Source organism: Calothrix sp. FACHB-168, from assembly GCF_963889195.1.
GTDB classification, from domain to species: Bacteria; Cyanobacteriota; Cyanobacteriia; order Cyanobacteriales; family Nostocaceae; genus Aulosira; species Aulosira anomala_A.
In genome coordinates, this window is sequence record NZ_CAWPNJ010000023.1 from 1 (window position 1) to 57,671 (window position 57,671).

The following is a 57,671-nucleotide window of genomic DNA, read 5'->3' on the forward strand; positions in this document are numbered from 1 at the left end:
TTTTTTGGGGCGCTTCCCCTACCCGTTTATGGTGTATTTTTTTAGTTCAGTAAATCTGTTGCTGTTATTTTCTGTTTGCTTCCATTTAGTCTAAACTCCAGTAATCATGTTCACTATTTTTTAGGGAGAAAATTGAAAATAAAAATCCTACCACCTGTATGAGCATCAAACTCGTAGGGGTAGGTTTTTAGCTATAAAATCAACAGATTTGAAATTTACAACCAGTTACAGAGTATTTGGTACATCGCTACCTTGGGGAATATCTCCAGAACTATAACCTTGAGAAAATCCGTCTGTACTGGATTCGGTAATAAATCCACTATAGGCTTCCATACCGTGTTCGCTAATATCTAAGCCTTCCAACTCTTCTTGGCGAGTTACACGGATACCTAAAGTAGCTTTTAATGCTAACCAAAAGATACTGCTGAGAAGTACAGTAATACCACCTACAGCTAGAATGCCAACAATTTGGGGAATTAATGTGCTGAAGCCACCACCCATGAATAATCCATGCGGCCCTACTGGTTTACCTGCTAAGTCAACCATCCAAGGATAACCACCAGGCCCAACAGAAAATAAACCAACTGCTAGAGTTCCCCAAACACCACAAACTAGGTGAACTGAAGTTGCGCCTACTGGGTCGTCAATGCCCAGTTTGTCAAAGAAGGGGACAGCGAAAACTACAATTATTCCCGCAATTAAGCCAATAACTACAGAACTGCCAATGCTGACGTAAGCACAAGAGGCTGTAACACCAACTAAACCTGCCAAGATACCATTGATAATCATTGAGAGGTCTGGTTTACCCAAGTACAGCCAAGCTGTAATTGTCGCAGCAATACCGCCAACTGCTCCCGCCATGTTGGTTGTTAGAGCAATGTGAGTAATTGCACTAGGATCGGCAGCCATCACGGAACCGGGGTTAAAGCCAAACCAACCCAGCCAGAGAATTAAACAGCCCAAAGTAGCAATACTCATGTTGTGGCCGGGTAAGGCGACAACTTGCTTATCTTGATATTTACCAATGCGGGGGCCGAGAAATGCTGCACCCATTAAAGCCGCCCAGCCACCGACTGAGTGGACTACTGTAGAACCAGCAAAATCCCAAAAACCCATATCAGCCAACCAACCAGCACCCCAAATCCAATGTCCGGTAATTGGATAGGCAATACCTACAAGTAAGACGCTGAAAATTAAGAAGTCAACAAATTTAATTCGTTCTGCAACTGCACCAGAAACAATTGTGGCGGCTGTACCAGCAAACACTAACTGAAATAAAAACTTAGCTGCTAAAGGAACGCCTGTCCAACTCAGCGCACTAAAAACACCTTTGTAAGCCTCGCCAGTCGCGGGACTGTTATCTTGACCTGCAAGGAAAAATCCATTCAGCCCGATAAAATCATTGCCATCGCCAAACATCAAGCCAAAACCAATTGCCCAAAACGCTACTGTCGAGAGGGCAAATACAATCAAGTTTTTGGCTAGGACGTTCACAGCATTTTTTTGGCGACAGAAGCCGGTTTCTAACATACAAAAACCAGCGTTCATGAAGAATACCAAAAAGGCGGCGATCGCTACCCATAAAGTGTCAATCGCAATTTTTAGATCTGCTGTTGTTGGCCCGGCTGGCGCTGTAGCTGGAGCCTGAGCAACGGCTGCATATCCCCATCCCATGACGATGACAGCAGCTAATAATAGACAAGCTTGCCAATTGGGAGATAGTCGCTTAATTGTTGTGAATAGGTTAGTTTTTGATTTATATTGTGAAGTTTTAGAAACAGCCTTTATAGACCTACGCCTATTTTGTGTTTTTAATTTCTGCTTGTGCATTAAGTTGAACATCTTACTCCAAACCATTGTTAATGGGATAAATATGTCAGCACTGAAAAAACAGGGCTTGAATTGACATCAAGACACTTTTTACATTTGCATTTCAAGCAATTTGTTTGCCAACCAGAAACTCAAATAACCTAAATAAAAGTTTAAGAAACAATTGCTACTTTTGTAAATAACTTGGCAAATTTTTTGGGAGATTTCAAAAATTCGTTATTATTTCGCTAATGCAACAATCAGTCAAGTCTTTTTCATTGAATCTTTAATTTTTGAACTGTCAAGCTGAAAATCTAGACATTGCTGAATTTCGACTGCGATTAGTCACTATTTATTGTTCATTGGTTATTTGTGTTAACCAACGATAAAGTACAAAGTTTGATTGGAGAACCTGCGTTAAGAATTTAATTGCAGATAACTAATGTTTCATTACGTTCTTGTCCTGTTGGCAGGCTAGAGAATCAGAACAAATATTCAATTTACACTGAGATTAACTGATGATGGCAACTCCACTTGCTACAAAAGGTTGGTTGAGAATCCATAAAATGTTGTACTTAGGAATTAGATATATTTCTTCCTCAAGACAAATATTTATAAACTCATTGATAAATTTGATTGATTGTCTATGTTACCAAAAACATAATTCTGTATCAGGATATACGATTTGTTTTTTCTATCTCTGGCTAGAGTGGCTAGATTTGGGATCGTAGTAAACTGAATCTCTGTATTTCAGCATTTCCTGACATCACAGGCAAAATACCAAAAAAATATTAAATTTTTATACAGAAGATTAAAGAAACTTTGTTTAGAAGGTTTGGAATCTCTGTAGGGAATAAATAATAACAATACAAATATAGTAATTTTACTACATGTTAAGTAATAAAATTACAATTTACTCTTAGATTGAGTTGTAAAAATCTTACAATTCTTCTTTTAAATATTGTTCGTAACCAAGTTGTTCTAGTTTGGCTTGCTTTGTCAGAACTGATTCAGCCAATGTTTCACGGTATTTTTGGACTTTTTCGAGTAATTCTGGTTGCTGAGTCGCCAGAATTTGTACTGCTAACAAACCAGCATTTTTAGCATTACCTATGGCTACTGTGGCTACAGGTATACCAGCAGGCATTTGTACAATTGAATACAAAGAATCAATACCTTGTAAATTACGAGTAGCTACAGGCACACCAATTACTGGTAGTGGTGTTAAAGAAGCTACCATTCCCGGCAGATGAGCTGCACCACCAGCACCGGCAATAATTACCTTAATACCGCGCTGATGGGCAAGTTGCGCGTACTGTACCATGCGTTCTGGGGTACGATGAGCAGAAACGATCGCCACTTCGCGCTCAATGCCAAATTCATCACAAATTGCGATCGCATCTTTCATTGTGGGCAAGTCAGAATCACTGCCCATGATAATACCGATAAGGGGAGCCATAGAATTTTAGATTTTGGATTTTAGATTTTGGATTATTAGCCAATTGACTATTGACAAATCAGATTTAGCTATTTTCCCGCCAATGTATGACTAAAGCAACACCAACTGCGATCGCGCAAAATTTAGATATCATCAATGCAAGAATTCCCGGTTATCAAGGCTTGCAAATGCTCTTGATTAATTCTCAGGGGATAATTGAGCAAATATTACCGATGACGACAGTATTTAAACGGGTTTCATCTGCGGATTTGCCAGTTTTAGATGTTGCAGGTGATTGGATTTCTTTAGGTGGTGTTGATTTACAGATTAACGGTGCATTGGGGTTAGCATTTCCCGAATTAGAAGCAGATAATGCGCACTTAATACCAAAAATTACGCAATTTTTAGGTAATGTGGGCGTAGATGGATTTTTATCGACATTAGTCACAACTTCAATAGAAAATATCCAGCGATCGCTTTCTATCATTGCTGATTTTATTTCCAGTCAAACAGCAAATGCGCAAATTCTCGGCGTACATTTAGAAGGGCCATTTTTAAATGCGCAAAAACGCGGCGCACATCCCGCAGAATACTTGTTACCTTTAACAATTGACCAAGTTAAAAGATTATTGGGCGATTATAGCCAAATTGTCAAAGTTATCACCCTCGCACCAGAATTAGATCCCACTCACCAAGTCATCCCATATTTGCGTTCTTTGGGGATTACAGTCAGTTTAGGGCATTCTCAAGCTACAGCAGCCCAAGCTCAACAAGCTTTTGAATTGGGTGCAACAATGGTTACCCATGCCTTTAATGCTATGCCACCATTACATCATCGCGAACCAGGATTATTAGGCGCAGCCATTACTCATCCTGGTGTAATGTGTGGTTTTATTGCCGATGGGGAGCATGTGACACCAACTATGCTAGAAATTCTCCTGCGTGCTACTTCAGGATTATTTCTCGTCAGCGATGCTTTAGCACCCTTGGGGCTACCCAATGGGGTGTATCCTTGGGATAGTCGGCAGATAGAAGTTAAAAATGGCACAGCTAGATTGCCTGATGGGACTTTATCAGGGACAACTTTACCCTTATTAGTAGGGGTACAGAACTTGGTAAAATGGGGGATATGTGACGTAGAAAGAGCGATCGCATTAGCTACCGATGCACCGAGAAAAGCGATAGGTTTACCCGGAATTGCAACCCATCAACCCGCTAATTTATTACGCTGGCATTGGGATGAGACTACGAAAGAACTAACCTGGCAGCGATTGTCAAACTAGATTTGAGCTATAGATGGAAAATATCTAACTAATTAGAGATTTTGGCAAGCTTGAGCTTCAAGTTAATTTAGCAGTATTACACTTATCAATCTCAGGAGGCATCAATGATGTCTACTCATCAAGATGCAGCAATAGTTACGCAAAATCAGCTGCTTGCCCAATTACCTCCTGATGAGTTAAACAACTTGTATCCTCATCTAGAGATAGTCTCTTTATCACTTACACAAGTAATAATTGAGCCTCATGAGCCTATTCCCTATGCCTATTTTCCCGTGAATTCGTTGCTGTCTCTCGTAACGATAATGGAGGATGGTTCTACAGTGGAATCTGGCTGTATCGGACGAGAAGGAATGGCTGGCGTACCAATTATATTGGATGCAAGCACAACATCTATGCAAACGTTAGCACAAATCCCCGGAAAAGCTGTGCGGATCAAAGCTGGTATTTTCAAAGAGGCTTTCAAAACTAGCAACGCACTACAAAAGATTCTCTACCGTTATATACATACAGTAATTGTCTTAGGCTCGCAAAGTACAGCCTGTAACCGTCTTCATAATATAGAAGCTAGGCTAAGTCGCTGGTTATTGATGAGTAGTGATGGTATCGGTTCCGAGTCACTTCCCCTCACCCAAGAATTTTTATCTACGATGCTGGGTGTCAGACGTTCTGGAGTCAGCGAAACAGCGAGTAAACTGCAAAGTAGAGGCTTAATTTCTTATCAGCGAGGCAATATCCAGATTGTTGATAGAAAACGCTTAGAAACAACCGCCTGTGAATGTTATGGCATAGTCAAAGCAGAATACCAGCGCTTGTTTAATTAAAGTGACAAGATCATTTTCATTTTGTCTGTACGCAACCGGATAGAAAAATTAGGACTGTCTATATAAACTGGATTGTTGTAGATATTATCGCTACTTAGTAGGGAGACATAATTATTTGTAGGATGGGTTAGCGATAGCGTAACCCATACGGGTGTTGGGTTTCGTTCCTCAACCCAACCTACGTCCATCTTATATTTAATTCCAACTACCTACTTACAGTGTGAGAAATAGCCACAGATGAGATTAATAATTTAATCTCTATGATTTGTTAATCAATAATTATTTAGTGCCTATGCAATAGTTGTTATTTCAGAGCTTTACTAAGTTACAAAAAATTTATTTTTGGAAATATTTAAGGGCAATATAAATATCTTTATATTGCCCAAAAATGCTATTTGCTGTTTTAAAAAATGTGATTTTATAATTTTATTTTCCAATAAATACAAATATTTCTTCAGCAATAAAATGAATATACTTAAAGGCTGAAGTTTTTATTTTAGATAATGCCAATAATATATGAAATACCATTTACCAACTGTCTATGTCAGACAGTTACTCGTATGTTTACTCTTGAAGAAAACGTAATAAATCAAGAAACTGGACAATTGGGTAAAGTCATTGGTTACGGTCACCAAATCATTAATAATGTTTATACAGTTACCTTGAAAGTGTTAGTATCTGACAATGCTGACAAGCGCAAGAGAGTATATGTAGTGGAAGATAAAATTTCTGCGTGGAGTCCTTGGTTTATGGCTTAATTCATTAAGCTAATGAGGGTTTTTAAAAGTAGCACATCCATAAAAAAGCCATTTTTCTAAATTTTTAGATAAACTAGAGTTTGCCATACTGATGTCTACTTAGGCAACAGTTATGGCAATTTTTTATGACCCCAAAAATCATATTATCTAGAATTAAGGGAGCCGTAGCACAAAGTAGCAAAATCAAAATAAGGTGCATTATCACGAAGTGTAACGCACCTTACATATACCTATACCAATTTTAAAAAAGAATGCGACAGATGGTAGGGGCATGGCAATGCCATGCCCTCTAGAATATATTGATGTAACACCAACATTATTTAAATTAGAATTAAATTCTAACAATAATCAAATCGCATTCTTATATATAACCTAACAAATGACCAATGACCAATGACAAATGACCAATTATATTTAATAACACCGAGCTACTTAAGAATTAGGCTCTCCTAACAAAACTATTGAACATTTCAATTCTCTAATTATCTGGGTTGTCACATGGCTGACAGCTAATCCTCCAGCTGTACGATAGCGCACAGAACGTAATACAGCTAAATCAAACTTCTGCGCTTCGCGAATGATAATTCTAGCAATATCATCGCCCTTAATGGTTTGAATATGAGTATTTACCTGTAACTGACCTTTATCAACGACTTCTGACAATTGAGCGGTAAATCTATCTATCAAATGTGGGGGAGTTTTGCGATCGCTCACATGTAAGAGTACCACTTCTGCTTGGTTAACATCCGCTAAAATTTGCGCAAACCTGACAGCGCCTATGGTTTGCTTGGTTAAGTCCCCAACAGGTACTATAATTCTTTGAATAGTCGCCGGACTGCTTAATAAGCGTGTTACTGCTACCGGACAGTGAGAAGACCAAAACACGCTATCAATCACATTACCAAATAAACGGGCACGCAAGCCTGTTGTCCGCGACCAACCCATCACTACTAAATTGGCATTTTGTTCGCGACTAGTGCGGCTAATTCCTAAAGCTGCATCATCATCAATCCGAATTATAGGTGATACTTCTACATTAAATTCCTGACTAATTTCTTTAGCTAAATTTAGTCTTTTCTTATTTTCTTCCAATGCTACTACTAATTGCGGATCGTCCATTTGAATATGAGCTTTAGTAATCGCTAATGGCACAATTCTCCCAGATTCATGACGAGCTAATAAAGCTGCCATTTCTATCAAATAACGTTGAGTTTGGGGATTATATATCGGCACTATAATAGTAAAATTTTCGGTGTAGTGTTCTAGTAGTTCTTCCTCAGAACTTTCCCACCAAGTAGTCAATTTATCTGCTGCCAAATCTGCCTCAGATACTTGCAGTAAAGTAGCACTTCTCGCTGTGATTACTGGCCCCATTACGGAAGTAACCAACATCAGAACAATTACACTATTTAATACGCCTTCATTAATTAATCGTTCACCAGCAGGATTAACAGTTTGATAAGCAACTAATGCTGCGGCGAGGGTTGCTGCTACTTGTGGTAAAGATAATGACCAAATTGTCAACAATTCTGCATTGTTGTAACGGTAAAGTAATTTAGCTATGAATGCGGCGATAAATTTGCTACCAATTAAAGCGATGACAATCACTACAGTCAGCCAAATTGAACTGAGAGTTTTTAAGAATGCCGGAATATCAATTAATAATCCCATGTCTATAAAAAAACATGGGATAAATAATGCACTACCAATAAATTCAACCTTTTCTTTAACTGGACTTCTCCCTAGTACATCGTTAACAGCTAAACCAGCTAAAAATGCACCAACAATTTTCTCAACACCAATGACTTGCGCCCCTACAGAGGCGAGAAATAATGCTAGTAATATAAATAAAAATTGATTACTTTGTTCGTCTCCAGAACGCCGAAAAAATTGTTTTCCTGCCCAATCAAAGCCAAAAAGAACGACAGCAGAATATATTGCTAAACCACCTAATAAAGTGGCTAAACTTAAAGCTGAAAAATCCCCACCGTGAATCCCCACACAAATTGCTAATACTAATAAAGCACCTGTATCAGTAAAAATCGTTGCCCCAATTGTGACTGTTACAGCTTCATTGCTAACAACTCCCAAACGACTCACAATTGGATATGCTAAAAGAGTATGAGAAGCTAGCAAAGAACCAATTAAAACACTAGTATTCCAACTAAAGTTAAATAAGCGTCCCGCAATAATACCCGCAATTAATGGTACTATAAATGTGAAAATACCAAAACTTATTGAGCGATTTCTAGTTTTGCGAAATTGTTCTAAATCAATTTCCAGTCCCGCTACAAACATCAAATAGATTTTCCCAATCTCCGAAAGCAGATTGATAGTTTCTGACTCGGAATTTAATAGCTTTAAGCCATTTTGTCCCAAAATTACACCTGCCACTAGTAAACCTACTAATCCAGGTAACCGCAATCGCTCAAATATTGGTGGTACAGTCAAGATGACTGCGAGAAGAATGGTAAATGCAATAATCGGACTATTTACTAGGGATTCTAGTGCCATTGTTAATAAAAAACTCAAGAGTAAAATTAATCAATAGGAAATAATCATGACTTATCTTCATCATGCTTAATTGATAAATTTTCTAGTCAAAAGGCAGACATAAAAAATTAAATCGTTAACAGCATAAATGTTGCGATCGCTTTCCCGATTCTCTCTAAAGTTAGTTTTTTAAATATCGTTGGTAAGAACTAATCAATCAGATTTGATAGTAAAATTGTCTATTTGTCAATAGCCAAGAGTTAATGAACAAAATATGCTGAACTATGAATTATTGGCTATGAAAAATATCACATATCTTGGACAAGTTCTATCGTATTTTTCTGAAAATTAAAGATTTGTCCAAAATTGCTAACTCTCATCAAGACAGAAATGTATGCGCGATCGCCATTTTTTAGTACATTAGAACTAATCAGTCTGCTAAAATGCGATCGCGCAGGATAAATAACAGCCTTTCCCTGGTAACTTTATTTATCCCCGGCTACTGAAGCCGATAAAAATCGAAAAATCTTTAAACAGAAACGTTCTTGGCGGTTTCCATCAATGATAATTTTAAGCATTGGGAAACCTTAGAAATCGAACTTTATGAACGCAGCCGACGATAAAACGATTGTTCGTGAATATTTCAATTCCACAGGGTTTGACCGATGGAAGCGGATATACGGCGATGGAGAAGTCAACAAAGTCCAGCTAGACATCCGCAACGGACATCAACAAACTGTGGATACAGTCATCGGCTGGTTAAAAGCTGATAACAATTTAGCAGAATTATCAATCTGTGACGCGGGATGTGGTGTAGGCAGTCTCAGCATTCCCTTAGCAACAGAAGGTGCTAAAGTCTATGCTAGCGATATTTCCGAAAAAATGGTCACAGAAGGCAAAGAAAGAGCCTTACAGACCTTGGGAAATAATGATAATCCTACCTTCGCCGTGCAAGATTTAGAGTCTCTAAGTGGTAGCTATCACACGGTGATTTGCTTAGATGTTCTCATCCATTATCCCCAAGAAAAAGCAGATGAGATGATTTCTCACCTGTGTTCTTTGGCACAGTCCAGGATAATTATTAGTTTTGCGCCTAAAACCTGTGCTTTAGCCTTACTCAAAAAGATTGGTAGTTTCTTTCCCGGGCCGAGTAAAACAACTCGCGCCTACTTACATCGTGAAGCTGATGTCTTGCAAATTCTCCAAAAGAATGGATTCTCAGTGCAACGAAAATCAATGACTAAAACCCGCTTCTATTTTTCTCGTATCTTAGAAGCTACTCGCGGTTAAACTCATTAGCAAAACATGAGGATGGGTTAAAAAGCCCATCCTCAAAATTTAGTTAAATTTACCTTTTTTAATTAATCCCACTTACCGCTTTATTGCACTCTATCGGGTAAAGCCCCTGGTTGCACAGCTAAACTAACATTCTGCCCATTGCGACGTAAATCTAGACGCACTTGACCACCAATTTCGCTATTATCGACAAATTGTTGGATATTGCTAGGATTGGAGACTGCTTGACCGTTGAGTTTTTGAATCACATCACCAGGGCGAATTCCAGCTTTAGCTGCGGGAGAATTGGGTATGACTCGCACCACTAACACCCCTTCATCCTCTTGAACATTTAAATTCAGATTGGGATCTGAGTTAATGTTTCGCTTTAATTCTGGTGTCAAGCCTACCATTTGAATTCCGAGATAAGGATGCTGTGCCTTACCTGTAGCTATCAGTTGGTTAGAAATTCGTTGTGCTGTGTTGATTGGGATAGAAAAGCCCAATCCTTGCGCACCTTGAATAATCGCTGTATTCATACCTATAACTTCACCACGGGCATTAAGTAAAGGCCCGCCAGAATTACCTGGGTTAATAGCGGCGTCAGTTTGAATAAATTGTACTCGTTTATCCGGCGCACCAATTTGATTGCTACTGCGTCCGGTGCCGCTAATAATCCCAGTGGTGACACTATTATCTAATCCTAAGGGGTTACCAATTGCGATCGCCCATTGTCCCGGTTGTAATTGGTCTGAGTTCCCGATACTGACTGTTGGTAAATTCTCAGCCTGAATTTTCACCACAGCCACATCTGTTAACTCATCTTTACCCAACACCTTACCTTGAAAGCTGCGCCCATCCTTGAGAACAACTGTCACTGTATCAGCACCATCAACTACGTGGGCATTAGTCAAAATTCGACCATCTTTACTCACGATAAACCCTGAACCCGTACCCCTTTGTACCTGTCTATCTTGAGGTATGGGGACTTGGGAACCAAAGAAACGGCGGAAAAATGGGTCATTAAATTCCTCTGGTATCCGACTTCTCACAGTGCGCGAAGAGTTGATTCGCACCACAGCCGGGCCTACCCTTTGCACCACCTCAGTAATAAAATTCGGGTCTGTAGCTGCGGGTAATAGCGGTGCAGCATTGGCTGGGCTAACTGCTAAATTCGATGCGCTCTGAGATAGCTTCTCTTGGTTTCCTGCTAAATAACCACCTGCCAATGTCATCCCAGATCCCAGCAGCACCAGCGATAGAGAAGCAGCTGCTTTTTTCCAGGGTGCATGATTGTGGTATTTAGCGCTATCAGTATGAGAAGAATTAGTGTTTGTGAGCTTTTCTCCGTCGCGAGGTTGGTTTTGCATTTGCTATCTGGAAGGATATTTTAGATCTACTACTAATATAGATAGCGTTTTTGAAGCTTTTGTTGCAGGACTATTACGCTAGTGTGAAACTTCTCTTTATGCTAATCCCCTATACCTTGCATTTTTCATCGACTTTAGGGCAATACGGTTCAGTTAAAGCCAAAAACCTTGATAAACGTAGTGGACTGACACAGCTAAAATAGTGCATTAGTCAAACTCTTGTGGGATGGGCGTCTCGCCCGTCCTGGGCGGACAAGATGTCCACCCCACAAGAAAATTATATTGCAACATTTTAGGCGTGTCAGTCCACTACATTGAAGTCTAATTTATGGTTTGAAAACAGTCCTTAGCCCTAGCCCCTAGCGATTAGCCAAGGACAAAATTAACTAATTTCCCAGGAACGACAATTACCTTTTTAATCTCTTTACCCTCAATATAACGTTGGGCAACTTCTGATTCTCTGGCATATTTCTCTAAAGCAGCTTTATCGGCTTGCGATGGCACTTGAATAGCACCGCGAGTTTTGCCCATAATTTGAATTACCAAGGTAATTTCATCAGCTACTAAAGCCGCAGGATCGAAACCAGGCCAGGATTGGGTGTGAACAGAATCACTATTCCCTAATGAGTGCCACAATTCATCAGCAATATGTGGTGCAAAGGGGGCTAATAACACCACTAAAGTTTGAATTCCTTCCCCATAAACTAGTGAATTTTTGCAGCTAGCATCTGTTAAGGCATTACTCAACTTCATTAATTCGGAAATAGCGGTGTTGAATTGATATTCATCTTCCACATCTTCCGTTACTGCTTTGATGGCTGTGTGAATTGCCCGCCGTAATTCTTTTTCTGGTTTCGTCAAATTTGAAATGTCAGCTTTCTTTTTCGATACCCCAGCCGCAATATAGTCTGTTACCAAGCGCCAAACCCGGTTTAAAAAGCGGAATTGTCCCTCAACATCGGCTTCATCCCACTCTAAATCTTTTTCTGGTGGCGCTTTAAACAAAATGAACATCCGCGCCGTATCTATACCGTATTTGCTAATCACATCTTCTGGCGCTACCCCGTTACCTTTGGATTTGGACATAGTAGCGTACAGCCGTTGTAATGGTTCCCCTGTTTGGGGATCGCGGGGATCGCTAGGATTAACTAAATGGGAGGGAATCCATTTATCTTTACCGCCCTTATTGGGGTTCATGTAAGTTAAACCCTGTACCATCCCTTGTGTTAACAAGCGTTGGAAAGGTTCGTCAAAGTTTAACAAACCGCGATCGCGCAGCACTTTGGTAAAGAAGCGCGAATATAATAAATGCAAAATCGCGTGTTCAATTCCACCTACATATTGATCTACAGGCATCCAGTCATTAGTTTTACTGGAATCAAACACCTGTTTTTCGTTTTGCGCATCCGTAAACCGTAAGAAATACCACGAGGAATCAATAAAGGTATCCATCGTATCGGTTTCGCGCTTGGCTGGCGTGCCACAACTAGGACATGGCACATTTACCCAGCTTTCTAACTGCGTCAACGGCGAACCACCACGCCCAGTAAATTCCACTTCTTCTGGTAACTGAACAGGTAAATCCTTTTCTGGCACTGGAACTACACCACAGTTCGGACAGTGAATTACAGGAATCGGTGCGCCCCAATACCTTTGTCGGGAAATTAACCAATCCCGCAGGCGATATTGTACCCGCACTTTGCCAAAACCTTGTTGTTCGGCATATTCCACTATGGCTTGCTTGGCATCTGTGGAAGCCATACCAGTAAATTGCCCGGAATTAATCAAAATTCCTGGTTCTGTGTAGGCTGCGTTATATTCCACCTGAATGACGTTAGAGACTTCGCCGTTTTCATCGGGAACTGTAGCAGTTAAATCTTTATCAGCAAATGCTTCTGGTTCAACAATGACAAACTCAATCGGCAAGTTGTACTTATTAGCAAACTTGAAGTCTCGGACATCGTGGGCAGGTACGCCCATGACTGCCCCTGTACCATATTCATACAGTACATAGTCAGCAATCCAAATCGGCAATTCTTCCCCAGTAAACGGATTAATTGCCTTACCACCTGTGGGAATCCCCCGCTTGGGTTTATCTTCTGCAGTCCGTTCCAATTCGCTTTGATTGGCAACTTCTTGAATAAATGCTTCTACGGCTGCTTGCTGTTCTTTTGTGGTGACGCGCTTTGTTAAAGGATGTTCTGGAGCTAATACCAAATAGCTCACGCCATATACTGTATCTGGGCGTGTAGTGTAAACGCTAATTTTTTCCTCAAACCCCACAACCGGAAATTCCAGGTACGCGCCTGTGGATTTACCAATCCAGTTAGCCTGCATCAATTTGACTCGTTCTGGCCAACCTGTTAATTTATCCAGGTCATTGAGCAATTCTTCGGCGTAGTCGGTAATCTTAAAAAACCACTGCCGTAATAATTTCCGCTCAACTTTAGCACCGCTACGCCAGGAACGGCCTTCATTATCGACTTGTTCGTTGGCTAATACAGTTTGGTCAATAGGGTCCCAGTTCACAGCCGCTTCTTTTTGATAAGCTAACCCAGCTTCCAAGAACTGCAAAAAAATCCATTGTGTCCACTTGTAATAGTCTGGCGAACAGGTAGCTAATTCGCTGTCCCAATCAATGGACAAGCCAAGACGCTGCAATTGTTGGCGCATCTGGGCAATGTTTTGATAAGTCCACTTTGCTGGTGGGACACCCCGATCTATAGCGGCGTTTTCTGCTGGTAACCCAAAAGCATCCCAACCCATTGGGTGCAGTACCCGGTAACCTTGCATCCGCTTGAGGCGAGCAATCACATCAGTAATGGTATAATTACGAACGTGACCCATGTGTAAGCTACCCGATGGGTAAGGGAACATGGATAAAGCATAAAATTTTGGCTTGGCTGTATCACCAGGTGTTTTATCTAAGCCAAGTTCTGCCCATGTTTGTTGCCATTTTTCCTCAATGGTACCAGGGTTATAGGTCAAATCCACCAAAAAATACTCCTACTGGAATTTTTGTCTATCTTTGCCTCCATATTTTGACACTCCATCCAAGTAAAACTTGGAGGATTCTTGGGCTGACATCGCCTTTTCAGGTTACTCCCGATCGGGTCTTACATATCATGTCTAGTCCGAGCCTACTAGAAATACGCGATGAATCGCGTCTCTAGTTGCCCTTTTTGTGGACTACTCCCCAAGCGTTTGTCCATTTCCGGACACGTTCGCGTATGCCCTACGCTACGTGGATTACTCCAAAAGCCTTTAGTGAATTCATTCAGCCTTGTTAAAGACTTACTGCGCTGTTTTACGAGTGTTCGCTGCTCGTGGTCTTTATTGTTTTCTAGTCTGTGCTGTGGCTTACCGTAGCAGCACTCATGACTGCCGAGCCAAATTAGTTGGGCAGTTACTAGCGGCTTTTCAACCTGAAACCTAATAAATTGTATCAAAAAGCCGCCCTTTTAGGACGGGGCTTTAGACCCAGTTTTTTGGTAATAGTAGTCCAACAAATTTAGGTGGCTAAAATTGAGTATGACTGAATTCAAAATAAAATTTTCTGGTCAAGTGCGTATTTTTGTCTATGGCACCTTGAAACCAGGTGAAGTAAATTATAAAAGATATTGTGCGGCTCAAGTAACAGATACCAAAAGAGCGATCGCTCCCGGTAAACTGTTTGCTTTACCGATGGGTTATCCCGCCATGACTCTGGAAGATAGCCGAGTTCATGGTTATTTACTTGTATTTGCCGATGGAGAAATTTTCACTCAGCTAGATGATCTGGAAGATTACCAGCCTCATCGACCAACTGATGAAAATCTCTATAACCGCCAGGAAATTGAGATTACCGATTTACAGGGACTATCCTTAGGGTTGGCTTGGGTTTACTTTATGTCGCCACAAAGAGTCAGCCAATTAGGAGGCATCCCTCAGCCAGATGGCTGGTGGAGTGGCTGTGGTTTGACAGCCGACAAAAAGGAGTTATGATAGTTTGTTATCTATTAACTCGGCTGAACTCGGCAATTAGTTAATATTATTTTCCCAATCTGCCTGTTTCGGTTTTTGATGATTGGCAGGTTTACTCGGAGAAGTTACTGCTGCTTTGGGAATTTCGACGACTGGGTTATTTAAAGCCACCATTAAGGGTGATGCTGGCTCTTCAACAACCGCAGGTTCCGACGCAGTTTGTGTTGGTTCTATGCGTTGTTGCGCTAGTTGTAAGGTTTTGCTATTTCCTCCAGGAATAATGCCTGTGAGGGAGCCAATAACACAAGCCGCAACTGCTGCACCGCCAAATAACCAAGTTAACTGGGAACGCCGATTAATCCGCGCCATTACATGCTGGACTGTTTTTTCTAGCGGCTGTTCGCAGGCTGGTACAGGCATAGCCTGTAAGCCTTGCCGTAGCTTTAACAATCGAGCATACAAGCATTTGACAGAGGCATCGTTTGCCAGCCATTCTTCTACTTGTTTGCGCTCGGCGGCTGTTACTTCACCATCGAGGTAAGCACTTAATAACTCGAAGCGATCGCGCTTCATCATATCATCCATAGCACCCGTTGATTCGTTGGTAGGCATCGCTATTCCATCTGCCCAATTTTCAGGAATTTGCAAGCGAGAACGGTCATAAAACTGAGAATCAGTAGTCATCTTAACATTATTACCAATTCATACACGGGTAGAGACGGCGAATATTTTTGAGAAATTCATCAATGTTCTTCCTAATGACAGACTATCTTTAAGACTTCTACACAATTAGTAACTATTGTTAATTAATCCTTAAATCCTGCCATGTAGCAGTAGATAGATTCTGTAGATTAAGAGTCTAGGTAATTTTGCAACTGAGCTTGCAATCTCGATCTCGCGCGAGCAATTCTCGACTTGACTGTTCCTAAGGAAACGCCCGTAATTTCGGCAATTTCTTCGTATGCCATACCTTCGATTTCTCTAAGAACAATGGTAGTACGGAACACTTCGGGCAAATCAGCGATCGCTTCTCGCAGTTGTTCGTAAAATTCTCTGGTGGTCAGTTCTTCTTCTGGACCTGGAGTATCTCCAGCAATTTCCCAATCCATCTCGCCGTCATCTACCGAGCGGGGAGCATCCAGCGATAAGGGACTGACAACCCGCTTGCGTTTGCGCAACTCGTCGTAAAACAAGTTGGTAGCAATGCGGCTTAACCAGCCCCTAAATTTAGCTGGTTCTTGTAATCGGTTAATATTCCGATACACTCGAATCCAAACTTCTTGAGCTAAATCGGCTCTGTCAGCCCAATCTGGTGCTAAGTGGTATAACACCCGATCGACCTGTGTTTGGTAGCGACGTAATAATTCTGCAAAAGCAGCGCGATCTGGGCGCAGTCCTGTTTGACAGCGCAAAATTAAATCGTGATTAGAGAGTTTGTCAACTTGCACTGATGCTTCCGGAAAATTCGCATCAACCGTTGACCAGGATACAGTAATCGATTGACTCATAGATCGTACTGGCTTTAAATCATCCCTTACTATTAGACCTGGTAATTGGCTGTATGTTCCTGAATCAGGGACGGATTTATGACTGGAACAATTCGGTATATAAGTTTAAGCCAATTTTTGAGAATTAATTCGACCTTTTTATGGCTCTAGGTCTTACACAGCAAGATTCTTAGCCAGAATTTACCAGATGCTAGAATTACGGCAATGTTACTTATATGTGTGCTGCTCATAATATCTGTCACATACGCTTGACATTAAGAGCAAAACTAGTTAAAGAAGAACGGGAAAAATTTGATAATGGAGAGCAAAAAAAATTAAGTTTTTTCTAGAAACTAAAACAATCTACTGAATTGGCGATCGGCAACATTTTACCTAGAACCACAAGGCGGAATGGATTCATCATGACCTTTTTGGAGATTTTGGGGGAAATTGACCCTGATGTGGTTGATTTCCGCGCCCGTTGTACTAGGAGCAAAGTAGGAATTTCTTTACTTGAGGCTGCTGTAACTACTAGGACTGTTATTTATCCGGTCTTGTGACTAAAATTGTTGCTGATGTTTCTGTTGGCGGCTGATAAGTAGCATCGGTCTGTTGTTGATTGGGTACGCGAACTTGCAAAAAGAAATTAAGGGAAAATGTAATCGTGACTGCTAGCAATAGTTTTTCAAACATGGTCTTACTCCCACACACACCATTAATGATTGATTGCTGCACCCCAATAGTTCCAAGTAATGAATTCTCTTATTTAGAGTTATTCTTGCTGGGACTTCTGCATAGCCTTAGTGTGCCCAAAGGTATTAATAGATTCATAAGGCAACTAATAAGTATTGATAAATTTTTGATGAGTAAACGGTAAAGATAACAAATTAGCCAACCGGAAATGTCAGGGATCAATAAAAGGTGGTGGCAATGGTCAGAAATGAATCTGTAACAAAAATAATCATGTGGCTGTGTTTTGGTACAGCAATTTTGTCTCTGGCTGTCCATTGGCACGTAATGAAAGCAGGACAGCAGTTTGAGCAGCAAGCTGCCACAAAACGCAAGTCATCGTCAACAGAGGCTTTAGGTGCGTCTGTACCCCCAGGTAAAAGCACACAGGGGAAATCTACCTCTCAATCTCCGATGACAACAAAGTTTCATCATCCTAAGTCGGAAACTGCGAGCAAAAATGTAGCTATGGCAACTGAGGCGTCTCAAAGTAATCGATTAGTATCGCCAGAACGAAAACGTAACGCCACATCTTTTTTGCCGCAGTCACTGTTACCTCAGATTTCTGCGCAACAACAATTTTTTAATAGTAATAAACAGACAGGCGATCGCAATCAAGTAGTGGTTGATTTAAGCGATCGCCGCGCTTATGTTTTTCAAGAAGAAGTTGTCATAGCAAGTTACCCAATTGCTGTGGGTAAAAAAGGTTGGGAAACGCCTACAGGTACTTTTCAAGTGATGCACAAGCAGCACAACCCTATATGGCGTCATCCAATTACTAATAAAGTATTTGAACCTGGAGCTGATAGTCCTCTCGGAGACCGATGGATTGGTTTTTGGTCAGATGGACACAACGAAATTGGTTTTCACGGTACGCCAGATAACAGCAGTATGGGAACTGCAATTTCTCATGGCTGTTTAAGAATGCGCAATCCTGATGTCCGATTGTTATACCAACAGGTAGGTGTAGGGACACAAATTGTGGTGCGCGAATAATTTTTGCAATTGGTCAACAGTCAACGGTCAACGGTCAACGGTCAACAGTCAACAGTCAACAGTCAACAGTCATTAGTCATTAATTATTTGACTATTGACTATGGACTATGGACTTTTGACTAGGAAGCAAATTGAGATTTTTCCTCAAAGGAGGGGGCGTAAGCTTGTAGCAAACTACTAACTTGGCGTAAGACTTCTTTACCTGTGTTTTTGGGCATGACAGGGGTTCTTGTGTTATTCGGGCGATCGAGGTTACGGTCAATCGCCTCACTGATTTGCTGGGCAATTAATTCTTGAAGTTCTGCCTTAGCCCGTTGACGCTGGTAATTAGCGCCTTCTTCGGTTGTGGCGTATAGGGGCGGTAGACGGTTGAGGGCGTAAGCTGCAATATCCCCAACATCTAAGGAACTTTCGCTAGTAGCTTCGATTTCTGCTACTCTGGCGATCGCTTCTGTCAGTACCAACTCTTCCATGACGTTAATGAATTGTTTGCGAGGTACCGCCACAACTTCTCCTGTCAGTAGCGCCCCCATTAGTCGATCTAACGCCATATATTCTTCGATTGAGAGTTCCGAGGCGTTATCACAGATGCGCCCGACTTCTGCTTCCATTGCTGGTGTCAGATAACCATCCTGGAGAGCCTGTTCAACAATTTTTTCAATACTCATAACGCTCATTTTTTTTAAGCCACCGCAGCAAAGTAGGGACGGTACCAATCTAGTTTATTTTGCCTAATTATAGGCAAAATAATATACAAATGATGTACAGTCGCGATCAATATTATCTATGCTACTCAAAAATCTGAGTCCGCCAAGGTGTTGGATCAACGGATTTGCCATTAACATATAGACCCCAGTGTAAATGAGGCCCTGTTGATGCTCCTGTTGAACCGACTGCGCCAATTAACTGGCCAGCCTTGACAATTTCGCCTTCTTTAACATTAATGCGACTGAGATGCATGAAAATACTTGTTACTCCTTGACCATGATCGATACCTACGACATTGCCATGAACCCGAAAACCTTCAGATACTGTGCCAACCAAAGCTACTTTCCCTGCGGCTGGAGCAATTACAGCTGAACCCTGTGCACCAGCGTAGTCAACGCCACGATGATAATAATCATTGGCGAATTTACCATTATAGTAACGGCGTACACCATAAATTGTACTCATACGTCCAGCATTTGGCTTTAAAAACTTGCCACTCCAATATTTTTGTGGAGTTTGTAAGGCTTTAAAAGCTGCTACTCGCTTTAGTTCCAGTTCTGTAGCTTTTACTCCGGCTTTTCCTGGCGGTAAATTAATCCGTTGGACGGGAAATTTGCGATTTCGCACCTGCAAGGATAGGTTTTGTACCTGATCATCCCCAGAGATTTGGATTGTTCTAGTTCCAGGTTTTTCTAGGGGAGTGGTGGGGATAAAAGCGCGGTATTGATTGGGCGCTATTTCAAATGCTGGGTATGTCTGATCGCCACTTACCACTGTTGGGTTATTATCATTTGCTGGATTGTCTAAATTGATCTCAACTGAAATAGTATCGCCCAACTGGGGATTTTTGGGAGTTACCTCTACCTGCAATGCATCTACAGGCGCAGCTAAAGCAATGGGCAATGCTGCAAACATTCCCATAACTAAATTTGCTGTCCAGCGATTGGCTGTCAAACCTTTGTTATTAAAACCAAGCAAGTTTTTTTGATTATTATCAGTCCGATCCTTGAGAGTCATAGAGCCACAAAAACTTTACGTCTGTGGACAACAGACTAGCTTACTACTACTCATGTTTCCTCATGAAAGAAAATGTTCTGTAGAAAGATAAATCTCTCTAAATTGTTCAGAGGCTAAACTCTAATTGTTTATTTGTCAAGAATCGGGAACGTTAATTAATGTAGCTATCTTACTACCTAAGATGTGCAAGAGGTAACCCCAGGCAAAGCTATTTTGGGCACAACGGGTAGTTTAACTGTATTTTTTATTTTAACTATCGATCTGTGGCAATTATTTTTTTACTGTTACAAATTTTAGCTAAACCAGACCAGCCATAGGGGAAGCGCTAGCAATAATCCCACAAAACTTAAGGCAATACTGCTGGCCAATAAACTGCGATCTAGGTCGTAAACTTCTGCCAAAATCAGTACAGAAAGCCCTGTAGGTGTTCCTGACATCAGTACTAGCACTAAACGTTGTTCGCCAATTATACCTAAATAGGTGGCACATAAACCCACTAATAGTGGAACTATTAAAACTTTGAGCAGGCTGGCTACTAAAGCCATCTGAAAATTTTTCCAGCCTTTCATGGCTTGCATTCGCAAACCAACTAGCAATAAAGCAAAGGCTATGACTACCCAAACTGCTTGTTCTAGCCCTGACTCAACTACTGCGGGCAATTTGATAAATTTAGTATTCAACCCAATAAAAAATGTCCACAAACTAGGGACAGTTACCAAATCTCGCAACTGAATCCACCAATGATTTGTGGTTTGTCTGTTGCCAAAATAGCTGGCGATGAGAACAGCAATACCGTATGTGCCGACAACGTTATTAGTCACGCTAAATAATACTGCCCAATCCATATTGGCTGGGCCTGTCAGCACTTGTGCGAGTGTTAAGCCAACGAAGCCTGTATTACCTAATATTGTCGCTAAAATAAAACTGCCTAGACTGGCTCGGTCTAAGGACTTAACGCTAGGTAAATCGATATTTGTCTGTTCTAAGCTTGTTTGACGCTGGGCTAAAAATTGTAGCCCCCAGCCAATTAATGATGCAAGAACCAGACTCACAATTAAGATGAGAACTGCGATCGCAGGTATTAATCCCCCATGCGATGAATCGGTGTGACGCGCTAAAACAAAAAGTTGTAGAGGAACTCCTACCCAGTAAAGCATATACCCCAGTAATTTGAGAAAACTATCGGGTATAAACCGAGACAGTATCATTCCTAGACCAATCCAGGTGAATAGAGGAGTATAAGCATTGACTAGGTTTTCAATCATTTAGTCAGAGACGCGATTAATCGTGTCTGTACGGTTGTCAGTTGTCAGTTGTCAATCGTCAGTTGTTAAGTGTCAGTTGTCAAGGTTAATTAATATGAATTAGAGATTGTTGACAGTTGACGGTTGACGGTTGACAGTTGACGGTTGACTATTGACTATTGACTATTGACTGTTGAGTTTTGATTTTTGGTTTTAATTTACCGTCTTCGAGATGGACTATGCGATCGGCAATATCGAGGATGCGGTTGTCATGGGTGACCATGAGAATTGTACAGCCTTGCTCTTTAGCTAATTTTTGCATGAGGTTGACTACATCTCGACCAGATTGACTATCGAGGGCGGCTGTGGGTTCATCGGCTAAGACAATTGGCGGATGGCTGACTAATGCACGAGCGATCGCTACTCGTTGTTTTTGACCGCCTGAGAGTTGATCGGGATAATAATGTAAGCAATGTCCTAATCCTACCTGCTCTAGGATCTGGGCTGAACGCATGAGTATTTCTGGTAATTCAAGTTGCTGGTGTAATTCCAAGCCCATTTTCACGTTTTGGAGTACAGTTAAACTTCCATGTAAATTATGTGCTTGAAAAATATAACCGTTATGCCGTCTCGCTGCTAATAGTTCTTTTGGACTAGCACCGCAGAGTTCCCTATCTAATATGCGCAAACTACCAGCTTGAGCAGAACGCAAACCACCTACTAAGGTAAGAAGCGTAGTTTTACCCGATCCAGATGGCCCAGTCATAATAATAATTTCGCCGCTATTAATTTCTAGGTTGATATTAAATAAAACTTGCTTGCGGAGTTTACCGTGACCAAAAAAATGATGGAGATTTTTGATAGAAATGGGGATTGGGCATGGGGCATTGGGCATGGGGCAGGGAAGGGAGACAAGGAGGACAATTGTAGAGACGCGATTAATCGCGTCTCTAATGAGATTTAAAACATATCAGCAGGATCGGTAGAACGGAGTTTACGTGTGGCGATCGCTCCTGAAATTACACACATGATTATAGTAAGAATTAATACTTGTAATGCTCTAATAGTAGTCATGTACATAGGTAAATTTGTGGCATTGCGAGTCAGATAATAGAGTAGTAAAGATACTCCTGTACCGGGGATAAAACCTAACATTGCCAAAATTACTGCTTCTTCAAAGACTATACCTAATAGGTATAAATTGCGATAACCCATTGCTTTAAAGGTGGCATATTCTTTGACATGGGCGTTGACATCTGTAGACAGGACTTGATAAACCAAAATTACGCCTACAGAAAAACCCATTGATACACCTAAGTTAAAAATAAATCCGATGGGGGAGTTGGTACTCCAAAAATCATTTTCAAATTCAATAAATTCTTCATGGGTGAGTATTTTAACTTCATTTCCTAAATGAGATTTTAATTGTGCTATTACCTGTTGTTTATCAACACCTGGTTGGACTCGAATTAAACCAATACTGACGCTACCTGCTGGTTGTTGGGGAAGTAATCGCAGGAAGTTTTCATCACTCGTTATTAAAGTCCCGTCAGCGCCAAATGAAGCACCAACTTTAAATAGTCCGCTAATAGTTACTGTCTGGCGTTCGATTTCAGTTTTGATGGAGTTACCCTGTTCAATTTGGGTAATAGTTTGTTGATATTCTCCTCTGGCACCCCGATCAAAAATGAAGCTGTATGGCTGTTTAATTGTTTGTAATTGTTGATTAACTTCTGGTAAGTTAAAAACTGGCTTATCTGGATTAAAGCCAATAACGAGAATGTCTGTATTTTTTCTGGTTTGGGGATTTTTCCAAACCATAATGCTGGTATAAATTCCCTCGGCTGACTTTACCCCTGGTATATCCATCGCTTGGTAAAGTCGTCTGCGAGAAAAGTTAGACATTCTTTGAAAGTTACGGCTATGGGAACCGATGATAACAATATCTGTGCGTAAATTGCGATGTAGTCTGGTGTTGCTGTCATATAATGCACTTTGAAAGCCAAATTGCATAAACATCAGAACATCAGCAAAAGCAATTCCTGACAATGCTACTAGTAGGCGACTTTTTTCATGACTTAGTTGTAGCCATCCTAACGGTGTTCTTCGTTGCAATTGTTGGATGAATTGTTTCATAGGTTCTGATGGAGAAATAATTTCGTAGTTAAGACTTTAGTGCTGTATTTTCTAACTACGAATGCATCAAAATTTATGTAGTAAATTGGGTTTTAAAGTTGAATGACTACTTTGACTTGCATATTGGTAAGTTTGGCGGCTTTATTGCTGGAAGCTGGATCTAGACGCACACGCACTTCAATTACTCGTCCATCAATGTTGCTAGAGGGATCTGTATTCACAACGTTTTGGCGGCGTACTTGTAAGCCAATCCAATCTACTGTTCCTTGTAATTGTTCGGGGAAAAAATCATTGATTACTTGCACTTTTTGTCCTGGTTGGACTTTGCTGATGTCGCTTTCGTAAACTTCAGCAATAGCGTACATTTGCTTAGTTTGTCCGAGATTAATGATTCCGTCGTCGGAAATGATTTCACCAGGACGGGTATGAATCTCGAATACTTGACCATCTTGGGGCGATCGCACGTAAGCTTGTTGTAAGTTTACTTTGGCTACATTCATGGCAGCTACAGCACGTTGCACTTCGGCTTGCGCTGCGGCGACATCTACACCGCGAACTTCTGCAATCTGTTCTAAGTTGGCGCTGGCTTCTTTAATTTGTTGCTGGCTGGCTGATTGGATTTGCTGTAATTCGGCTTTAGCGGCTTGTAAAGTTTTGCGTTCTGTTTCTAAATTGAGGCGTTTGCTATCTTTTTGGGAAGCGGAAACGGCTCCTTGTGCGTATAACTGCTGATAGCGGTTGTCTTCTTCAGTGGCGTTTTTTACTTGCGCTTCTAAGCGTTGAATGGTGGCGATTTGAGATGCAATCTGGCCTTTGCGTTCGGCTGTTAAACGCGCGATCGCAGCTTTTTGGGCGACAATTTCACCTGGTTTGGCTCCAGCTTGGGTTTTGGCTAAATTCGCTTGGGCTACTTTGACTTGTTCTTGTGCTTCTTGTAACGCTGCTTCTAAGCGATCGCGGCTGTCTAAAATCGCAATAATTTGATTTTTGTTAACTCTATCTCCTTCTTTAACTAATAACTGCTCTACCCTGCTTCCTTGGGCAGTGACGCTAGCAGAAATTTTAATTATTTCCCCCTTGGGTGATAGCTTGCCTAAAGCTGTTACCGTTTTAATTTCTGGTAGTTGTTTTGCTGTTATTTGTAAATTTGCATTCTCGGAATATCGCCACTTTTTTACTGTATAAAAGCTGATTCCGCTCGCTAATAAAGATGCAACCACACTGATAAAAAAAGATATACGCAGAATTGATTTAGGGGACAATCTGTACCCTAATTTTGAGTGTTGCACCATATATTACCTCTTACTGGTGGCGCAGGAAGTTTAACAATCTGTTAATAATTCGTAGTTCGTAATACTTCTCTTCGAGACGCTCCGCGAACGACTTCGCTCAGTACTAGTTCGTAATTCGTAATTATCAAAGTTTTCCTGAATCTTGATTTGGCAAGTTTGGAGAATTGGTATAGCATGATGTGAATTTATACAGCAAAAACAAGCCTTTCTGAAAATTGAAAGACTTATGTTTTTTTGAACTACTTTTGTTGTTTAAACCTATGGCAGTATGTTAGATTAGAAAATTTTTCGTGGCTGTAACAGTGCCAACAGTCATAGTTAAATAATGAGATTTGGTGACTTTGGAATTGGGCATTGGGCATTGGGCATTGGGCATTGGGCATTGGGCATTGGGCATTGGGCATTGGGCACAGACGCGATGAATCGCGTCTCTACAATTGTCCTCCTTGTCTCCCTTCCCTTGTCCCTCTGCCTCCTGCCTCAACTCCAACTGCCAATTTCTGCTTCTGTCAATGGTTTCTCTAATTTGCTGTATTCTGTTTGTGCGGCGCGGAGTACGTGCTTCATCTGTACGGCTTCGCCAGCGTCGGCGGCTAGGAAGGCGGCATTAAGGGCGATGTTACGAATGTTACCGCCTGCTACGTTGAGGCGGGCTAATTTAACTACGTCTAAGTCGGCTATGGGTGTGCTGGGTGGAAAGATTCGCCGCCAAATTTCGGTTCTTTGGGCGGCGTCGGGGAAGGGGAATTGCACGACGAAGCGAATGCGGCGGAGGAAGGCGGTATCAATGGCGCTTTTCAGGTTGGTGGTTAATAAGGCTAATCCTGGGTAGGATTCCATGCGTTGTAGTAGATAGCTGACTTCTATATTGGCATAGCGATCGCGCGCGTCTTTAACTTCACTACGTTTGCCAAATAAAGCATCGGCTTCATCAAATAATAAAATTACTCCGCCTTGTTCGGCAGCATCAAAGACTCGGCGTAAATTTTTCTCTGTCTCGCCAATATATTTACTAACTACTGATGATAAATCTATGCGATACAAATCAAGGCGTAATTGATTCGCTAAAACTTCCGCCGCTAAGGTTTTACCTGTACCGCTAGCACCTGCAAATAAAGCACTAATTCCCAAACCTCGCGCACTTTTCCCGGCAAATCCCCATGTGTTATATACAGTACTTCTCTGGCGGACATGGGCAGCAATATCACGGAGAATTTGTTTTTGGGTTTCTGGTAATACTAAGTCTTCCCAATCGGCAACTGGTTCAATCCATTGAGCTAATTCATCTAAGCGCGGTCTTGCTTGAATGCGGCAAGCATCCCATAAAATATCAGTAAGGTTGTTTTGTTGTGACTGTGCTAATTGTCCTGCGGCTTCAGCACAAGCAGCATGAATAGTTGCGGGGCTAAGGTTAAATTGTTCGACTAATATTTTTACCTGTCCGTTAAGTTGAGGCGCAATATCTGATAATGCTGCTTGCCAAACTGCGCTTTGTTCTTTGGCGGTGGGTTGCTGGATGTCAAAACTAACTAATAAGCGTTGGGGTAAACGCATTCTTTCGCGGCTGTTGATGAAGATAAAGCCATTGGTGCGTTCGATGAAATGAGCGATCGCATTTAATCTGGCGGCATCATTTATCTCTAGTTCATCGCAATCTATAATTAAGGCACTTTTACTTAATATCGTTTCCCGCGTCCACAACCGAATTAAATTATCTAATTCTGATGGTAATAAAGGTATGACTTGGGCGGGCATTACCCACAAGTGCATTTTCTGGATCTGACAAATTTTACTGGCAATCGCTCTTTTACTACTGCTTTCTTTACCACATAATTGCACAATTGGCAAGGTATTGGTTTTAGTTTGATTCCAGACGGCTGTAACTTTCTCGGCTAAAGCGGCGTGTGATGGCACTAATTCACCCATCTGGGGTACAGGTTCGATAATGCCGGCGAGGCGTTCGTCTAGATATTGAATACCTACTAAATAATGCAGAATGCGTTCGTCAAGTCTTAGGGGGCTGAGGGTTAAGGTGTGAGCTTCCCCGACTTGAATTAAGCGCCAACGTCTTAAAGCTGCGTTAGGTGCGATCGCATCCCAATGGGGGTAAGCAAGGGCGGCTAGGGCTAAACTAAGAGTAGGATAAGCTTTTTGGGCATCTCCTTGAGCGATCGCGCACAACCGCACAAAATCTCCGTTTAATTCCATCCCGGCACACAACAGTAATAAATCCCGTTCAAAGCCGGATAGCTCAAATAATCGGCAGAGATTTTCTAAAGCTGATGGTGCAGGCATAGCCGCAGCTGCTTGCTGTACAGCTTGCTGTCTGGCGGCGGCTTGGGCTGTTAGCTCTGGTGGATGGGGTAAACTTGTCGTGTAAGTTTCTAACGCACCACGTACCACGGCTAAAGCGGCTGAGAGATATTGCTGGTTTGCGTCGTGCCAATTCTGGTTAATAAATGTTTCAGTATTCATGAAATTATCACCTGTGGTGCATCATATTCCCCAGCTTGATTAAGATGTAGCGGACTTTCCGCTCCGTCTACTCGCACCCTGATTAAGTAAGTTCCCGGTTTAATATCTGTGACAGGAATTGTGATAGCGTCAGTATCTTCATTTATTAATGTAACTGGGAAAGAATAAAAACTTGGATTTTGATTTAACATTTCATGAAGTAGTAAAACTAATCGCTGTGTCTTGCCTACTTTCGGTTGAAATTTCACCGTTATTTTAGCTGCGCGTAAATTTTCCCCAGTTTTTACGACTTCAGCAATGGCTACTGTAATCTGTGGGTGCAGTACAAAAGCTGTGATATTTGATTCAATTTCCTGCTTTTGTTTTTGGTTTCCCATTGTCAGATGAACAACTTGTACACCATGTACGCCTACAAATAAATCTGACGGTACTAAAAGACTAATTTGGGTTTCTTTCACATCTTCGGGGACAAGTAATTTATCAGAATTATCTAAGCGGATTTTGGTAATTTCACCGCGTAATTTTTTCCCGCGAATGACTAAGGTACTGTTAGTAACTATTAATTGTTCTGGTTCGGCTGGGGCGATAACTTGCTCTATGATGGGTTGGGAATATAGAACAGATAAACCTTCAGCTTGATAAGCATCATTACTCTCAATTAAAACCATCGATGCTTGATAGCTAGCCGATGGGCGATAGTGAGTTTGTAATGCTGACCAAAGTTTAGAAGTATCTTCCATATTAAAAAACTCTGGGGACAGTTTAATCTGTCCAATTTGTTCGGCTAAATCAGAGACAGATACACTGGCTAAAGCTTGGGAAAAAACATTGGCGCTACTTCTAGTCGCGGCATTTTTTAAAGCATTTTCAATGGCACTAGTGGCGATCGCTGGTGTTTTATGCAAAAGTTGCATAGCATAGCCGAGTAATAGCTCTGCTTGAAAATCTTTAGCACCATAAGCTGTGAGTAAATAATGCAAATCTAAAGCCAGTGGCGGATTAGTCGTGCGGGAATTTTTACCGATTCGCGAATTTTTGCTCCGAAACTCTGGAGACACCCAATCAACATTGCGATTTTGTGTCACTTGATAAAGAAATAAATTCAGTTGCGCTCGCTCATCAGTTCCGACTGTAATTAAATCTGGTGGGAGAGCTGTGACAATCACATCACCCACACTCGCCGTAATTGAGTCACTGACTAAACCATTTTCCAGCACGTCTTTTAAGACTGCTGTAACGGCGGCTATCGAGAGTGCATTACTCATCCTCATTCCTCACATACAGCACTTATGAATTGTTAAGAGCAGGCAAAACTGAGACAACATTTTTCCGCAATACTTGCAACATTCTGCTCAGTGGTAATTCCCGATAAAGATGAGAAAATATACAATTTACTATTGTCAAGTAGCTATTTATCTATTCAATGTAACGTTCTGAGAAATTTAATATTGGCGTTCTTAATTTTGATTCATCCATAATCAGCACAAAGCTGGCTTGATGCTCGATTGCATAAGGGACTTCCAATTAAAAAAATACCCATGGTGGTAGGGGCACAGCACCGATAAAATATCGGTAATGCCGAAAGTTTGTAGATGCCGTGCCCCTACAAGTTAGATAATTTATTTTTTGGAGTTCCCTAAATCTCGAATGACAAATTTATGCACTCAAGAGAACTACTGAAACAGAGTATGAGTGAGTTGTCAAGTTAATTTTGATATATTTTCTTAATTTCCGTCTTTTTTCTCGCTAATTCTCCCTCATCAAAGTAAAAACGCCCTCATCCTCAAGGTTGGGTTGAGGTTCTGCGTAGGCGTAGCCTTCCCGCAGGCTAACCCAATCAAGCCCCCAAATGTTGGGTTTTTGGGCTTAACCGAGCATTATTAAAATGTGTAGTAGCGAGACAAGCTGAAAATATTGCGTTCCCAGAAAATCCCAAACAATATATACCTTCCACAAGGGAACGGGGTATTAAACCAATCCAAAAACAACTGACTACTGACTACTGACAAATGACTCGCGAAGCGGATTAAATTTAACATGAGGAACAAGTTAACACGATCGCCAGTCGTGCATTTAAGGTTTTATTAAGCATTGGGATAGGATAAGTAGTATTTGTTGAACTTCATTAATATGTTAAGCTGGACGTAGCACATTAACTCAATATCAGTAAAATAGAATACTAGTATTTAACTAGATATTTTGTAGAAAAAAATTGGCTGCGTAAATAATCTTTACTTTTTGTTAGTAGTTAAAATTATCAAGTAACTAGGATCGGTTCGATCAAATGACATCCCCACCATCTTCAAATTCTTGGAATGGGCGCTTTATTGGTGACAACCAGCGATACCGTTTAGACAAACGGTTAGCGGGTGGTGGTATGGGAGAAGTTTTCCTAGCAATGGATACCCGTGTCGGTCAACATGTAGCGTTAAAATTACTCAAAGATACCCTTGTAGCATCCCAGGAGATGCGCAAGCGCTTTGAACGAGAAATAGCAGTTTGTGCGGCACTACAAAGCGACCATATTGTCAAAATTAGTGATTGTGGCGTAACTGTTGAAGGGTATCCATTTTATGTAATGGAGTATCTGCGCGGACAAACCCTCAGACAATTATTACTGCGGGAAAAGCGGTTATCTGTAGAGCGGACTGTAAGTATTATTGCTCAAGTTTGCAAAGGTTTACAGTTAGCTCATGCAGGTGTAACTTTACAACGGGATGGTGGTAAAACTGCGGAGCATATTCAAGTAATTCACCGCGACCTCAAACCCGATAATATCTTTTTAGTCCCCACAGATTTGGGAGAGTGGGTGAAAATTTTGGATTTTGGCGTGGCGAAAATCCGCAATGACTCTTCCGAACAAACTAATATTACCAATACGTTTATTGGTACGTTTCGCTATGCCGCACCAGAACAAATTCAAAGCGATAAAAATCTAGATGCGCGGGCAGATATTTACAGCTTGGGATTGATTCTCTATGAAATGCTGAGTGCAGCCGATCCCTTTGGTTTAGGTATCAAAGCTAATAATATCAGTGAGGCTTCTTGGGTATTAGCTCATGCTTACGAACCGCCGAAACCGTTGCGGGAGCAACCAGGGTGTGAATATATCCCCGAACAATTAGAGGCGGTAATTCTCAAATGTCTGCAAAAGAACCCGAAGAACCGCTTTGCTAGCGTAGCTGAATTAGATGAAGCTTTGCAAGCGGCGGCTAAAGCGGGTGCGGGGAATATGGGTAGCGTGGATTATGACGAAGCGATCGCGCTTTATCCCACCGTACCCAGACCAACACCTCATGCGGAAACTCTACCCAGACCGTTAACGCCAGAGGTGGGTAATCTTGATGATACCATGCCGCCTTCACCAGCTATATATCAGCCAGGGTTGGATAACGAAACTATACCGCGAGCGATCGCCCCAGAGGAACAAAATTCCGGGGAAGATGAAACCATCTTGCGCTTGCAACCTTTGCACCATCAAAATCTTGATGACGACACGATAGCACGACCAGTAATCCAAATTGAACCGAGCCAAAGACAGGATGAAACCATTCCCCGTCCCCAACCTTTTGTGAATCAAGGTTCAGACCATCAAACTATACCGCGATCGCAGACACCAATTGCTAACAATCGTCCAGAGGGGACAATTTTTCAACCTCGTCCCGGACAAAATCACGGTGCAAATAACGAAACTGTACCGCGTTCAGGAGAATCTGCGCCAAATCCAGGACAAGATGAAACTATTCCTCGTCCCCAACCTTTTGTGAATCAAGGTTCTGATAGAGAAACCGTACCACGACCTTTACAACAATTTGTGCAAAATCAGCCAGAAGGGACAATTTTTCAACCCCGTCCCCAACCAAAGCCAGAAAATACCCCTGTAACTCCTCCTCAGCCGGGTAAACCAGAGGGGACAATTTTTCAACCCCGTCCCCAACCACAGCCAGAAAATACCCCTGTAACTCCTCCCCAGACAGGTAAACCAGAAGGGACAATTTTTCAACCCCGTCCCCAACCACAGCCAGAAAATACCCCTGTAACTCCTCCCCAGCCGGGTAAACCAGAGGGGACAATTTTTCAACCCCGTCCCCAACCAGTACCAGAAGGGACAATTTTTCAACCCCGTTCCCAACCAGTACCAGAAGGGACAATTTTTCAACCCCGTCCCCAAACCATACCAGAGGAGACAATTTTTGAGCCAAAGAAAAACCAAGGTACGGCGCAGCCAGTTCCTAGTAATTTTTGGCGGGTTATCGGGATAGTTTTGGCAATTGGATTGGCTTTAGGTGCGGTTATATATATATATCCACAGCTGAAACCGAAGCAAGAAACTAATCAGAACAGTTTGCAAAATCCTAACTACCATCAGTGGTAATTATGTGTTTACAATAACCCCCGATAGCGAATAAACACCAAAATCACCGCCCAAGAACCCAAGGCGACTTTGACAGCAACTAAGATATTGAGTATGGGAAGCACCCCACCACTGAACAGCGCGCCCATTTCGCCATGTGGTAACTCTATCCCCATCAGGGTGATTGCTGCCAGGATAATAAATACGAGAACAGAAACTTTCTCCCATATAGCCGCATACCAGCGCTGATAAATAGCTTGCATCCATTCTGTTGATGAGGTAATCGCAATCAAGCCGATAGCTGTTCCCCCCGCTACCCCAGATGCAAAACCACCACCGGGGCTGAGATGTCCGCGAATCGCTAATTCAATACTTACCAGCGCCGCAATGGTGGCTCCTAGACGCGCCAGTACAATAGATGGTTGATCGGTAAACTGATAGATAGAGCAAGAAGGCCTTTCATTCGCCAGTAGAAAATAAGCACCCATAATCGCAATGGTAAATACTACTACCTCAAAAATCGTGTCATAGAGGCGATTACGGAGAATGACGACTGTGACAGCGTTGGGGATACCACCATCTTTAACAATGGCATCTACAATCGAAAAATCTGGTATTTGTGGGGCTGAATTGGGAAAAAACAGCATTTTCACATATAAAGCTATGCCTGCGGCAATATAAAGCCATTTCACTGCTGTATACCCCCTGTATCTGTGACATTCATATAAGTTAGGGTTGTTGCTGGTGATGTGAGTTCGGTTTGGATAATTTCATAAATACGTTTGAGTCTGACGGTGGTGTGACACAACTGATTGGTATCAAAACTGCTCATATCCGCCGAATCTATCTGTTTTGCTGGTACACAGGTAGCGTGAACCTCTTTTTCTATCAGCGCCCGTTCTAAGGCTTGGGTATTAGGATAGGGAACTAATTCGACGCGCATATGCCATTTACGAAAAATTTTGCGTAAATCGGCGATTAATTGCCACAAATCAGGGTCGGCTGCGACTTTGGCGAGGGTATCTTTATCTGTTGGCGATAGCTCCTGTGTGAGTACACCCAGACGCATTACCAAGGATGAACGCACCGCTACCGCATAGAGGGTAATTGCCAACATTGTGCCTACTAATGCTTCGGTTAAAGCCACATCAGCAGCTCCTAAAAGGGCATATAGCAGGGCGGCGACGGCTCCTAAAATGCCACGAATCACTAAGGCGTGGTAGGGATTAGCTTGGGTGACTACCATCGACGCAGCCAAGGGTAGCAAGGCTGTGATGGCAGAAATATAGGTATCATTCATAACTTTCGTCACTGGGGGAACAGTATGCCAACACGTAGCCCAACATGGTATTCCAAATGGCTAAGGAAATAATAGCGAGGAGCAGTAGCGGCCATTTGCTGGGTATCTTTAATAACAGCCCGAACATAATACTCATGGAGCCGAGAGTATCTGCTACCGAGAGACTATGGAGCTTAAATAAGAGCGATCGCTTTCCCAACAGATGAGAAGTTCCCCAAAAGGAAAAAAAGATGCCAACGCCGATGCAGCTATAACTCAAAATGTCAATCATAGGATTAATTTGGATTAATTTGATACATCGCTCAAACGTTTGAGTACATGGGCTAACAGCATCAATCCTGCATTCCCCACACTGAGAATAATTACCCCCACCACACCGATCATCCAATCATCACGTAAAACTGATACAACCAAGATGATGATTGATGCTTTAGTGGCGATACTCGCAAATGCTAGTAACTTCTGCCAAACATCCTCATCTCGCCATGCTTCATACATCGGTATCAGCATCGCCAAAATCATCGCGATCGCAATTAAATTTAGATTCATGTTTTTTGGTCATTTGTAATTTGTCAGAGACGCGATGAATCGCGTCTGTACAATCGTTATTTGTCGCCCTTGTCCCCCTCTTCATGGTTATGAAACATCAGTACTGCTTGATGACAAACTCTGGGGTTTGCGTCGTCGTACTCGGTGTACTTCGTACAAACCATCTTCTGTGTATTTAACGACGATTGTTTTGGGTGTAAAGGTAATCAAAAAGATATCGAGAAATATCAAAGCTGGTGTGCGGTTGGGTTTGACTTGTTCTATTGTGATCTCTTCGTAGTTGTGGGGACGAAAGATAATTTCAAAAGCCTCCATATAAGCTTGGGGAATGGCTACTAAGACTTCACCCATTACGCGCAGCCAATCTTGTAATGCTTCCTTTGCTTTTTGTCTACCTGGTAAGAGAAAAGCAATGCTGATACCAATCATGATATTGGCTGGGCTTAAATCAGCCGTCAGCAAAAACCAGATAACTAATCGCAAGATCAAATTTAAATGCCCAACCATGCAAATCCCTTCCAGAACAGCAAGATTAAAATGAGACTCATAACACCAATCAGATGATCGAATTCCTCTAAAACCCGAGGTAATTTGACTACTGTATGTTTAAAAATAAACAAGTAAGCTAACCAGCCGATACCAATGGTGGCGAGGGGTTTAATAATATTTGCGAGGCTATAGGCTTCGTAATACACCACATTGGCGACAATCAACCCAACTATTAATAAGCTAACTGCAGGCCAAAATCCCGGCTTGACTTTTCCTGTCCCCCCTCGTGGGAGAAAGATGAATTTGGCAAAAGAAATTGCAGTACCTAAAGCAGCAATATTCATCACAATTACTTGCCAAGGTAATAAATTCTTTGATGTTAATACCTTTGCTCCAAAACCGGATAACATGGGAAAACCGGAAATTGAGAAGCTGGCAATTACCAAGGCAATCCAAATCGAGTTACTTAAAGGTTGATGTTGGAGTTCCTTGAAGTTACGACTCGGTAAAGCCCCAGCAATTAAAAATAATGCCGATTTCACTAAACCATGTGTCAGGGCATAAAAACCAGCAACAACCGGTGCAGCGAGGATAAAGCCTAACTGGGAAACGGTGTGAAAGGCCAGCATTCGCTTGGTATCCTTTTCAAATACGGCATAAAATACCCCTAGCAACGCCGTACCAACGCCAAAAATTCTCACGATGGTATCCACCTCTTCCACCATCAAAGCGCACCGCACCAAGGGATAGACACCGGCTTTGACTACAATCCCGGAAAGCATGGCGGAAACTGGGGTTTCAGATTCGGAATGTGTTAAAGGTAACCATAAGCCGGAGACGAAAATGCCGCCTTTGGTAACTAAGCCGAGGAAAATCAGTGCCAAGGCTTCTGGTGGAGCGACACGCAGACCAGCAAAACTAAAGGAATGATGGGCTTGATATACCAGCACCGCACCCACCAAATAAAACAGCATGGCGACGTTGCTCACAAATAGATAGCGTAAGGCTACCCAAATTGATCTGTCAGTTCGGGGATAGGCTATTAACAGAAAAGCCGCAATCCCGCTAACTTCCAAGGCTACGTATAAGCTGATTAAATCAGAACAAGCAAAGGCAGCATTTATACTGCCATGTAAAATGATTGTCTGGGCGTAGAAAAAAGCTGTTTTATCGCTGTACCAACAGTAGAGAATGACCGCCGCCGTGACTATGGCATTGGTTAAAATAAAATAGCCACTGAGTTGATCGATTGTTAAATTAACACCGAAATGATCTAATAATTGCAGTTCCAGAGGCGATCGCTCAACAAATACTAGCGCCGCATAGCCTGCGGTCGCTAAACTTACGCATAAAGCTAAATATTTGTCAAGCTTGGGGAGTAAATAAATTACAAACCCCAAAAAAAACGGTAAGACAATCCAGGCGATCGTAATGTTAGTCATCAGAAAAATGGGTAGAAACCCCGTTCTTTAAGGACGCTAAGTCGTGAGTCTTAGGAAGCACCGTGGCTTTAGCCCGGTGAAGATGTCAAGGGGTATTATTTTTTTCGATCTCGTTACTTTCCAAGGTCGGATTATCCCGTGCTAGTTTCATCACGCCAACCAACATCACAGCCTGAATTGACAGTCCGATCACAATCGCCGTCAATATTACCGCCTGGGGAACTGGATCGGCATATTGGCTATTTTGGACATTACCAATAATCGGCGTGACTAGACCATTTCGCGATGCAATTAGCACATAATAGGCAATAACCCCCGTACTCATGACATCCATAGAAATGATCTTCATGACCAGGTTTTTTTTCAGAATGATGCCGAAAAATCCGCACAGTACTGTTGCAAATATGTACGCTTCTAACACGGGAATAGGTTGTTAAGTAAAGGTTGGCGGCTCAGATGTTAATCTGAGATTGATTGTCACTCTCAACAAGTATTTTCGCTTATTTAGGGATTGATTTTTTACCACTTACTATTGCATTTCCAATACAAATCATTGATGTGAGTCTATGGCAAAGTGGTAATATACCTACAAATATTCAATTATAAGCTGTTATGCATTTCAATGTTGACGGTTGACTGTTGACTATTAACAATGCCCAATGCCCAATGCCCAATGCCCCATGCCCATTTTCATCGACAATATATTCATGTAGAGAAATATCAAGGTGCTATTGTCAAAAATTGTCTTATTTATTACTTTTTAAATAATGCTGACTCTGTAGCATTAATTAATATTAAAATTATATGCAAAAAAACGGTATAAGTGCTAGCTTATCTACTCAAAATTTAACATTTCGTCCTGGTGGAACTCCAGCTATATTTGAGGTAATTGTCAACAATGACAGCGATCAACGTGCAAATTTTCAAATAGAAATTACCGCCGCAGGAGAAATTCGCAATCCTGACTATCGCTGGTATAAGCTAGAACCGGAAGTAGCAGCAGCTAAACCTCCCGGTAGTAGTACGGTTTTTCAAGTCTTCGTGTTGAATAGTCCGATTCCTGGGCTTGTGGGTACAGTTAACCTGACTGTGACAATTTTCTCACCCCAGTTAGGGCAACAACGGAGACTGGTGTTGCGGTTAAAAATCGAACCGGATAATCAACCAACAATGTTGAGTGTGGAATTACCTGTCAGGGAGTTCCAAGTATATCCGCGTAATACGGTAGATATCCCCGTTAGAGTCCGCAATTTGAGTCAACAAACTGTCAATGTCACTTTGCAATTTGCAGGGGTGGATGTTTCTTGGCTAGTTAGCAGTGCAGAACGGCGGTTTGCTTTAGATGCGGGAGGACAAACAGAAGCGGTATTTCAATGTCAACCTTTATCTGTAGTGCAAGCACCTAGCGATATTTATCCTTTTACAATTGAAGCTACTAGTATTAGCGGTTATCCAGCTAGCGCGGAAGGAAATTTAGAAGTTTTACCTGTGGGTTTTGTGGAGTTTTCTGTACCGCAAAACTCACAGACAATTCCTCAGCAAGGTGGGTGGTTACCTAACTGGAAAGCTGATAACACTAGCTTTGAATTAGTATTTAGAAATGCTAGCAATCTATTTCAAGAAATTAATCTGAAACTGCAAGGGCGAGATTGGCGAAAATGCACTTTTAAGACGTTACCAACAACGGCTAATCTCAATTTAGGGGAAACAACGAAATTAATTTTGGATGTTCAAACTAAACGCCATTGGTTAGGAATAAGAAAAACTCTATTCTTGGAAGCGAAACCAGAATTATCCGACCAACGTTTGGGAAGTACAGACCCAGCTACTCAGAATTTAGAGTTACGAGTATTGCCAATTTTACCTTTATGGTTACAGTTGGCAATTTTACTTTTACTATTGGCATTGCTAGCATTATTATTCCGACCAGAGCCAATTATGCATACTCGCTCTGTGAAATCTGTCGGGTTTAGCGGTACTAGTTTATCTGTGGTGAGTGGTGCAGATGATTGCACTTTAAGATTGTGGAATATTAATGGCGATCGCTTAGAACCTGCTAGTATTAATTATGATGGACTCTCTGTGGCTTGTGAGAGACAGCACAAGCCTAAAGGATTGTTAGCAATTACCGATGATGCGGTAGAAGTCGCCCGTTTTATCCCCCTAGAAAACGATCGCGTGGCGGTGGGTTTAGATAATGGGGTGATTGAACTCAGAGATGTGCCCACAGGGAAAAAACGCAACGAACTGCAAGACCAAAAAGACCCGAAAGCAAAAGGCGATCGCGTCTTTGATTTAGCCTTTACCAAAAAAGATTCCTTAGATTTATTTAGCGGTTACGGTAGTGGTAAAGTCAGACAATGGACAAGAGCATCTATCAACGATAATTTTCAGCCAGAACCAAAAGTAATTGATCTGCAAACGCAACAGCAGTTATCAGGGTTTCAAGTGCGGGGTTTAGTTCTGTCCCCAGACGATCAAACATTGGTAATGTCAGGAAACTATAAACGGTTCTTATTATGGCAATGGAATCAACCGCCAACTAAGAATAAAACACCCAATTTATCGGTGCAAAAATTGGAAAAATTAGACCAAAGAATAGGGAGAGAAGATTATATATGGGGACTCGCTTTTGTCCCTAATTCTGCTGAGAAAATCCTCGCTACTTCTGATTCTGCGGGATATATTACGATTTGGAATTTAGATAAATGCCAAAACCAAGCAACTCCCCAAAATCAAATCAGTGAATTAAATTGTCCCATCTTAGACCGTTGGTCAGCATCAAAATTATCTGTACGCAGTTTAGCATTTAATGAAACTGGTCGCCTATTAGTCAGCGCTGGTGATGATGGCAGAGTCATGATGTGGTATTTAACTCCAGAACACAAGCTCGATAAAATTAAAGCCGCTACAGGTGAAATAATTTATCAAAGTACCCAGAAAATCAATACTATTGCTGTAAAAACAATTAATCAAACCAGTGCAATTGTTAGTGGTAGTGAAGATTCTCAGGTACGACTACATCCACACAAGATTAAATAAATCAGGGAGTTAGTCAAATGCAAGCTAAACCCAGTCCTTTAGAAGTATTTATCAACCCTGCTGGCATTCAAGATGCGAACCCAGGAGATACAATTGAACTGCATGTAGTGGTCAGTAATGTTGGCAAGAAAGATGCCATGATTGATTTATATTTAAATTGTGACGAACAATTTAGAAATATTACGGGTTTATCTACTGTACCGCGAGAAAGTTGTGCGATCGCACCCCAACAAAGCAGCGATGAAATTAAATTTACCTTTGAAATTTCTCTCGACGCTATCCCCGGAACTTACGACTATACTTTAGTTGTCGATGCGCCACAACATTATCCCCAAGAAACGCCGATTCCCTTCACCCGTCAACTAAAGATTGTCCCTAAAGAACATACTTCTATTGGGTTGAACGATCCAACTTTTTCGATTCAACCTAGTAGTAACCCAGCTAAACCTCTAATTTGCAAACTTCACGAACCTTTACTATTAGAAGTAACTGTAGAAAATCGCTCCAAGATTGTAGATAGATTCCGCCTAAGTTGTCTTGATTTAGATGATGATTGGTTTACAATTACTTATCCAGAAACAGGAGTAGAAGGTGCTGGATTAATATCTGATATTAATGGACTTGGACTCAATCCAGGTGATTCCGGTAAAATATCCTTAAAATTTCATCCTCCAGTTGATACTTTAGCGGGAAGCTATACCCCAACACTGCGCTTATATTCGGAAAATTTGCCCGATTTAGTGCTGTTAGATTTGGTCTATCTGCAAATTCCCACCAGCTATGATTTAAATGTAGAGTTAAAAACTATTTTAGGACAAGTTAGCCGGAGTCCAGGGAAATATGAATTATTCCTTAGCAATCGGGGTAATATGGTGCGGGAATTAATATTTGGGGTAGAAAGCCGGGATGAAGAAACCCTTTTTACCTATACCTTTGACCCCGCAGAAATTAGATTATTACCCAATAAAAGCGCCGAGACGAATTTGTTGGTAAAACCTAGACCTTGGTGGCGTAGACCTTGGTTTGGTGGCGGACAAACAATTAATTTTAAAGTTAATCTTGTCGATCAAGAAAATTTACCATTACCAGATATTTTAGCACAAGGGACTTTACTTTGGAAACCCCGCCCTTTGTGGCAATTAATTTTATTAATATTATTAATTTTAGGATTACTTGGCGGTATAGGTTTTATTATTTGGCGAATTTTAAATCCACCGCAATTGAAAATAGAAAATTTTAGTGTGAATAGTACTCAACTTATCGAAGGCGAAGATGAAGTCACTTTAAATTGGGAGATTCGCAATTATAAAAAATTAGAAAATTTGATTGTTCTCGTCAAAGGGCCGCAAGCAATCAAGCCAACTATCTATGATTTTCGCAATAAAATTCCTGAAGAATTAAACAATAACAATTGTCTAGTCCAGCGCCAAGTAGATTTAAGTTGTAAAAATGTAAAAACTGGGATATCAACTAAAGGTAACTACACCTTTGGTTTGCAAGGTTTGTATCGTAAAGGTAACGTCTTATTTTCCGAAACAGCGAAAATCGATAGCCCAGCAATTCAAGTAGTAATTAATGAAAAACCAATAGCGGAAATAGTTGATTTTAAGGTTAGTAAACCACAATATCAATCTGGTGAGAATATTCTAGTAAATTGGACAATTGCTAACCCAGAATTACTAGCAGAAACGCAAATTATTGGCAGTACAGAAGAGGGTACAGCAACGGGTAATCCGATAATTTATAAATTTAATCAAGGTATTATTGATAATCCTAAACTCAATAAGGCTTGTAAAGAAGTTAATCGCCAACTGCAATGTACAAATATTCCCATTCCCCCCTTGAAAGCTGGGAAGTATGCTTTTGAGTTAAAAGCTGTACCGAATAATGGTAGTGAAAAAGTCAGTGGGAAAAAGACAGAAGGGAAAATTGAGGTTTTACCAAAACCATTTAAAATAGTTGCTTTCACAATTAATGGTAGCGAACAACCAAATCAATCGCTTAAAGAAGGCGAAACTGCTGTTTTATCTTGGAGAGTAGAGGGCGAAGATATTCAGGTGAAACTATTACCTTATGGTAATGATGTCGCCCCAGTTGGTTCGCTTAAACTACCAGTAATAGCCGAATTTCCCCCCCAAATTGCTATCCAAGTTGTTGATAAATCTGGTAAGCAGCAACCCCAGCAAAGAGGATTTGCGATCGCAGTTATTAAAAAACCTGTACCTACTCTCCCACCAATTATCCCCTCAGTGCCTTCACCTACGCCAGCTTCGCCGTTTAAACCGGGGTTTTAGAAGGGCTAGACCACGCTGTAGGGGCACTGCATCAGTAAAATTATTGTATGTACCAAAAGATTGTCGGTGCCCATTGGTGTCAACTTAAGCTAAAAGCTATATAGGGCGGGCGTTGTACAAAAACTTTCGCCCTCATCCCCTAACCCCTTCTCCCCCAGGAGAAGGGGAATTAAATCTCTTGCTCCCCTCTCCCACCGGGAGAGGGGTTGGGGGTGAGGGCAAAAAGCTTGCTACAAAGCGGGTTTCGCGTTAAGTTGACACCAATTGTCGGTGCCGTGTCTCTACGATAGATGTGGTTCAAATAGGTGAAAACTGCTGTAAAATCTGGTTTTTATCAAAATATCAGGTTTTTTTTAGACTTTCTTTACGTAATTAAGTGTGTGATGTCTGTATGTGTTTATAGGAGTTGTCGAAATTTGAAATTCTAATAATCATGTATGTATCACTAGCTGTACAAGCTCAAGTTCACCCTCACAAACGAAATGATCTAGGAACAAATCCTCTAACAGGAAGTATGATCATTTTACTACCGCTAATGTTCCTACTCACAATTACCACCTATCGCAAGTCTAAAGCGCGAACTCTCCGCCGCCGAATTGCAGATTTAGAAAGAATGTGGCGTTTAAATCCACCAAAACAAACGCCTTAGTTATTTGTCATTGGTCATTGGTCATTTGTCATTTGTCAGGGTTTCAGGTGTGTTTACCGTTCTGAAGAAGGTAATGTGATTTTAAATTTTAAAATACCAGTTACGGCGATACATAAAATAAAGAATTAGCCACCAAAAACATAGGGTGGCGATCGCAAATAATAAGGAACCGTTTAACGCACCAGCCCAGGATTTAAATACATGTTGGTAAATCCAAGTAGATGTGGTTGGTGCATCGCTACCAGTACCAACGCGAGTTTTAATTAAAATTCGGGCAAATAAACCAGAACCGACAAAGGCGAAGATAGCATTTAATCCCATCACTTCTAAGGGAAAGCTTAATCTTTGAAAACTACGTACTTCAATTAATTCATAACAAGCTGCTAGTAATAACAAAGCAAATCCAGCAGTAAATACTACATAAGAACTTGTCCATAATTGTTTATTAATCGGGAAGATAAACCCCCATAAATGCCCAATTAATACACAACAGATGCCGACAATTACTAAATTAATGCTAGTGCGACTTTGACGGGGTTGAGATTTTAGCCATTCGCCTGTAAAGTAACCTGCAAGTACTGTTACTACAGCAGGTAAGGTACTAAATAAACCTTCTGGATCGAATTTTTTCCCGCCTAATAAATGTTGCTGTCCTAAAATTAAGCGATCGATGTAGCCTACCAAATTACCCTCGACTGTCAGATTACCAGCACCATAGCCAGGAACAGGGATGAATTGCATGGCTAGCCAGTAACCAATCAGTAAGATAGCGGCGAATAGCCATAAATTACGGCGTTGGAGATGCAAAACCGCGATCGCGCTAATTAAATAAGCTAGACTAATACGTTGCAAGACACCCATAATGCGAATGGTGGCGAATTTAGCAGATGGCGCACCATTTAAGAAGACATCCAGAGTTAAAGAAAACAAAGCTAAGAATAACCCCAGCCCAAATAAAATTAATGCCCTCCGCCCAATTCGCCAATAAACTTCCCTGGTAGGGCGATTTTCTTTTGTATATTTGGAGAGGGAAAAAGGCATTGCTGCACCGACAATGAATAAAAAGAACGGAAAAATTAAATCTGTAGGGGTACAACCATGCCATTTAGCATGTTCTAGAGGCGGGTAAAGATAATCCCAACTACCGGGATTATTGACTAGAATCATTGAGGCGATCGCAATTCCGCGAAACACATCTAAAGATTTAAGACGTTGAGGTAAAGTCAATTGCTTCTCCAAAGTTTATTAACAAAGGCAGAGGACAGAGTTTAAGAACTTTATTATACGTAGCCTAGTAGTCTGGCAACTCAACTTTAAGGGGTAAAGAAACGAACCACGAAGACGCGAAGTACTCAAAGAAAGAGGAAAAGAAGAGAACGAGAAAATTTGATGCACCTAGCATAGTTCCCTTGTCAGACTACTAGTTTCGTTCAGATTGAATAATGCTCTGCAAAAGCCTGTAATTTTGAATTTTGAATTTTGAATTATTAACTAATGTCCACATACTTAAAAGCAACTTTTCTTAGCGGATTACTACTGTTAGTTACACCCTCGGTTCACTCTACAGAAATTCCCCAGCCCCAATCCCTCCCTCCTGCACCAGCAAGAGAGTTTCGCGGTGTTTGGATTGCTTCTGTAGCTAATATTGATTGGCCTTCTCGTCCTGGGTTGACAACCACCCAACAGCAAGCGGAACTAATCGCCATGTTGGATCGAGCTGCTGCATTAAAGCTCAATGCAGTTATTTTACAGGTACGCCCGGCTGCTGATGCGCTTTACGCCTCTAGTTATGAACCTTGGTCAGAATTTTTAACTGGAGAGATGGGTAAAGCGCCAACACCGGATTATGACCCCTTAGCTTTTGCTGTGGAAGAAGCCCACAAACGTGGTATAGAATTACATGCTTGGTTTAATCCTTTCCGCGCCCGCCATCCTCAAGGAAAATCGCCAGTTGCGGCAAATCATGTCAGCAAACTGCATCCCCAATGGGTGAAAAAATATGGTAAATATCTTTGGCTAGATCCAGGGGAAACGGAAGTTCAAGATTATACAATTAAAGTAATTATGGATGTCGTCAAACGCTACGACATAGACGCGGTTCATCTTGACGATTATTTTTATCCCTATCCCGAACGCAGTGGAAGACGGGTGATCGATTTTCCTGATACAGCAAGTTGGCAAAAATACCAGCAATCAGGCGGAAAACTGAACCGTGATGACTGGCGACGGGAAAATATTAATACATTAGTGCAACGACTATATCAAGAAATTAAACAAGAGAAACCTTGGGTGAAATTTGGTATTAGTCCTTTTGGTGTTTGGCGACCGGGTTATCCTGCACAAATTAGTAAAAATGGGGGATTTGATCCATACCAAGAAATATATGCTGATTCGCGCCAATGGTTAGTTAAGGGATGGATAGATTATTTTGCGCCGCAGTTGTACTGGAAAATTGAGAAAAGCCAACAAAGTTATCCTGTGTTGCTGAATTGGTGGTTAAAACAGAATCCACTAGGAAGACATATTTGGCCTGGTAATTTTACCAGTCGCGTAGGCGATCGCACTTCCGCAGCTTGGCCAGCCAATGAAATTCTTTACCAAATTAAAACAACTAGAGGATTTTCGGGGGCTACAGGTAATATTCACTACAGCATGAAGCCGTTAATGCAAAACCGCGATCGCATTGTCAATATCTTAGAAAAGGATGCTTACCCAACTCAAGCACTAGTTCCCGCTTCTCCTTGGTTAGACAAGACACTACCAACGCAACCTACAATTCAAATCGAACGGGATACAGCTACAGGTAAAATTCGCAAACTTACCTGGCAATCTCCACAACCAGATCAGGTATGGTTGTGGGTAATGCAAACCAAGAGCGGTAATCAATGGACTACACAGATTTTACCGCGATCGCAAACTTCTTACTTATTTAATAGTCAGAATTCTCCTTTACCGATTGATACTGTAGCAGTTTCCGCCGTCAATCGTTACAGTACCCAAGGACAACCTGCTATAGGTAATTGAATCAGATTTAACTCATTTTCTTACTCCTCTGCGTCCTCTGCGTCTCTGTGGTTTAAAAGTTATTTATTTAACTACATAGGCGCTGAGAGTGCAGAGAAAAGATGATTTAACCGCCAAGAACGCCCTTCGGGTTCAGCAGTTCCTCATGGGGGAAACCCCCAAGACTGGACTGCTTCACCAAGTGCGCCAAGAAATTTAAGTAGGGAAGAGAAGGGAATTTATTTAGAGCGATCGCATTTTCTAGAATCCGAAAAAGCTTTAAAATCTATGCTGTATAAGTAATTACCAGCTAAATATGAAACTTATCGCCAAGGGTTGCTGGATTGTTTTGCAGGTGTTGGCAACAGTAGCTTTAGCTACACCTGTAATGGCAGAAATTGTCAAGATTAATCTGCTACAACTCAATGATATTTACGAAATTACGCCTGTAGAAGGGGGAACTCGTGGGGGTTTGGCGCGGGTAGCTACCCTAAGACAACAACTTTATCAAAGTAACCCGCGTACATATACGGTGTTAGCTGGTGATTTTCTTAGCCCTTCGGCTTTAGGCACTGCTAAAATTAACGGTACACCGCTAGCCGGTCAGCAAATGGTAGCGGTGATGAATGCTGTTGGCTTTGACTATGTGACTTTTGGTAATCATGAATTTGATTTACCAGAAAAGCTGTTTTACCAACGTTTGCAAGAATCGCGCTTTCGTTGGGTTTCTAGTAATGTATCAAATAGTCAAGGGCAACCGTTTAAAGGTGTGCCGCGCTCAATAATATTTAATGTCAAGGGCGATCGCGGTGCTATTGTCAGGGTAGGGTTAATCGGTCTAACTATCAATAGTAACCCGGCTAATTACGTTAGTTATACCGATCCGATTGAGACAGCGAAGCAGCAAGTTAAAGCGCTGAAGGGAAAAGTTGATATTATTGTGGCGCTTACTCATCTTTCTATTGAGAGCGATCGCCTATTAGCAGAAACTGTACCAGAAATTGATATCATTATTGGCGGTCACGAGCATGAAAATATTCAACAATGGCGGGGTAGAGATTTTACGCCAATTTTTAAAGCTGATGCGAATGCGCGTACAGTTTACTTACATCAATTAAGTTACGATACTATTAAAAAAAATCTGCAAGTTAATTCTCAACTCATCCCCATTACCGAAAAAATTCCCGAAGAACCGAAAACAGCCAGGATAGTTAAACAATGGGTTGAAAAAGGTTATCAAGCATTTCGCGCCAATGGTTTTGAACCTAATCAAGAAATCGCTAGATTATCATTTTCTTTAGATGGGTTAGAATCTAGTGTCCGCAATAAATCTACTAAGTTAACAGATTTAATTGCTGCGGCGATGTTAAAGGAAGTTCCGGAAGCAGATTTAGCTATATTTAATGGTGGTTCAATTCGTATTGATGATATTATTCCCGCTGGTGTAATTACCCAATATGATGTCATTCGGATTTTACCTTTTGGTGGTAAAGTTGTAGCAATAGAGATAAATGGTGCGCTATTACAAAGAGTATTAGAGCAGGGAAAAGCTAATAAAGGTAATGGTGGCTATTTGCATACAGCCAAAGTTACTCAAGACTCAAGCTCTGGAAATTGGTTAATTAACGGTAAAATTCTGGATGCTAACAAAACTTACAAAATCGCGACTACAGAATTTTTAATTAGCGGTAAAGAAAAAGGATTAGATTTTTTTAATTTACAACAACCGGGAATTAAGTTAATTGCAGAAAAACGCGATATTCGGTTTACAGTAATTGAGCAATTAAAAAGCCAAGCTAATAATTAATAATTCGTAATCAAGCCTGCAAAAGCAGGCTAAAAGTTTGATAGCCTACCTTTGCAAGCTTCGTATTTCTAGCCCCACCCTTATAGGGTGAGGGCGTTTTTGCACATTTGGGATGCTCCCCTTACAAAAAATAAATTACCCATATTCCGTAGTGCGAGCAGCGTTCGACTGAGCGCTCACGCCGAAGTCTTGCTCGCTGTTGTTCGCTCATCGTGCGAGACGTTTGTCCTTCAGCATAGCTTCACGTTAAGCGAAGCTATGCCGTTCGCGTAGCGTCTCGTTCGCGTAGCGTCTCGTTCGCGTAGCGTCTCCCCTTGGGAGAAGAGAAGGCTTTACGCACTACAAATTGATAGGAAAAAGCTAGGTTCAAAACCTCGCCCCTAGTTCTAAAGCAAGCGAGACGCTCGCACTACAAATTGATTGGGTATTTAAAAAATTGGATGTCCCCTACTTCTATAATTAGCAAATTTTGGGTGGGGTTTAAATCCCCATCCAAAATATTCTGTTTCCTGTTCCCTGTTCCCTGTTCCCTGTTCCCTCTTTAATAAACAGGCTATTTTTGTAAATTTTTAATTTCTCTTTGAGCATCTTGATAACTAGTTGTTTGTCCTCGCTGTTTAAAGATTTTGGCTGCTTGTTGAAAATCAGCGATCGCGCCTTTTTTATCGCCGTTTTTAACCCGCACCAAACCGCGATTGTAGTAAGCTAAAGCATAATTCGGTCTAACTGCGATCGCTTTAGTGTAATCTGCAATTGCTGCTTTTTTATTTCCACTTTCTAAATATGCATTTGCCCGGTTATTATAAGCTGTGCCATTTTTCGGATTCAGCTTAATTGCTTCATTATAATCGGCAATGGCACCTTGATAATTGCCGAGAGAAAAGCGGTGCATTCCTCGATGTAGGTAAGCTAGAAATGATTTAGGATCTAATTCTAGTGCCTTATTGTAATCTTCAGTTGCTTCGAGATTCTTGCCCAATTCACTATAAATATCTCCCCGATTGAGGTAAGCTTCTATATATTTGGGATTTAACTCAATTGCACTGTTGTAATCTTTCAGCGCTAACTCTCTATCGTTATTCGCAAAATGTGTTAAACCTCTTTGTAAAAAAGCTTGAGCATCATGGGGATTCATCTCAATTGTGGTATCAAAATCTTGAATTGCGGTTTGGGTTTGTCCTAAACGACGGCGTAAAATACCCCGTTGTAAATAAGCGCCGCTATAGTTGGGTTGTAAGGCGATCGCTTTATTAAAATCCACCATCGCTTTTTGCGGATCTTTTAGCCCTACATAAGCTAAACCCCGCCCATAATAAGTATAGGGGTTTTTGGAATTGAGTTGAATTGCTTTGCTATGATCGGCGATCGCTTCTTTATATTTACCTAATTGATAATAGGAAAACCCTCGGTCATAATAAGCATTATCATCTTTTGGATTAAGCTGAATTGCTTTACTCGCATCTAATTGGGCTTTTTGATAATCTTTTAATTGATAAAAAGCATCACTTCGTGCATTATAAGTTTTAGCATCTTTAGGATCAATTTCCAGTGCTTGTGTAAAGTCTTTTATTGCTCCTTGATAGTCATTTGTCTCATACTTTTCTACTCCCTGCAAATATAATAACTTGGCATCGCCTACAGGTTTTGGCGTGAAAAAAAACCAGGCTGCTGTACCAAGAGCGAGAAAACTAGCAATTCCTGTGAGTAATAACCAAGGTTTTTGCAGTTTTTGTTTTTCTGGTTTGGGTTCTTCTTGAGCTTCTTGATCATCATTTATCTGTTTGAGGTCATCTATTACCTCATTAGCTGATTGATAACGTTTGCGATAATCAAAACGTATCATTTTATCAATAATTTTGGCTAGTTCTTGATTAATTTGCGGCATGTTATTACGCCAAATAATTTCACCAGTGAGTACATTTTTGTTGCTGATTAATATAGTTAATTCATCTTCTGTCAATCCCTGCAATGCAGCGATCGCCATGATTCCCAAAGCATATATATCGCTATTATATTGTGGATTACCTTGTAATTGTTCTATGGGTATATATTCAAGGTTACCCATGGTTGTAGTCACAATTTCTCTAGGAGAACTAAAGTCAATTAACACTAATTTATTATCTGCATCGCGCCGAATAATATTTGACGGTTGAATATCTTGGTGAATTACCTCATAACTATGAACAAATGCTAAAATTTCTAATAATTCTAATAATAAGTTAATAACTTGCTCTTCCTCTAAAGGTATTCCTTGCAAAATTTCCTCAGTTAAAGGATTACCAGGAATGAATTCTTGCACTAAATAGAACTCTTCCTTTTCTTCAAAATAGGTAGCTAATTTTTGCAGTTGATTATGTGCGTGAGTCAGTTTTTCTAAAGTTTCTGCTTCACCTCTAAATAAGCGCCGCAATATATTTAACTCTTGAGGATTATTATTAGCAGGGCGTAGTTGCTTTAAGATAAATTGACTTTCGGGAAGATTACTATCTTCAACCAAATAGGTTTGAGTCAATTCCTCCGTACTCAGCACTGCTAAAATTCGGTATCTTGCATCTAGAAGGTAACTATTCATGAAAACAAATCATAGTTGTATCCAGAATTATCTGATTATAGCTTGTGTATAAATACTGGTTAAATGCATCCAAAATTATTTGTATAGATAAAAACATAAAATACCCTAGTATTAGTTGATTTATACAAGAGATTCTCAAAAAATTCAAGTGTAATTCAGCCACCCAAACTCACCGGTAGCGTGTTACGAAATGTAATATGAATTTTCTCAAAGATAGTGAATAAATTAATGATGAGACTATAGAGAATTAATATCAATTAGCTCTAAATACTGAGAACAAAACTAGGATTTACGCACCGAACACAAAAACCCTCACAAGGGTGGTCAAAAGTCAAAAGTCAATGGTCAATGGTCAAAATTCAGGTTTTTGGACTATGGACTATTGACCATTGACAAAAAGCATGAAAAATATCTGACACTGTGTAAGTCCTAAAAACAACTAATACCATTTAACTTTATGGATCAATACCGTTCAGTTAGCGTCAAAAACCTTAAACCGCGTAGATTGGGTTAAACGAAGTGAAACCCAACAAATCGGCGAAAATGTTGGGTTTCGTTCCTCAACCCAACCTACGTTTATCCTTAACTGAACCGTATTGCTTTATGGATGATAGAAAAACAGGTGTAAGGGCGAATTTCTCATCCCTACAAATTCTTGTATTGATATCTGCGTTAGCGATCGCATTTTTCATCGCGAAAAACCCCACCCTGATTGAATTAAAAAGGGCGTACAGCATCGATGTACAGCCCTTAATTCACCTGCATTCTGCAATTCTAAGCGGGAACGACAAATTTCTCGCTACCAGCCAGCCCAAAAGCTTCATGAATCACTTGCAGAGCCTTACTACCTTGTTCTTGCGCAACAACACAGCTAATTTTGATTTCTGAGGTAGCGATCATTTGAATGTTAATTTGATGTTGCGATAGCGCCTCAAACATTTTCGCCGCCACACCAGGATGTCCTACCATTCCAGAACCAACGATACTCACTTTGGCGATCGCACTATCGAGTACAACTTCACCCCAGCCTAACTCTGTACCCGCTTGCGCTAGCATTTTTTGGGCGTTTTCCCCATCCATCCGCGCCACAGTAAAAGCAATATCGCGCCGGGGAATCCCATCAACTATCCGACAGCGTTGGGATTGAATAATCATATCCACACTAATGTTATGCTGCGCCAATAAGCCAAATATTTTCGCCGCCATTCCAGGGCGATCGGGTATTTGCCGAATCGCCAGCCTAACTTGGTTCATATCCAAAGCCACGCCACGAACCGCAGGAGAGGGAGAAGTTTCTTGTATCAGTTCCCCTTGTCTCCCTCTTCCCTCATCCTCTGCAATTTCAAAAGTACTGCGCAACGCTGCCACAGCGCGATCGCATTCTTCCGCTCCGACAACGCAACTCACTTTGACTTCGCTGGTGGAAATCATGTGAATGTTCACCCCAGCTTCGGCTAAGGTAGCGAACATCTGCGCCGCTACACCGGGACGCCCAATCATTCCTGCGCCAGAAATGCTGACTTTGGCGATATTTTGCTCTATCATCACTTCCGCCTCTTCTGCTGGCGCGTGGGGGTGACTGCGCAGTGCAGGAGCGATCGCCGCCGCTACTGCTTCCGCCCGCTTTAATATTGGTGTTGTCACGGTAAAGGCAATGTCATTACTATTACCTTCATGAATCGATTGGATAATTAAATCTACATCTACATTTTGACGAGCGATTTCTCCAAATAACCTAGCGGCAACCCCTGGTTTATCGGGTACGCGCAACAAAGCTACGCGCGCTTGATTGGTATCAAATTCTATCCCATCCACCGCTTTGGCGATTTCCAAATTAACGAGCGATCGCCCTTGAGGTTTAGGTGATGTTACCCAAGTCCCCGGATCGTCAGTCCAGCTCGATCTAACTACGAGGGGAACGCCGTAATTCCGGGCAATTTCCACAGCGCGGGGATGGAGAACTTTAGCGCCCAAACTCGCCAGTTCTAGCATTTCATCGCTGGTGATTTCCGCCATCAATTGAGCTTCGGGAACCAAACGGGGGTCTGTAGTTAAAATCCCTGGCACATCTGTATAAATTTCACAAAAATCAGCCCGTAATGCCGCAGCTAAGGCTACTGCTGAGGTATCCGAACCACCTCTGCCCAAAGTCGTAATTTCTAATTCTCCCGTGCTGCTGATACCTTGAAATCCAGCTACAACAACAACTTTGCCTTGATTTAAATAACGCTCCAGGCGATCGGTTTCAATGTGCAAAATCCGCGCGCGGGTGTGTTCAGCTTCGGTAACAATGCCTACCTGCGCCCCAGTCATGGAAATCGCTGGCTGTCCAATTTCCTGCAACGCCATACTTAACAAAGCAATGGTTACCTGTTCCCCAGTTGAAAGCAGCATATCCATCTCGCGGCGGCTAGGATTAGCAGAGATAGCATTAGCCAACTTCACCAACCCATCAGTGGTTTTACCCATTGCGGAAACTACCACTACCAAAGAGTTTCCGGCTGTAACAGTCTGATAAACCCTTTGGGCTACAGATTGAATGCGTTCTACCGAACCAACAGAAGTACCACCGTATTTTTGAACTATGAGCGACATAAATTTTTCTTAATCAATTTGCTGCTTTCTTCAAAGCCGCCGCCGATATGGGAAGCCTGTAAAGCATTTCCAGTTATTTAGTTTACAGAATCTTGTGCGCACTTTGACAGAGTCTAAAATATATGTTAGCGATTTTTCACATCACAAATCGTTGTTGTGATTTATATATGGTATTTTAATATTCCCTAGTTGCTGGAGGTAGTTCTCGATGCTGGGAAATAAGGAGTAAGGCTTTGGCAATCCTCGCTAACCGAAGCTTATCAAGAAATATTCCATACCCCATGCCCAATGCCCACTCGCCCTGAGCGAAGTCGAAGGGATGCCCAATGCCCCATACCCTCCCAAAACCTTTATCTATCCTCCGGTACTTAGGCATACTGACAATTTCATCTTTACTTAATTACGTATCCCTTAAATCACTAATTGACAACACAAAAGTGAAAAGGTGAAATAGTTATTACTCATATAGCAATTTAGTGGAGAAAAAATAGTTAATATGAGCCTTAAGGGCTAAATGGCACTAATTTTTTCCCTCATTCGTCCCGATTCTTTGGCTAACAGCCGTTACCAATAAGTACAGCTACATGAAACCATAGGATGCAAACCACATGAGTTCAAAAATCAACAAGGTATCAAAGCAGTCTGGGGTAATTCCTTATAGAGTGCAAGATGGCAAAATTGAGGTATTGTTAATTACCAGCCGCGATCGCCGTAAATGGGTAATGCCAAAAGGCGATATTCCCAATGGGATGAGTCCGCCAGATTCAGCCGCTAAAGAGGCTTGGGAAGAGGCTGGCGTCATTGGAACTGTAAGCGATCGCAAAATTGGTACTTATAAATATCGTAAACGTGGTAAAAATTACCGCGTTAATATGTATTTATTACCAGTAGAAATATTGTGTGAAGATTACCCAGAAGCAGGGCATAGGCAACGGCAATGGGTAGATATATCTCATGCGATGAACTGGATTGAAATTACTTCTCTGAAACGGATTCTCAAGGAATTTCCTGCCAATGAATTAATCTGTTGATCTAGAGAAATATTGAAAGATTTAAGGTATGTAGATTTTGATTGCCAGATAAATTCCGATTTTTACGTTTGAATAAATGATTTTACACTGTCAAATTCAATATAGGTTCAATGTAGTTAGGGTGGGCATAGTTCACCCTAACCTAATAATACCAATTCAATATGAAGACGTATATAATCGAGCCTGCTTTTACAGGCTTTGTAATTATAGCCCCACCCTTGAGGATGAGGGCGTTAATGTGCTTTGTTAATGTTGAATTGTAAATTAGTATTACTTTGTATTCATCACCACAATTTCCCCTTTTTTATTAATCTTCACTTGATTTTCGGGAAAAGCTTTTTTATTTAAATAACGCAGCAATCCGACAGTCCGAAAACGCTGATCGATTCTCGGTATACCTTGACGATCTAAATGTACGGGAATAATTTTACCGCCGACTAAATCTCCTTGGGAGTTGAGTTTTGCTTCTAAAATCATCGAGTAACCAGTTTCACCAGCTGTAGACAAAGTGCGATAGCCTAAAAAGTTACCCAAAGAATAGGCGATGAGTTTTCCTTTATAAATTTCTATAGCTCTAGGAACGTGAGGCCCGTGTCCGATAACTAAATCTGCGCCTGTATCAATCATTGTCCGAGCAAACTGCATCGAATTACCGCGATTTTCGCCATAGAAAAACTCGGTTTCATCTTTGACATGTAGCGCACCTGTACCTTCAGCACCTGCTTGCATGGAGACAATCACAATATTGGCATTATTTTTTGCTTCTAATACCAGAGCTTTAGCTGCTGCTAAATCGTGAACGGAATTGTACATATTATATGTAGTAAATCCGATCATTGCTACAGGGATATTATTAGTTTGTGAATAGAGAATTTGATTTTTATGTCCTAAAGTTTCAATGCCTACAGCGTTGAGATTTTTCACCGTATCGCGAAAGCCTATAGGGCCAAAATCCATTGCATGATTGTTAGCTAAATTGAAAACATCAAAGCCAACATCTGCAAATAACTGTGCATAACTAGGTGGAGAGCGAAAGGCAAAAATTTGTCCTTGGCTCATATCTTTAGAACTGTAGGGATAGGTAGTTAAACTACTTTCAAAATTCCCAAATAAAATGTCAGCGCCTTGTAGATAACCTCTCACAGATTTGGGAATTAATTCATCGCGAAATTTTGGCAATCTGTAGTTAGGAAAATTTGTACCGGGAATTACATCTCCGACAGCTTTAATCGTGATGGTATCTCCAGGTTCTTCTTGATTTTCGGGAATAGCAAAGGGAAATGGTAAATTTTCCGCAGGTGTGGTAGCAGCATTCGAGCGTTGTATCTGCCCAAACCGGATGATAATTCCGATACTCATACCTAAACAAAAACAAAAACTGATAAACCCGACTGAGAATAAGCGTCCCAGCTTATGATTAACCATTGTTTACTCCTCACATAATGGCAACAGTTTATCCCAATAATTTAGATTTCTGGTATAGTTTCTCACCCATTTTTCGCAAAATTTCACAGCAAAAATTAACTTAATACTCACAGCTATTGTTGGGATCAAGTTTCTGGATAAGCTAATCTGCTTTTAAGTTGCACAATCCATTGTGAGGGCTGTTGACGGTTGACGGTTGACGGTTGACGGTTGACGGTTGACTGTTGACTGTTGACGGTTGACGGTTGACTGTTGACTGTTGACGTTTGACTGTTGACTGTTGACGTTTGACTGTTGACTGTTGACGTTTGACTGTTGACTGTTGACGTTTGACTGTTGACAGTCCTTGCAATTTAGATTTGCATTAGCTTATATCGGGTTTGTTTATGTATTATCGGCTTTTACTGGCAGAGAAATGATAAATTCAGCCCCTTGTTCTGGGGTTGATTCTACAGAGATAGTTCCCTGATGTCTTTGAACTATAATTTGCCAAGCGATCGCTAATCCTAAACCCGTACCTTTACCTACGGTTTTGGTAGTAAATAGATGCTCAAAGATCCGGTTTTTGACTGCTTCACTCATCCCAATACCGTTATCTTTAATGCGAATGATCGCATGGGGGGTAGAAAAAGTTTCTCCAGCTGGTACGAGTTCTGTGTTAATGACAATTTGCGGGGAATGGGGACGAAATTTACCTTGTCTGCGTTGTTGATTCAATTCCTCTATACTATCAATAGCATTAGCCAAAATATTCATAAACACTTGATTGAGTTGTCCGGGGAAACATTCCACCGCAGGTAAATTACCAAAGTTTCTCATCGCATCAATGGCGGGACGGTGTTCGTTAGCTTTGAGGCGATGTTTAAGAATTAAAATGGTGCTGTTAATGCCTTCGTGAATATTAAAGGGAATTTTATAATCTTGGTCGGCGCGGGAAAAGGTGCGCAGACTGTTACTAATACTGCGAATGCGATCGATACCCAGTTTCATCGAGTCTATGAGTTTGGGTAAATCTTCACGGATATATTCTAAGTCGATGGCTTCAGCTTCATCAAGAATTTCTTGACCGGGATCGGGAAACTGTTGCTGATATAAATCTAGTAAGCCTAAAAGGTCTTGAATATAATTTTTGGCAGGTTGTAAGTTACCGACTAAGAACCCCACAGGATTATTAATTTCATGGGCGACACCAGCAACCAGATTACCTAATGCAGACATTTTTTCATTCTGAATTAATTGTAATTGGGTTTGTTGCAAGTCTTGCATAGCTGCTTCTAACTCTTGGGCTTTTTGTTGGGCTTGGGCTTCTGCAAATTGGCGATGGCTAATATCAATGACAATTCCATCCCAAATAATCGAGCCATCTTTTTGCGGTTGCGGTTGTGCTACAGATTGAATCCATTTGAGCTTTCCTGAAGGGGTGATAATTCGCCATTCATGTTTAAATTGAGTTAAATTGGCAGCAGATTGGCTAATTAACTCTGCCAATTGTGTCATATCTTCAGGATGATTATAGGAGTAAAGATTATACTTCCCGGCTATGACTTCATCTGGTGGTAGTTCAAATAGTTCCGCGCAACCACAACTGACATAGGGTGTGGAGTTTGTACCGTCAGGAGATAACCGGAATTGGTAAATCATCCCAGGAATGTTATTAGCTAAATTCTGAAACCGGGTATCACTGGCTTGCAATTCCTCTAAATATAACTCTAATTGTCGGCTGTAAATTTGCGATCGCTGGTAAAGGCGAGCATTTTCTAAGGAAATCGCGGCTTGGGTACAGAGGAGATTCAAGATTTCAACGCGATCGCTTGTAAATGCTCCCGTGATTAAATTATTTTCTAGATACAAAATCCCCAATAATTTACCTTGATGCATAATTGGGGTACATAAAATACTCTTAGGCTGCTGATGCAAAATATAGGGATCGGCTGTTAGCCCAAAATTATCATTAGCATCAATTAATACTAAAGGTTGTAGGGTTCTTTTGACTGAATTAATTAATAAAATCGGCAATTCTTGACTTCTTTCTAAAGACAGCGATTGCAATACTACAGGTTTTTCTCCTATAGTTATAGTTGCCTCTATGACTAACCTATCTTCTTTTTGTAAGAGTAAAGCACATTTATCTGCGCCGGCATGTTCTAGAACTACTTGCAGCAGGGTAGCTAGTAATTTATCAAGATGAATTTCGCTAGATATCATCTGAAAAGATTGCAGCACAGTAGCTAAATCTAAGGCTGCACATAGACTATTACTGCTAGATTGAGAATTCTGACTATGGCTGTCATGTTCAGTTATCAAATTATCGACAACTGGAATAGTTAATTCTGAGGAAAAATTCAGAGTTTCTGATTGCAATATCGGCTTTAAATAAGGAGCATAGCATTCTTCTAATTGTTTAATTTTTGCCTTTGCTCCCCAACGGGCATAGCAATAGTAGGCGTTAATCATATAGTCTTGAACTAGGCTATTTTTTCCCCAACCTAAAGCAAATTTTGCGGCTAATTCGTTAGCTAAACCTTCTTCATGGGGGTATTGATTAACTTTGGCTGTGGTAATTGCTAAATCATAAAATTCCAAGGCAGCAGCTTTATTATTCAGTAAGCGATAGCGTTCTGCTTCTACTAAATAAAATCTGTGCAGATGATTAGCTGGGGCATGTTCTGCCCAATTTCTCAGTTGTTTTTGGTTGCTAGTAATTCGCTGTAAAATCTGTTGTTGCTCATCTGAATTAACTTGTGGATAAATTGCCAGATGGGCTAAAGAATCATAAGTATAAAAACTAGGAATGATAAATAATCCAGTGGCGGCATCTAAGTAATTTGTTGTAGCGATCGCGGCGCTAATTGCTAAATCAAACTCTCCAAATAAATAACTGAGAAACAGTTGATTGCTATGAAAATAGCATAAGGCTGTTTTATCTTTACCTAGTTGGAGAATGGGCAGCATTTGTTCTTGATGAAATACCTCGCCCAGTAACTGCCAAGGTGCTGCTGTCTGCTCTAATAAATTTACAATTCCTTGTTGAAAAATGGCAATTTGATTTACCAATGCGGCTTGTTTGCTGAGACTTAACTGAGCGATTAAATTCCTAGTTTCTCGATGAAGATCGGTTAAATTTTCTCCAGCTAACCAAGAATGCATCACATAAGCGATCGCACAAATACCCGCCCAAAGTAAATCTCCTGTGTCTAGTCCGCTTTGGTAGCCTTCTGTTAACAAAGATAAGCTATTTCTCACCGGTTCTTGCCAATGCAAGGTTCCTAGACTGACTTCTCCATAGGTTTTGGCGATTTGTTCGGCTGCGGGAAACTTTTCTAGGAGTTTCAGCGCTAACTGGCCAAATTGGTAGCCAGAATGAATATCTCCTTGTAACCCACATAACAACTGTCCGTAGCAGCCATAGCCATAGCTAGAGGTGGGAGTGTTGCCATATTCCACAGATAAGTTGACTTGCGCCAAAATAATTAAGGGAAATAATGCCGGTACTGCAACATAAGCAGAAGATGAAACAGCAGCCAGAATGCGCATGGCGGCTAATTTTTCCGGGTTGGTCATTGGCGCTAAATTAACTAAATCTAGCGGTTGCCTCTGGGCTAAAATCGCTGAAGTTTGGGCAAATCCTTGAACAATATCTGATTCACCAGGCTGTTCGGGAAAAGCGATCCCTAAGGGTTGGAGGAACTTCAGCGCCATCTCTAATGCTTTAATTGGTTGGTGCTGTGCTTGTGCTGCTTGAATTTGAATTTCGGTAATTTTGACTGTATCTAAGTGGCTATGAGCATTTTCTCCAATCACTGCGGCTAAGTTCGCCATTTGCTC

The 57,671-nt window shown here is 41.2% G+C and carries 44 protein-coding genes (1 of these 44 running past the window's edge); 14 read left to right on the forward strand and 30 right to left on the reverse strand.

Annotation, left to right across the window (positions count from 1 at the left end; genetic code table 11):
- Positions 1–225: 225 nt before the first annotated feature.
- Both AACW45_RS14600 and purE read right to left on the reverse strand, forming a co-directional pair.
- Positions 226–1,830 (reverse strand): ammonium transporter, encoded by a 1,605-nt coding sequence (locus AACW45_RS14600; protein WP_190633373.1) that lies wholly within the window; start codon positions 1,828–1,830, stop codon positions 226–228.
- A gap of 919 nt (positions 1,831–2,749) precedes the next feature.
- Positions 2,750–3,268, reverse strand: a complete 519-nt coding sequence (gene purE, locus AACW45_RS14605; RefSeq protein WP_190633291.1) for a 5-(carboxyamino)imidazole ribonucleotide mutase — start codon at positions 3,266–3,268, stop codon at positions 2,750–2,752.
- An 86-nt stretch (positions 3,269–3,354) separates the two neighbouring features.
- Between purE and nagA the strand changes: the two genes are divergently transcribed.
- The 3 genes from nagA to AACW45_RS14620 all read left to right on the forward strand — a co-directional run bounded on the left by nagA (position 3,355) and on the right by AACW45_RS14620 (position 6,109).
- Positions 3,355–4,530 (forward strand): N-acetylglucosamine-6-phosphate deacetylase, encoded by a 1,176-nt coding sequence (nagA, locus tag AACW45_RS14610; protein ID WP_190633292.1) that lies wholly within the window; start codon positions 3,355–3,357, stop codon positions 4,528–4,530.
- A gap of 104 nt (positions 4,531–4,634) precedes the next feature.
- Positions 4,635–5,351 carry a Crp/Fnr family transcriptional regulator gene (locus AACW45_RS14615; RefSeq protein WP_199331136.1) on the forward strand — a complete coding sequence of 239 codons (717 nt, stop codon included), beginning with the start codon at positions 4,635–4,637 and terminating at the stop codon, positions 5,349–5,351.
- Between the two features lie 560 nt (positions 5,352–5,911).
- Positions 5,912–6,109, forward strand: coding sequence for a hypothetical protein (locus AACW45_RS14620; RefSeq protein ID WP_190633293.1), 198 nt, complete (start codon positions 5,912–5,914; stop codon positions 6,107–6,109).
- A 432-nt stretch (positions 6,110–6,541) separates the two neighbouring features.
- On the opposite strand, the gene AACW45_RS14625 is transcribed toward AACW45_RS14620, so the two are convergent.
- A complete protein-coding gene (locus AACW45_RS14625; protein ID WP_190633294.1) occupies positions 6,542–8,623 on the reverse strand; it encodes a cation:proton antiporter domain-containing protein in 2,082 nt (693 codons plus the stop codon).
- A 582-nt stretch (positions 8,624–9,205) separates the two neighbouring features.
- Between AACW45_RS14625 and bchM the strand changes: the two genes are divergently transcribed.
- On the forward strand, positions 9,206–9,892 hold the full coding sequence (gene bchM, locus AACW45_RS14630) for a magnesium protoporphyrin IX methyltransferase (RefSeq protein WP_190543074.1): 687 nt from the start codon (positions 9,206–9,208) through the stop codon (positions 9,890–9,892).
- Positions 9,893–9,981: 89 nt separating this feature from the next.
- Here bchM and AACW45_RS14635 read toward each other — a convergent pair whose 3' ends face one another.
- Positions 9,982–11,247 (reverse strand): HhoA/HhoB/HtrA family serine endopeptidase, encoded by a 1,266-nt coding sequence (locus AACW45_RS14635; protein WP_190633295.1) that lies wholly within the window; start codon positions 11,245–11,247, stop codon positions 9,982–9,984.
- A 366-nt stretch (positions 11,248–11,613) separates the two neighbouring features.
- Positions 11,614–14,241, reverse strand: coding sequence for a leucine--tRNA ligase (gene leuS, locus AACW45_RS14640; protein ID WP_190633375.1), 2,628 nt, complete (start codon positions 14,239–14,241; stop codon positions 11,614–11,616).
- Positions 14,242–14,778: 537 nt separating this feature from the next.
- Here leuS and AACW45_RS14645 point away from each other — a divergent pair.
- Complete coding sequence (locus AACW45_RS14645) at positions 14,779–15,231, forward strand: gamma-glutamylcyclotransferase family protein (RefSeq protein ID WP_190633296.1); 453 nt, start codon at positions 14,779–14,781, stop codon at positions 15,229–15,231.
- 36 nt (positions 15,232–15,267) lie between these two features.
- Here AACW45_RS14645 and AACW45_RS14650 read toward each other — a convergent pair whose 3' ends face one another.
- From AACW45_RS14650 to AACW45_RS14660, 3 genes are all read right to left on the reverse strand, one after another.
- On the reverse strand, positions 15,268–15,894 hold the full coding sequence (locus tag AACW45_RS14650) for an anti-sigma factor family protein (RefSeq protein WP_190633297.1): 627 nt from the start codon (positions 15,892–15,894) through the stop codon (positions 15,268–15,270).
- A gap of 167 nt (positions 15,895–16,061) precedes the next feature.
- Positions 16,062–16,718 carry a sigma-70 family RNA polymerase sigma factor gene (locus AACW45_RS14655; protein WP_096645412.1) on the reverse strand — a complete coding sequence of 219 codons (657 nt, stop codon included), beginning with the start codon at positions 16,716–16,718 and terminating at the stop codon, positions 16,062–16,064.
- Positions 16,719–17,237: 519 nt separating this feature from the next.
- The gene (locus tag AACW45_RS14660; protein ID WP_190633298.1) at positions 17,238–17,390 is read right to left on the reverse strand and encodes a hypothetical protein; all 153 of its coding nucleotides are present in this window, start codon (positions 17,388–17,390) and stop codon (positions 17,238–17,240) included.
- Between the two features lie 237 nt (positions 17,391–17,627).
- Between AACW45_RS14660 and AACW45_RS14665 the strand changes: the two genes are divergently transcribed.
- A complete protein-coding gene (locus tag AACW45_RS14665; protein WP_190633299.1) occupies positions 17,628–18,422 on the forward strand; it encodes a L,D-transpeptidase in 795 nt (264 codons plus the stop codon).
- A gap of 119 nt (positions 18,423–18,541) precedes the next feature.
- Here the strand turns inward: AACW45_RS14665 and AACW45_RS14670 are convergent, their stop codons facing one another.
- The 8 genes from AACW45_RS14670 to AACW45_RS14705 all read right to left on the reverse strand — a co-directional run bounded on the left by AACW45_RS14670 (position 18,542) and on the right by AACW45_RS14705 (position 28,559).
- Positions 18,542–19,099: a late competence development ComFB family protein gene (locus tag AACW45_RS14670; RefSeq protein ID WP_190633300.1), complete on the reverse strand. Its 558-nt coding sequence runs from the start codon at positions 19,097–19,099 to the stop codon at positions 18,542–18,544.
- Positions 19,100–19,211: 112 nt separating this feature from the next.
- Positions 19,212–20,147 carry a M23 family metallopeptidase gene (locus AACW45_RS14675; protein ID WP_190633301.1) on the reverse strand — a complete coding sequence of 312 codons (936 nt, stop codon included), beginning with the start codon at positions 20,145–20,147 and terminating at the stop codon, positions 19,212–19,214.
- Between the two features lie 293 nt (positions 20,148–20,440).
- Positions 20,441–21,412 (reverse strand): AEC family transporter, encoded by a 972-nt coding sequence (locus AACW45_RS14680; RefSeq protein WP_190633302.1) that lies wholly within the window; start codon positions 21,410–21,412, stop codon positions 20,441–20,443.
- 148 nt (positions 21,413–21,560) lie between these two features.
- Positions 21,561–22,286 (reverse strand): DevA family ABC transporter ATP-binding protein, encoded by a 726-nt coding sequence (locus tag AACW45_RS14685; RefSeq protein WP_190633303.1) that lies wholly within the window; start codon positions 22,284–22,286, stop codon positions 21,561–21,563.
- Positions 22,287–22,351: 65 nt separating this feature from the next.
- Positions 22,352–23,527, reverse strand: coding sequence for an ABC transporter permease DevC (devC, locus tag AACW45_RS14690; RefSeq protein WP_190633304.1), 1,176 nt, complete (start codon positions 23,525–23,527; stop codon positions 22,352–22,354).
- Positions 23,528–23,619: 92 nt separating this feature from the next.
- Positions 23,620–24,816: an HlyD family efflux transporter periplasmic adaptor subunit gene (locus AACW45_RS14695; protein ID WP_190633376.1), complete on the reverse strand. Its 1,197-nt coding sequence runs from the start codon at positions 24,814–24,816 to the stop codon at positions 23,620–23,622.
- Positions 24,817–25,299: 483 nt separating this feature from the next.
- A complete protein-coding gene (locus tag AACW45_RS14700; RefSeq protein ID WP_190633305.1) occupies positions 25,300–27,294 on the reverse strand; it encodes an ATP-binding protein in 1,995 nt (664 codons plus the stop codon).
- Positions 27,291–28,559, reverse strand: coding sequence for a DUF4255 domain-containing protein (locus AACW45_RS14705; protein WP_190633306.1), 1,269 nt, complete (start codon positions 28,557–28,559; stop codon positions 27,291–27,293). The genes AACW45_RS14700 and AACW45_RS14705 overlap by 4 nt, the downstream gene beginning before the upstream one ends.
- Positions 28,560–29,578: 1,019 nt before the next feature.
- Between AACW45_RS14705 and AACW45_RS38420 the strand changes: the two genes are divergently transcribed.
- Positions 29,579–31,669: a protein kinase domain-containing protein gene (locus AACW45_RS38420; RefSeq protein ID WP_445223154.1), complete on the forward strand. Its 2,091-nt coding sequence runs from the start codon at positions 29,579–29,581 to the stop codon at positions 31,667–31,669.
- 8 nt (positions 31,670–31,677) lie between these two features.
- Here AACW45_RS38420 and AACW45_RS14715 read toward each other — a convergent pair whose 3' ends face one another.
- From AACW45_RS14715 to AACW45_RS14745, 7 genes are all read right to left on the reverse strand, one after another.
- A complete protein-coding gene (locus tag AACW45_RS14715; RefSeq protein ID WP_190633307.1) occupies positions 31,678–32,340 on the reverse strand; it encodes a Na(+)/H(+) antiporter subunit B in 663 nt (220 codons plus the stop codon).
- On the reverse strand, positions 32,337–32,948 hold the full coding sequence (locus AACW45_RS14720) for a DUF4040 domain-containing protein (RefSeq protein ID WP_190633308.1): 612 nt from the start codon (positions 32,946–32,948) through the stop codon (positions 32,337–32,339). The genes AACW45_RS14715 and AACW45_RS14720 overlap by 4 nt, the downstream gene beginning before the upstream one ends.
- A complete protein-coding gene (locus AACW45_RS14725; protein ID WP_190633309.1) occupies positions 32,941–33,219 on the reverse strand; it encodes a monovalent cation/H(+) antiporter subunit G in 279 nt (92 codons plus the stop codon). Before AACW45_RS14725 ends, AACW45_RS14720 begins: the two co-directional genes overlap by 8 nt.
- A gap of 14 nt (positions 33,220–33,233) precedes the next feature.
- Positions 33,234–33,497: a hypothetical protein gene (locus AACW45_RS14730; RefSeq protein ID WP_190633310.1), complete on the reverse strand. Its 264-nt coding sequence runs from the start codon at positions 33,495–33,497 to the stop codon at positions 33,234–33,236.
- An 87-nt stretch (positions 33,498–33,584) separates the two neighbouring features.
- Positions 33,585–34,004, reverse strand: a complete 420-nt coding sequence (locus AACW45_RS14735) for a Na+/H+ antiporter subunit E (protein WP_190633311.1) — start codon at positions 34,002–34,004, stop codon at positions 33,585–33,587.
- Positions 33,989–35,428, reverse strand: a complete 1,440-nt coding sequence (locus tag AACW45_RS14740) for a cation:proton antiporter (protein WP_190633312.1) — start codon at positions 35,426–35,428, stop codon at positions 33,989–33,991. Before AACW45_RS14740 ends, AACW45_RS14735 begins: the two co-directional genes overlap by 16 nt.
- A gap of 85 nt (positions 35,429–35,513) precedes the next feature.
- Positions 35,514–35,849, reverse strand: coding sequence for an NADH-quinone oxidoreductase subunit K (locus AACW45_RS14745; protein ID WP_190633313.1), 336 nt, complete (start codon positions 35,847–35,849; stop codon positions 35,514–35,516).
- Between the two features lie 252 nt (positions 35,850–36,101).
- Here AACW45_RS14745 and AACW45_RS14750 point away from each other — a divergent pair, with 252 nt between their 5' ends.
- From AACW45_RS14750 to AACW45_RS14765, 4 genes are all read left to right on the forward strand, one after another.
- Complete coding sequence (locus AACW45_RS14750) at positions 36,102–36,251, forward strand: hypothetical protein (RefSeq protein WP_190633314.1); 150 nt, start codon at positions 36,102–36,104, stop codon at positions 36,249–36,251.
- Positions 36,233–38,470 (forward strand): hypothetical protein, encoded by a 2,238-nt coding sequence (locus AACW45_RS14755; RefSeq protein WP_190633315.1) that lies wholly within the window; start codon positions 36,233–36,235, stop codon positions 38,468–38,470. Before AACW45_RS14750 ends, AACW45_RS14755 begins: the two co-directional genes overlap by 19 nt.
- A gap of 17 nt (positions 38,471–38,487) precedes the next feature.
- Positions 38,488–40,764, forward strand: a complete 2,277-nt coding sequence (locus tag AACW45_RS14760; RefSeq protein ID WP_190633316.1) for a COG1470 family protein — start codon at positions 38,488–38,490, stop codon at positions 40,762–40,764.
- A gap of 433 nt (positions 40,765–41,197) precedes the next feature.
- The gene (locus AACW45_RS14765; RefSeq protein WP_190633317.1) at positions 41,198–41,413 is read left to right on the forward strand and encodes a hypothetical protein; all 216 of its coding nucleotides are present in this window, start codon (positions 41,198–41,200) and stop codon (positions 41,411–41,413) included.
- An 81-nt stretch (positions 41,414–41,494) separates the two neighbouring features.
- Here AACW45_RS14765 and AACW45_RS14770 read toward each other — a convergent pair whose 3' ends face one another.
- Positions 41,495–42,640: an acyltransferase family protein gene (locus tag AACW45_RS14770; RefSeq protein ID WP_277880395.1), complete on the reverse strand. Its 1,146-nt coding sequence runs from the start codon at positions 42,638–42,640 to the stop codon at positions 41,495–41,497.
- Between the two features lie 267 nt (positions 42,641–42,907).
- Between AACW45_RS14770 and AACW45_RS14775 the strand changes: the two genes are divergently transcribed.
- Both AACW45_RS14775 and AACW45_RS14780 read left to right on the forward strand, forming a co-directional pair.
- Complete coding sequence (locus AACW45_RS14775; protein ID WP_190633319.1) at positions 42,908–44,437, forward strand: glycoside hydrolase family 10 protein; 1,530 nt, start codon at positions 42,908–42,910, stop codon at positions 44,435–44,437.
- Positions 44,438–44,732: 295 nt separating this feature from the next.
- Positions 44,733–46,223 carry a bifunctional metallophosphatase/5'-nucleotidase gene (locus AACW45_RS14780; protein ID WP_190633320.1) on the forward strand — a complete coding sequence of 497 codons (1,491 nt, stop codon included), beginning with the start codon at positions 44,733–44,735 and terminating at the stop codon, positions 46,221–46,223.
- Positions 46,224–46,776: 553 nt separating this feature from the next.
- Here the strand turns inward: AACW45_RS14780 and AACW45_RS14785 are convergent.
- The 3 genes from AACW45_RS14785 to AACW45_RS14795 all read right to left on the reverse strand — a co-directional run bounded on the left by AACW45_RS14785 (position 46,777) and on the right by AACW45_RS14795 (position 51,766).
- On the reverse strand, positions 46,777–48,795 hold the full coding sequence (locus tag AACW45_RS14785; RefSeq protein WP_190633321.1) for a tetratricopeptide repeat protein: 2,019 nt from the start codon (positions 48,793–48,795) through the stop codon (positions 46,777–46,779).
- A 774-nt stretch (positions 48,796–49,569) separates the two neighbouring features.
- Entirely contained in the window at positions 49,570–51,390 is a 1,821-nt protein-coding gene (locus AACW45_RS14790; protein ID WP_190633322.1) for an aspartate kinase, read from the reverse strand.
- A 175-nt stretch (positions 51,391–51,565) separates the two neighbouring features.
- Entirely contained in the window at positions 51,566–51,766 is a 201-nt protein-coding gene (locus AACW45_RS14795; RefSeq protein WP_190633323.1) for a hypothetical protein, read from the reverse strand.
- 232 nt (positions 51,767–51,998) lie between these two features.
- On the opposite strand from AACW45_RS14795, the gene AACW45_RS14800 reads away from it, so the two are divergent.
- Positions 51,999–52,421, forward strand: coding sequence for an NUDIX hydrolase (locus AACW45_RS14800; protein ID WP_190633324.1), 423 nt, complete (start codon positions 51,999–52,001; stop codon positions 52,419–52,421).
- A gap of 270 nt (positions 52,422–52,691) precedes the next feature.
- Here the strand turns inward: AACW45_RS14800 and AACW45_RS14805 are convergent, their stop codons facing one another.
- The 3 genes from AACW45_RS14805 to AACW45_RS14815 all read right to left on the reverse strand — a co-directional run.
- Positions 52,692–53,846 carry a CapA family protein gene (locus tag AACW45_RS14805; protein WP_190633325.1) on the reverse strand — a complete coding sequence of 385 codons (1,155 nt, stop codon included), beginning with the start codon at positions 53,844–53,846 and terminating at the stop codon, positions 52,692–52,694.
- 142 nt (positions 53,847–53,988) lie between these two features.
- On the reverse strand, positions 53,989–54,198 hold the full coding sequence (locus tag AACW45_RS14810; protein WP_190633326.1) for a hypothetical protein: 210 nt from the start codon (positions 54,196–54,198) through the stop codon (positions 53,989–53,991).
- 32 nt (positions 54,199–54,230) lie between these two features.
- Positions 54,231–57,671: the 3' portion of a trifunctional serine/threonine-protein kinase/ATP-binding protein/sensor histidine kinase gene (locus AACW45_RS14815; protein ID WP_190633327.1), read on the reverse strand. The gene runs 2,556 nt beyond the window's last position; only the last 3,441 of its 5,997 coding nucleotides appear in the window; its start codon lies off the right edge, out of view; it ends in the stop codon at positions 54,231–54,233.

What these genes read in the sequence shown, in the direction of transcription:
- AACW45_RS14600 (WP_190633373.1), bottom strand. Translation starts at nt 1,830, where the DNA reads ATGCACAAGCAGAAATTAAAAACACAAAATAGGCGTAGGTCTATAAAG.
- purE (WP_190633291.1), bottom strand. Translation starts at nt 3,268, where the DNA reads ATGGCTCCCCTTATCGGTATTATCATGGGCAGTGATTCTGACTTGCCC.
- nagA (WP_190633292.1), top strand. Translation starts at nt 3,355, where the DNA reads ATGACTAAAGCAACACCAACTGCGATCGCGCAAAATTTAGATATCATC.
- AACW45_RS14615 (WP_199331136.1), top strand. Translation starts at nt 4,635, where the DNA reads ATGATGTCTACTCATCAAGATGCAGCAATAGTTACGCAAAATCAGCTG.
- AACW45_RS14620 (WP_190633293.1), top strand. Translation starts at nt 5,912, where the DNA reads ATGTTTACTCTTGAAGAAAACGTAATAAATCAAGAAACTGGACAATTG.
- AACW45_RS14625 (WP_190633294.1), bottom strand. Translation starts at nt 8,623, where the DNA reads ATGGCACTAGAATCCCTAGTAAATAGTCCGATTATTGCATTTACCATT.
- bchM (WP_190543074.1), top strand. Translation starts at nt 9,206, where the DNA reads ATGAACGCAGCCGACGATAAAACGATTGTTCGTGAATATTTCAATTCC.
- AACW45_RS14635 (WP_190633295.1), bottom strand. Translation starts at nt 11,247, where the DNA reads ATGCAAAACCAACCTCGCGACGGAGAAAAGCTCACAAACACTAATTCT.
- AACW45_RS14645 (WP_190633296.1), top strand. Translation starts at nt 14,779, where the DNA reads ATGACTGAATTCAAAATAAAATTTTCTGGTCAAGTGCGTATTTTTGTC.
- AACW45_RS14650 (WP_190633297.1), bottom strand. Translation starts at nt 15,894, where the DNA reads ATGACTACTGATTCTCAGTTTTATGACCGTTCTCGCTTGCAAATTCCT.
- AACW45_RS14655 (WP_096645412.1), bottom strand. Translation starts at nt 16,718, where the DNA reads ATGAGTCAATCGATTACTGTATCCTGGTCAACGGTTGATGCGAATTTT.
- AACW45_RS14660 (WP_190633298.1), bottom strand. Translation starts at nt 17,390, where the DNA reads ATGTTTGAAAAACTATTGCTAGCAGTCACGATTACATTTTCCCTTAAT.
- AACW45_RS14665 (WP_190633299.1), top strand. Translation starts at nt 17,628, where the DNA reads ATGGTCAGAAATGAATCTGTAACAAAAATAATCATGTGGCTGTGTTTT.
- AACW45_RS14670 (WP_190633300.1), bottom strand. Translation starts at nt 19,099, where the DNA reads ATGAGCGTTATGAGTATTGAAAAAATTGTTGAACAGGCTCTCCAGGAT.
- AACW45_RS14675 (WP_190633301.1), bottom strand. Translation starts at nt 20,147, where the DNA reads ATGACTCTCAAGGATCGGACTGATAATAATCAAAAAAACTTGCTTGGT.
- AACW45_RS14680 (WP_190633302.1), bottom strand. Translation starts at nt 21,412, where the DNA reads ATGATTGAAAACCTAGTCAATGCTTATACTCCTCTATTCACCTGGATT.
- AACW45_RS14685 (WP_190633303.1), bottom strand. Translation starts at nt 22,286, where the DNA reads ATGCCCAATGCCCCATGCCCAATCCCCATTTCTATCAAAAATCTCCAT.
- devC (WP_190633304.1), bottom strand. Translation starts at nt 23,527, where the DNA reads ATGAAACAATTCATCCAACAATTGCAACGAAGAACACCGTTAGGATGG.
- AACW45_RS14700 (WP_190633305.1), bottom strand. Translation starts at nt 27,294, where the DNA reads ATGAATACTGAAACATTTATTAACCAGAATTGGCACGACGCAAACCAG.
- AACW45_RS14705 (WP_190633306.1), bottom strand. Translation starts at nt 28,559, where the DNA reads ATGAGTAATGCACTCTCGATAGCCGCCGTTACAGCAGTCTTAAAAGAC.
- AACW45_RS38420 (WP_445223154.1), top strand. Translation starts at nt 29,579, where the DNA reads ATGACATCCCCACCATCTTCAAATTCTTGGAATGGGCGCTTTATTGGT.
- AACW45_RS14720 (WP_190633308.1), bottom strand. Translation starts at nt 32,948, where the DNA reads ATGAATGATACCTATATTTCTGCCATCACAGCCTTGCTACCCTTGGCT.
- AACW45_RS14725 (WP_190633309.1), bottom strand. Translation starts at nt 33,219, where the DNA reads ATGATTGACATTTTGAGTTATAGCTGCATCGGCGTTGGCATCTTTTTT.
- AACW45_RS14730 (WP_190633310.1), bottom strand. Translation starts at nt 33,497, where the DNA reads ATGAATCTAAATTTAATTGCGATCGCGATGATTTTGGCGATGCTGATA.
- AACW45_RS14735 (WP_190633311.1), bottom strand. Translation starts at nt 34,004, where the DNA reads ATGGTTGGGCATTTAAATTTGATCTTGCGATTAGTTATCTGGTTTTTG.
- AACW45_RS14740 (WP_190633312.1), bottom strand. Translation starts at nt 35,428, where the DNA reads ATGACTAACATTACGATCGCCTGGATTGTCTTACCGTTTTTTTTGGGG.
- AACW45_RS14750 (WP_190633314.1), top strand. Translation starts at nt 36,102, where the DNA reads ATGCCCCATGCCCATTTTCATCGACAATATATTCATGTAGAGAAATAT.
- AACW45_RS14755 (WP_190633315.1), top strand. Translation starts at nt 36,233, where the DNA reads ATGCAAAAAAACGGTATAAGTGCTAGCTTATCTACTCAAAATTTAACA.
- AACW45_RS14760 (WP_190633316.1), top strand. Translation starts at nt 38,488, where the DNA reads ATGCAAGCTAAACCCAGTCCTTTAGAAGTATTTATCAACCCTGCTGGC.
- AACW45_RS14765 (WP_190633317.1), top strand. Translation starts at nt 41,198, where the DNA reads ATGTATGTATCACTAGCTGTACAAGCTCAAGTTCACCCTCACAAACGA.
- AACW45_RS14775 (WP_190633319.1), top strand. Translation starts at nt 42,908, where the DNA reads ATGTCCACATACTTAAAAGCAACTTTTCTTAGCGGATTACTACTGTTA.
- AACW45_RS14780 (WP_190633320.1), top strand. Translation starts at nt 44,733, where the DNA reads ATGAAACTTATCGCCAAGGGTTGCTGGATTGTTTTGCAGGTGTTGGCA.
- AACW45_RS14785 (WP_190633321.1), bottom strand. Translation starts at nt 48,795, where the DNA reads ATGAATAGTTACCTTCTAGATGCAAGATACCGAATTTTAGCAGTGCTG.
- AACW45_RS14790 (WP_190633322.1), bottom strand. Translation starts at nt 51,390, where the DNA reads ATGTCGCTCATAGTTCAAAAATACGGTGGTACTTCTGTTGGTTCGGTA.
- AACW45_RS14795 (WP_190633323.1), bottom strand. Translation starts at nt 51,766, where the DNA reads ATGCCTAAGTACCGGAGGATAGATAAAGGTTTTGGGAGGGTATGGGGC.
- AACW45_RS14800 (WP_190633324.1), top strand. Translation starts at nt 51,999, where the DNA reads ATGAGTTCAAAAATCAACAAGGTATCAAAGCAGTCTGGGGTAATTCCT.
- AACW45_RS14805 (WP_190633325.1), bottom strand. Translation starts at nt 53,846, where the DNA reads ATGGTTAATCATAAGCTGGGACGCTTATTCTCAGTCGGGTTTATCAGT.